At 51.7% G+C, this 48,767-nt stretch carries 43 protein-coding genes and 1 pseudogene; 30 read left to right on the forward strand and 14 right to left on the reverse strand.

The genetic code is table 11. From position 1 onward, the window contains the following. Positions 1-385: pseudogene (locus HMPREF3119_RS00085) on the forward strand (hypothetical protein); the annotation flags it as partial. A gap of 107 nt (positions 386-492) precedes the next feature. Here HMPREF3119_RS00085 and HMPREF3119_RS00090 read toward each other — a convergent pair. Together HMPREF3119_RS00090 and HMPREF3119_RS00095 are read right to left on the reverse strand one after the other, a co-directional pair. Next, positions 493-1,248 (reverse strand): hypothetical protein, encoded by a 756-nt coding sequence (locus HMPREF3119_RS00090; RefSeq protein WP_070577879.1) that lies wholly within the window; start codon positions 1,246-1,248, stop codon positions 493-495. A 71-nt stretch (positions 1,249-1,319) separates the two neighbouring features. Continuing rightward, positions 1,320-2,408: a tyrosine-type recombinase/integrase gene (locus HMPREF3119_RS00095; RefSeq protein WP_070577882.1), complete on the reverse strand. Its 1,089-nt coding sequence runs from the start codon at positions 2,406-2,408 to the stop codon at positions 1,320-1,322. An 89-nt stretch (positions 2,409-2,497) separates the two neighbouring features. Between HMPREF3119_RS00095 and dusA the strand changes: the two genes are divergently transcribed. After that, positions 2,498-3,544, forward strand: coding sequence for a tRNA dihydrouridine(20/20a) synthase DusA (gene dusA / locus HMPREF3119_RS00100; RefSeq protein ID WP_070577884.1), 1,047 nt, complete (start codon positions 2,498-2,500; stop codon positions 3,542-3,544). A gap of 50 nt (positions 3,545-3,594) precedes the next feature. On the opposite strand, the gene HMPREF3119_RS00105 is transcribed toward dusA, so the two are convergent. Together HMPREF3119_RS00105 and HMPREF3119_RS00110 are read right to left on the reverse strand one after the other, a co-directional pair. Beyond that, positions 3,595-3,909 carry a hypothetical protein gene (locus HMPREF3119_RS00105; RefSeq protein ID WP_004241541.1) on the reverse strand — a complete coding sequence of 105 codons (315 nt, stop codon included), beginning with the start codon at positions 3,907-3,909 and terminating at the stop codon, positions 3,595-3,597. Positions 3,910-4,070: 161 nt separating this feature from the next. Next, positions 4,071-5,054 carry an NADPH:quinone reductase gene (locus tag HMPREF3119_RS00110; RefSeq protein WP_070577886.1) on the reverse strand — a complete coding sequence of 328 codons (984 nt, stop codon included), beginning with the start codon at positions 5,052-5,054 and terminating at the stop codon, positions 4,071-4,073. 232 nt (positions 5,055-5,286) lie between these two features. Here HMPREF3119_RS00110 and dnaB point away from each other — a divergent pair, with 232 nt between their 5' ends. From dnaB to HMPREF3119_RS00125, 3 genes are all read left to right on the forward strand, one after another. Then, positions 5,287-6,693 carry a replicative DNA helicase gene (gene dnaB, locus HMPREF3119_RS00115; RefSeq protein WP_015422419.1) on the forward strand — a complete coding sequence of 469 codons (1,407 nt, stop codon included), beginning with the start codon at positions 5,287-5,289 and terminating at the stop codon, positions 6,691-6,693. A 79-nt stretch (positions 6,694-6,772) separates the two neighbouring features. Next, positions 6,773-7,852, forward strand: coding sequence for an alanine racemase (gene alr / locus HMPREF3119_RS00120; protein WP_046024963.1), 1,080 nt, complete (start codon positions 6,773-6,775; stop codon positions 7,850-7,852). A 55-nt stretch (positions 7,853-7,907) separates the two neighbouring features. Next, positions 7,908-9,104, forward strand: coding sequence for an amino acid aminotransferase (locus tag HMPREF3119_RS00125; protein ID WP_070577889.1), 1,197 nt, complete (start codon positions 7,908-7,910; stop codon positions 9,102-9,104). A gap of 48 nt (positions 9,105-9,152) precedes the next feature. Here the strand turns inward: HMPREF3119_RS00125 and HMPREF3119_RS00130 are convergent, their stop codons facing one another. Continuing rightward, entirely contained in the window at positions 9,153-9,419 is a 267-nt protein-coding gene (locus HMPREF3119_RS00130; RefSeq protein ID WP_004241544.1) for a DksA/TraR family C4-type zinc finger protein, read from the reverse strand. Between the two features lie 130 nt (positions 9,420-9,549). Beyond that, positions 9,550-12,384, reverse strand: a complete 2,835-nt coding sequence (gene uvrA, locus HMPREF3119_RS00135; RefSeq protein ID WP_049242159.1) for an excinuclease ABC subunit UvrA — start codon at positions 12,382-12,384, stop codon at positions 9,550-9,552. Between the two features lie 276 nt (positions 12,385-12,660). Here uvrA and HMPREF3119_RS00140 point away from each other — a divergent pair, with 276 nt between their 5' ends. The 3 genes from HMPREF3119_RS00140 to ilvN all read left to right on the forward strand — a co-directional run bounded on the left by HMPREF3119_RS00140 (position 12,661) and on the right by ilvN (position 16,367). Beyond that, positions 12,661-13,182, forward strand: a complete 522-nt coding sequence (locus HMPREF3119_RS00140; RefSeq protein ID WP_004238253.1) for a single-stranded DNA-binding protein — start codon at positions 12,661-12,663, stop codon at positions 13,180-13,182. 1,191 nt (positions 13,183-14,373) lie between these two features. Next, a complete protein-coding gene (gene ilvB, locus HMPREF3119_RS00145; protein WP_036418934.1) occupies positions 14,374-16,065 on the forward strand; it encodes an acetolactate synthase large subunit in 1,692 nt (563 codons plus the stop codon). Positions 16,066-16,082: 17 nt separating this feature from the next. Next, the gene (gene ilvN, locus HMPREF3119_RS00150; RefSeq protein WP_004238249.1) at positions 16,083-16,367 is read left to right on the forward strand and encodes an acetolactate synthase small subunit; all 285 of its coding nucleotides are present in this window, start codon (positions 16,083-16,085) and stop codon (positions 16,365-16,367) included. A 42-nt stretch (positions 16,368-16,409) separates the two neighbouring features. Here the strand turns inward: ilvN and HMPREF3119_RS00155 are convergent, their stop codons facing one another. Then, positions 16,410-16,967, reverse strand: coding sequence for a helix-turn-helix domain-containing protein (locus HMPREF3119_RS00155; protein WP_004238248.1), 558 nt, complete (start codon positions 16,965-16,967; stop codon positions 16,410-16,412). 170 nt (positions 16,968-17,137) lie between these two features. Between HMPREF3119_RS00155 and HMPREF3119_RS00160 the strand changes: the two genes are divergently transcribed. Continuing rightward, a complete protein-coding gene (locus HMPREF3119_RS00160; RefSeq protein ID WP_036413660.1) occupies positions 17,138-17,887 on the forward strand; it encodes a sulfite exporter TauE/SafE family protein in 750 nt (249 codons plus the stop codon). A 6-nt stretch (positions 17,888-17,893) separates the two neighbouring features. Here HMPREF3119_RS00160 and HMPREF3119_RS00165 read toward each other — a convergent pair whose 3' ends face one another. Beyond that, positions 17,894-18,700 (reverse strand): M15 family metallopeptidase, encoded by an 807-nt coding sequence (locus tag HMPREF3119_RS00165; RefSeq protein WP_049242190.1) that lies wholly within the window; start codon positions 18,698-18,700, stop codon positions 17,894-17,896. 249 nt (positions 18,701-18,949) lie between these two features. On the opposite strand from HMPREF3119_RS00165, the gene HMPREF3119_RS00170 reads away from it, so the two are divergent. The 3 genes from HMPREF3119_RS00170 to HMPREF3119_RS00180 all read left to right on the forward strand — a co-directional run bounded on the left by HMPREF3119_RS00170 (position 18,950) and on the right by HMPREF3119_RS00180 (position 23,121). Further along, complete coding sequence (locus tag HMPREF3119_RS00170; RefSeq protein ID WP_004238244.1) at positions 18,950-20,296, forward strand: NCS2 family permease; 1,347 nt, start codon at positions 18,950-18,952, stop codon at positions 20,294-20,296. A 272-nt stretch (positions 20,297-20,568) separates the two neighbouring features. After that, the gene (locus HMPREF3119_RS00175) at positions 20,569-22,218 is read left to right on the forward strand and encodes a Na+/H+ antiporter (RefSeq protein ID WP_004238243.1); all 1,650 of its coding nucleotides are present in this window, start codon (positions 20,569-20,571) and stop codon (positions 22,216-22,218) included. 3 nt (positions 22,219-22,221) lie between these two features. Further along, on the forward strand, positions 22,222-23,121 hold the full coding sequence (locus tag HMPREF3119_RS00180; protein WP_015422422.1) for a carboxylate/amino acid/amine transporter: 900 nt from the start codon (positions 22,222-22,224) through the stop codon (positions 23,119-23,121). Here the strand turns inward: HMPREF3119_RS00180 and metR are convergent. Continuing rightward, complete coding sequence (metR, locus tag HMPREF3119_RS18565; protein WP_004241557.1) at positions 23,006-23,968, reverse strand: HTH-type transcriptional regulator MetR; 963 nt, start codon at positions 23,966-23,968, stop codon at positions 23,006-23,008. The genes HMPREF3119_RS00180 and metR overlap by 116 nt on opposite strands. 105 nt (positions 23,969-24,073) lie before the next feature. Between metR and metE the strand changes: the two genes are divergently transcribed. Further along, positions 24,074-26,359: a 5-methyltetrahydropteroyltriglutamate--homocysteine S-methyltransferase gene (metE, locus tag HMPREF3119_RS00190; protein WP_032099190.1), complete on the forward strand. Its 2,286-nt coding sequence runs from the start codon at positions 24,074-24,076 to the stop codon at positions 26,357-26,359. Positions 26,360-26,422: 63 nt separating this feature from the next. Here metE and prfH read toward each other — a convergent pair whose 3' ends face one another. Both prfH and HMPREF3119_RS00200 read right to left on the reverse strand, forming a co-directional pair. Then, the gene (gene prfH / locus HMPREF3119_RS00195; RefSeq protein ID WP_230679336.1) at positions 26,423-27,034 is read right to left on the reverse strand and encodes a peptide chain release factor H; all 612 of its coding nucleotides are present in this window, start codon (positions 27,032-27,034) and stop codon (positions 26,423-26,425) included. Continuing rightward, on the reverse strand, positions 27,031-28,167 hold the full coding sequence (locus HMPREF3119_RS00200; protein ID WP_070577900.1) for an RNA ligase RtcB family protein: 1,137 nt from the start codon (positions 28,165-28,167) through the stop codon (positions 27,031-27,033). The genes prfH and HMPREF3119_RS00200 overlap by 4 nt, the downstream gene beginning before the upstream one ends. Positions 28,168-28,608: 441 nt before the next feature. Between HMPREF3119_RS00200 and udp the strand changes: the two genes are divergently transcribed. From udp to tatC, 10 genes are all read left to right on the forward strand, one after another. After that, entirely contained in the window at positions 28,609-29,364 is a 756-nt protein-coding gene (gene udp / locus HMPREF3119_RS00205; protein ID WP_024475183.1) for a uridine phosphorylase, read from the forward strand. A 133-nt stretch (positions 29,365-29,497) separates the two neighbouring features. Continuing rightward, positions 29,498-30,280, forward strand: a complete 783-nt coding sequence (locus HMPREF3119_RS00210) for a tyrosine-protein phosphatase (RefSeq protein ID WP_004241564.1) — start codon at positions 29,498-29,500, stop codon at positions 30,278-30,280. Between the two features lie 23 nt (positions 30,281-30,303). Further along, complete coding sequence (locus HMPREF3119_RS00215) at positions 30,304-30,837, forward strand: DedA family protein (protein WP_070577903.1); 534 nt, start codon at positions 30,304-30,306, stop codon at positions 30,835-30,837. A 183-nt stretch (positions 30,838-31,020) separates the two neighbouring features. Continuing rightward, positions 31,021-32,400: a DNA recombination protein RmuC gene (gene rmuC / locus HMPREF3119_RS00220; RefSeq protein WP_370531213.1), complete on the forward strand. Its 1,380-nt coding sequence runs from the start codon at positions 31,021-31,023 to the stop codon at positions 32,398-32,400. A gap of 60 nt (positions 32,401-32,460) precedes the next feature. Next, positions 32,461-33,216, forward strand: a complete 756-nt coding sequence (gene ubiE / locus HMPREF3119_RS00225; RefSeq protein WP_004238233.1) for a bifunctional demethylmenaquinone methyltransferase/2-methoxy-6-polyprenyl-1,4-benzoquinol methylase UbiE — start codon at positions 32,461-32,463, stop codon at positions 33,214-33,216. 1 nt (position 33,217) lies between these two features. Further along, positions 33,218-33,892, forward strand: coding sequence for a ubiquinone biosynthesis accessory factor UbiJ (locus HMPREF3119_RS00230; RefSeq protein WP_004238232.1), 675 nt, complete (start codon positions 33,218-33,220; stop codon positions 33,890-33,892). After that, a complete protein-coding gene (gene ubiB / locus HMPREF3119_RS00235) occupies positions 33,879-35,516 on the forward strand; it encodes a ubiquinone biosynthesis regulatory protein kinase UbiB (protein WP_004238231.1) in 1,638 nt (545 codons plus the stop codon). The genes HMPREF3119_RS00230 and ubiB overlap by 14 nt, the downstream gene beginning before the upstream one ends. Positions 35,517-35,621: 105 nt before the next feature. Beyond that, entirely contained in the window at positions 35,622-35,882 is a 261-nt protein-coding gene (tatA, locus tag HMPREF3119_RS00240) for a Sec-independent protein translocase subunit TatA (protein WP_004238230.1), read from the forward strand. Positions 35,883-35,885: 3 nt separating this feature from the next. After that, positions 35,886-36,416 (forward strand): Sec-independent protein translocase protein TatB, encoded by a 531-nt coding sequence (tatB, locus tag HMPREF3119_RS00245; protein ID WP_036418908.1) that lies wholly within the window; start codon positions 35,886-35,888, stop codon positions 36,414-36,416. A 22-nt stretch (positions 36,417-36,438) separates the two neighbouring features. Further along, positions 36,439-37,194, forward strand: coding sequence for a Sec-independent protein translocase subunit TatC (tatC, locus tag HMPREF3119_RS00250; protein WP_004238228.1), 756 nt, complete (start codon positions 36,439-36,441; stop codon positions 37,192-37,194). Between the two features lie 70 nt (positions 37,195-37,264). Here tatC and rfaH read toward each other — a convergent pair whose 3' ends face one another. Next, positions 37,265-37,756, reverse strand: coding sequence for a transcription/translation regulatory transformer protein RfaH (gene rfaH, locus HMPREF3119_RS00255; protein WP_015422426.1), 492 nt, complete (start codon positions 37,754-37,756; stop codon positions 37,265-37,267). A 206-nt stretch (positions 37,757-37,962) separates the two neighbouring features. Between rfaH and pepE the strand changes: the two genes are divergently transcribed. The 3 genes from pepE to fre all read left to right on the forward strand — a co-directional run bounded on the left by pepE (position 37,963) and on the right by fre (position 40,944). Next, complete coding sequence (gene pepE, locus HMPREF3119_RS00260; RefSeq protein WP_015422427.1) at positions 37,963-38,688, forward strand: dipeptidase PepE; 726 nt, start codon at positions 37,963-37,965, stop codon at positions 38,686-38,688. 73 nt (positions 38,689-38,761) lie between these two features. Then, positions 38,762-40,234 carry a 4-hydroxy-3-polyprenylbenzoate decarboxylase gene (gene ubiD, locus HMPREF3119_RS00265; RefSeq protein WP_004238225.1) on the forward strand — a complete coding sequence of 491 codons (1,473 nt, stop codon included), beginning with the start codon at positions 38,762-38,764 and terminating at the stop codon, positions 40,232-40,234. A gap of 8 nt (positions 40,235-40,242) precedes the next feature. Next, complete coding sequence (gene fre, locus HMPREF3119_RS00270; RefSeq protein ID WP_004238223.1) at positions 40,243-40,944, forward strand: NAD(P)H-flavin reductase; 702 nt, start codon at positions 40,243-40,245, stop codon at positions 40,942-40,944. 132 nt (positions 40,945-41,076) lie between these two features. On the opposite strand, the gene fadA is transcribed toward fre, so the two are convergent. Both fadA and fadB read right to left on the reverse strand, forming a co-directional pair. After that, positions 41,077-42,243 (reverse strand): acetyl-CoA C-acyltransferase FadA, encoded by a 1,167-nt coding sequence (fadA, locus tag HMPREF3119_RS00275; protein ID WP_070577906.1) that lies wholly within the window; start codon positions 42,241-42,243, stop codon positions 41,077-41,079. 7 nt (positions 42,244-42,250) lie between these two features. Next, the gene (fadB, locus tag HMPREF3119_RS00280; RefSeq protein WP_070577908.1) at positions 42,251-44,428 is read right to left on the reverse strand and encodes a fatty acid oxidation complex subunit alpha FadB; all 2,178 of its coding nucleotides are present in this window, start codon (positions 44,426-44,428) and stop codon (positions 42,251-42,253) included. Positions 44,429-44,716: 288 nt separating this feature from the next. Between fadB and pepQ the strand changes: the two genes are divergently transcribed. Genes pepQ through hemG form a run of 4 tightly spaced genes read left to right on the forward strand, consistent with a single transcriptional unit; the run spans position 44,717 to position 48,685 of the window. Beyond that, a complete protein-coding gene (pepQ, locus tag HMPREF3119_RS00285; RefSeq protein WP_070577910.1) occupies positions 44,717-46,051 on the forward strand; it encodes a Xaa-Pro dipeptidase in 1,335 nt (444 codons plus the stop codon). Continuing rightward, positions 46,051-46,677 (forward strand): IMPACT family protein, encoded by a 627-nt coding sequence (locus HMPREF3119_RS00290; RefSeq protein ID WP_004238215.1) that lies wholly within the window; start codon positions 46,051-46,053, stop codon positions 46,675-46,677. Before pepQ ends, HMPREF3119_RS00290 begins: the two co-directional genes overlap by 1 nt. A 20-nt stretch (positions 46,678-46,697) precedes the next feature. Beyond that, complete coding sequence (trkH, locus tag HMPREF3119_RS00295; protein WP_036418904.1) at positions 46,698-48,149, forward strand: Trk system potassium transporter TrkH; 1,452 nt, start codon at positions 46,698-46,700, stop codon at positions 48,147-48,149. 11 nt (positions 48,150-48,160) lie between these two features. After that, positions 48,161-48,685 carry a menaquinone-dependent protoporphyrinogen IX dehydrogenase gene (hemG, locus tag HMPREF3119_RS00300; RefSeq protein ID WP_015422429.1) on the forward strand — a complete coding sequence of 175 codons (525 nt, stop codon included), beginning with the start codon at positions 48,161-48,163 and terminating at the stop codon, positions 48,683-48,685. Positions 48,686-48,767: the final 82 nt, after the last annotated feature.

Genomic DNA, 48,767 nt, shown 5'->3' on the forward strand with positions numbered 1-48,767 from the left:
TAACTCAGATGGTGCATGGGGCGTAAACGGCGGTATCTCAGTACCGAAAGATAACAACGGTCTTGAGCTGGTTTATGTTGCCGACCGTGTGCTGGAAGATGGCAGTATCATCATCGAAACCTGTCACCGTCAGCACGCGCATTTACCGGAACGTTTCCAGAACTGGCGGCTGAAAGACATCACTCCGGAAGGTGAGCGTATTTTCTATCAGGACGGCGAAACGTGTGATCTGCCGGAATCAACCCGTCTCGATGTGCGTGTGGAAATGCAGCAGGGCTCAGTGTGGAATGTGAAACAGCGTGAACTGGCTGAGCAAATGGAACGCGAGCAGGCAGAGCGTGAAGCGCAGGAAGCAGCAGAGCGGGGCGTAGACTCAGATCAATAAAATAAAGCCGCGCTGGTGGATGCACAGCGCGGCTTTGTTTCCTTGCTTATATTTATTTTTTGCCACGATATCTTTAATTTCTGACAAAAATATATACCTAACATTCATCAAATTTTTTGAAAAATAATCATGACTCCCAGTGTCAGATGTATGCTGTCTTCTAGCGCCTCGTATTCATCCTGACTTGAGTGTGGGTCTACCAACATTTCACTGGAAGAGAAAACATCAATTGATACATCAATATTTTCAGGTATTTCATTCGCTATTTCATTAATATATTTTCTATATTTTTGTTCTGCTATTTTTATTTTGTTATTTCTATCTGTTGTTGTTATGCAAAATCTTTTTTTTATTTTACTATCACTGGAAAATGATTCGAATGCACAGTTAAATGCTATCCTTAAATCAGATTTTCCAGTAGTGTCAGTGTGCTTGAAATATTCTAAGTTTCTTCTTATATCATCTATTAATCTTTTTTTTGTGGGGTTGTCTCCTTTAACTTCAATAGCGCAAATAGGATAGTCAACCCCATTTTTATTACCAATGATAGCGATATCTATTCGCCCACCACGATTTGTATTCGCGCGTGACCGTATTAAACTTCGCGTAAACATATTGTTTGGTTGAATTTTTTTTATTAATGGGACGGTTGCCGTTATAAACCTCCGAGTATCATATTCAAATATAATTTTATTATCACCAGTGTTGAATTTCTTGTCACTAAATAAACTCTTGCCTATTGATACTGTCGCAAAGTATTCAGTGTTTACTTTACCTCCTGAACTAAAATCCATATAATAAATCTCTCTTGCGGCTATCTTCATTCCACATTTTACCGCATTTATGATTTCATTGTTATTCATTGATTTCCTACTTATCTCTATTTAAATATATTTCATTGAAAATTTTGTGCATTGTTAATGAATGGCATTTTTTATAATATAATTTTATTAAGTTTATCAAATTTATCATGCAGTGACTGCGGATAAAGCTCAGTATAAACCTGCCACAACACATTCAGCGATCGATGCCCTGTCACTTGGGCCACTTCTTCAATACTGAATCCCGCCTCAAACAGCCTGCTGGCACCCTCGCGGCGCAAATCGTGATAGCGCAAATCCTCAATACCCAATGCATTACGAACCCGCTGGAAACCCGCAGATACTGATTTAGGGTTATACGGAAATACTCTTTCATCTGTCCGTGGCTGGCGCTGCAATATCGTCCAGGCATCGCCAAGCAGCGGAACGGACATGTGATTACCGGTCTTTTTGCGTGGATCTTTTCTGTCTCTTACCAGCACGCTGCGGTTTTTCTCATCCACATCAGACCACAAAATTTTGCACACTTCTCCGATCCGCATGCAGCTCAGTATGGAAAAGTCGAGAATATCGACAAAGGGTATTTTCCCTTCCCGGTGCTCACTGCGAGCTTTCAGTCCTTCTTTCAGTCTGGTTAATTCATCGTCCTGTGGCCGACGGCTGCGACGCTGTGATTTTCCGATCAGACCCATCTGCAGGAGTAACGGCCTTGCCTCGTGTGACGGACAATCGGTGTATTCGATACCGTAAACAGGTTTTGCTGATCGCAATACAGAAGTGAGATAACTTACATCGTGGTTTATCGTGGATGGAGATGCACCGGCAGCCGAACGCGCTCGGCAGTGCTCTACTACATGATTAACAGATAACTCAGGGAGAGATAGCGCAGCGAGTTCTGAATCAAAAAGCATGTTCAGCACATATTTTTTTGTACGACCAGCTTTACCGCCCATTTTGGGGTCATTGATATATTTGAAAAGCAGATCCCGCACGGTGAGTTTTGTGACATCATCAGGGTTGGGAATGCCGTGCTGCTCCAGCTCAATAACCCGGCGCGTCCCCCATGTTTTCGCATGAGCCTGTTTTGTGAATGTCCGGTTTTCCCGGTAGATGTATTTACCTTTTTCTTTTACACCTACCGTACACCGGTACCGATATGAACCATCAGCGCGTTGCCGTTTCTCTATGCTATAGTAGGCCATCAGTTATATGTTCCTTTATTCAGGTCCCCAAACATCAGGGGTGCTGGTAGGGGTGCCAATAAAGAAAAAATACACTAAAAAGACCGAGAATGCACCAAAATACACCAACAGAAAAAAACACTGAAATCCAGCAATCACCCGGTGTGAGCGGCTATAAGAACCTTAACCGCTTCTCCGTTGCGCCCATGCTGGACTGGACTGATCGCCATTGCCGTTATTTTCACCGCAAACTCAGCCGCCACGCGCTGCTGTATACCGAAATGGTGACCACCGGGGCGATTCTGTTCGGGAAAGGGGATTATCTGGCGTATAACGAAGCGGAGCACCCGGTGGCATTGCAGCTCGGCGGCAGTGACCCTGAGGCACTGGCTCAGTGTGCGAAAATCGCGCAGGAACGCGGTTATGATGAAATCAACCTGAATGTCGGCTGTCCGTCTGACCGTGTGCAGAACGGAATGTTCGGTGCCTGTCTGATGGGGAATGCTTCATTGGTGGCGGATTGTGTCGCAGCGATGCGGGATGTGACGGATATTCCTGTTACGGTCAAAACCCGGATCGGGATTGATGATCAGGACAGTTATGAGTTTCTGTGTGATTTTGTCGGTACGGTGGCGGATCGCGGCGGTTGTGAGATGTTTGTTATTCATGGCCGTAAAGCCTGGCTCTCCGGCCTGAGCCCGAAAGAGAACCGGGAAATTCCGCCGCTGGATTACCCGCGCGTGTATCAGCTGAAAAAAGATTTTCCGCATCTGACCATGGCGCTTAACGGCGGCATTAAAACATTGGAAGAGGCGAAAACCCACCTGCAGTATATGGACGGCGTGATGGTCGGGCGTGAGGCCTATCAGAATCCGTCAATCCTGGCGCAGGTCGATAATGTGCTGTTTGATGCTGCCCTGCCGGTGACCGATACGGTCGCGGCGGTGGAAGCGATGTATCCTTATATTGAGGCGGAACTGGCGACAGGGACTTATCTCGGCCATATCACCCGCCATATGCTGGGGATTTTCCAGGGGATCCCGGGGGCGCGTCAGTGGCGTCGTCATCTGAGTGAAAATGCCCATAAAGCCGGGGCAGATCTGCGTGTGATTGAAGCGGCACTGGAATTTGTTACCCGAAAAAATATAACTGAATAATTATCAGATGAATAATGAACTCTCTGAACAGAGAGTTCATTTTGTTTCAATTATAATGAATCAAAGAAACGGTTATAGCATGCGATGATATAACTGATTTGTGCATTGAATGCGTCTTTGATTTCGTCTTTCTGTTCCGGTGTTTCAGCTTTCTTTTTCAGAATAAAAAAGCTTTCCTGCATTAATTGTACAGTGACATCTGCAGATTTTTGAAATGCAGATAAGCTATTGTTTTTACCGTAACATTCAAGAATGGCATCAAAGCGTTTATCCGCTTCATCACGAATCATCTGGAATTCAGCGTTTGTGATTCTGTCATCCTGATAGATGAAATCAACAAGATGGTTTATTTCCGTATTATTCATAATCATTCCTTTTATTAGTGAAAGAGAAATAAGAATAAATATCCGGTGTTAAACAATCAATAAAAATAAATATACAAATTTAATATGAACCAGAGGTATTTATTAATAAAAACCCTCATTTAATAACGAGAGTTTTTATTATTAATTAAATAATATATATCTTAAGGAATTAAGATACTGGATCCGGTCGTTGCACGGCCTTCCAGGCGTTTGTGTGCCAGTGCGGCGTCTTTCAGCGGGTAAACCTGATCCGCAGGGATGGAAATAGTCAGCTTGCCGCTCAGGATCAGATCAAAAATTGCCTTGCTGGCTTCGTTAAGCTCTTCGCGGTTGGTGATGTAACCAAAGACAGAAGGGCGGGTCACATACAGTGAGCCTTTCTTATTTAAGATCCCGAGGTCCACACCGGTGACCGGGCCGGAGGCGTTGCCGTAGCTGACCATCAGGCCGCGGCGCTTCAGGCAGTCCAGTGACGGCAGCCAGGTGTCTTTACCGACAGAGTCATATACCACACCGACTTTTTCACCGTCAGTGAGTGCCAGCACCCGCTCAACAATGTCTTCTTTATTGTAGTTGATGGTTTCCCAGGCACCGGCGGCTTTGGCTTTCTGCGCCTTTTCATCAGAACCCACGGTACCGATCATCTTCGCGCCCAGCGCTTTGGCCCACTGGCAGGCGATTTGTCCGACACCACCGGCAGCCGCGTGGAACAGGAAGACTTCCCCGGCTTTTACCTCATAGGTTTTGCGCAGCAGATAAAACGCGGTCAGACCTTTCATAAAGCAGGCAGCAGCCGTTTCAAAGCTGATACCGTTCGGCAGAATGGCGAGCTTTTCTTCCGGCACGTTATGGATTTCGCTGTACGCACCCAGCGGAGACTGTCCATAAACTACGCGGTCACCGACTTTAATGTATTTTACGTTTGCACCGGTTTTCACCACCACACCAGCGGCTTCAGAGCCGACACCGGAAGGGGATACCGGCGCAGGGTACAGGCCGCTGCGGAAATAGGTATCAATATAGTTCACACCGATTGCTTTGTTTTCCACCTGAACTTCACCCGGTGCCGGATCTGCCGGCGTAAAGTCACGATAAACCAGCACATCGGTACCGCCGGGTGCATCAAATTCAATACGTTTAGCCATGGAGGGAACCTCATTCGGAAAAAAAGAGTGACCACTTACCTGCAAACAGCGCAGAAACAGTAAGCGGGACAGTTAATCATATGATTTATTGTATTTGGCATAATTGCATGTCACTGAAAATTACTCAAGCTTCGTGCAATCAGCGGCAAAGGAGGGCTATACTACCCGCTCTGTCCCGTTCAGGGACGCAGGTATTCTCCCCGGCAGACGCACTGATAAGTAAGAGAGTTTCATGGCCAGATATCCCAAGGACACCAAGACCGACAAACCCCGTGACCATCAGATGGAAGGGCTGAAATTACCGCCGCATTCCCTGGAAGCCGAGCAGTCCGTTCTCGGCGGACTGATGCTGGACAACGAGCGTTGGGATAATGTCTCTGAACGTGTGACCGGCGAGGATTTTTTCAGCCGCCCGCACCGGACGATTTTCAGTCAGATGCAGCGCCTGCTCGAGCAGGGACGGCCGATTGACCTGATCACCCTGTCTGAAGCGCTGGAAACCGGCGGCGAGCTGGAAAATGTCGGTGGTTTTGCCTATCTGGCAGAACTTTCGAAAAATACGCCAAGTGCGGCGAACATTAATGCTTATGCTGATATCGTCCGTGAACGTGCGGTGATCCGCGATATGATTTCTGTCGCCAATGAGATCGCCGATGCCGGTTACGATCCGCAGGGGCGTTCCAGTGAGGATCTGCTCGATCTGGCGGAATCCCGCGTGTTCCAGATCGCCGAAAACCGTGCCAATAAAGATGAAGGTCCGAAGGGGATCGAGGCGATTCTGGAAGAAACCGTTGAGAAGATCGAAAAACTTTATGCCCAGCCGCATGACGGCGTGACCGGGGTGTCGTCCGGGTATCAGGATCTGGATAAAAAGACCGCCGGTCTGCAACCGTCTGATTTAATTATTGTTGCGGCGCGTCCGTCCATGGGGAAAACCACCTTCGCCATGAACCTGTGTGAAAACGCCGCCATGACCGAAGAAAAACCGGTTCTGATTTTCAGCCTCGAGATGCCCGGCAACCAGATCATGATGCGTATGCTGGCTTCCCTTTCCCGTGTTGACCAGACCCGTATCCGTACCGGGCAGCTCGATGATGAGGATTGGGCGCGGATCTCCAGCACCATGGGTATTCTGCTGGAAAAGCGCAATATGTATATTGATGACTCTTCCGGCCTGACCCCGACCGAAGTCCGCTCCCGCGCACGGCGGATTTTCCGTGAGCACGGCGGCTTAAGCCTGATTATGATCGACTACCTGCAATTAATGCGCGTACCGTCTCTCTCTGATAACCGTACCCTGGAAATCGCTGAGATTTCCCGTTCCCTGAAAGCACTGGCCAAAGAATTGCAGGTGCCGGTGGTTGCGCTGTCCCAGCTGAACCGTAGTCTGGAACAACGTGCCGATAAACGTCCGGTAAACTCCGATCTGCGTGAATCCGGCTCTATCGAGCAGGATGCCGACCTTATTATGTTTATTTATCGTGACGAGGTGTATCACGAAAGCAGTGATCTGAAAGGCGTGGCTGAAATTATTATCGGTAAGCAGCGTAACGGCCCTATCGGAACCGTCCGTCTGACCTTCAACGGCCAGTGGTCGCGTTTTGATAACTATGCAGGGCCGAGTTATGACGATGAATAAACCGTCTGAATATAATGCGGACGGAATAATAACCCTGATAACAAACAAGACATCAACAACCCCTAACCAAGGAACCCCTATGAAAGCGGCAACAGCCGTCATTGACCGTGGTGCGCTGCGCCACAACTGGCAGCGGATCCGGGAACTTGCACCGGACAGCCGTCATGTTGCGGTGGTCAAAGCAAACGCCTACGGCCACGGATTAGTCGAAATCGCCCGTGAACTCAATGAGGCGGACGCGTTTGCGGTGGCGCGTCTGAGTGAAGCGCACGCGTTGCGCGCCGGTGGTATTGTTAAACCTATCATCTTACTGGAAGGTTTTTTCGATGCGGCGGATTTGCCGGTGATTGTTGCCAGCCGTCTGGAAGTGGCGGTTCATTTTGAAGAGCAGTTAGTGGCGCTGGAGCAGGCGCAGTTATCGGATCCGGTGAAAGTCTGGATGAAAATTGATACCGGTATGCACCGTCTCGGCGTGCGTCCGGAAGAAGCGGAAGCGTTTTATCAGCGGTTGTGTAAATGCAAAAACGTACAGCAGCCGGTGAATATCATCAGCCATTTCAGCCGCGCTGATGAAGATGACGCACAGCCGACAGAAGCACAAATCACCCGCTTTATGGCATTTGCTGCCGATAAACCGGGGGAAAAATCGATTTCCGCGTCCGGTGGTATTCTTTACTGGCCGCAGGCACACCTCGACTGGGTGCGCCCCGGGATCATTCTGTACGGTGTGTCACCGAAAAGTGGTACCGAAGCCGGTGATTACGGCCTGAAACCGGTGATGACCCTCAAATCCCGCCTGATTGCTGTGCGTAAACATAAAGCCGGGGAAGCGGTCGGTTACGGCGGTACCTGGGTCAGTGATCGTGATACCTGTTTGGGTGTGATCGCGGTTGGTTACGGTGACGGCTATCCGCGCAGTGCGCCGTCCGGCACACCGGTGGTGATTAACGGACGCCGTGTTCCCATTGCGGGGCGTGTTTCCATGGATATGATAACTATCGACCTGGGGCCGGATTGCAGTGATAAAGCGGGTGATGAAGTCATTTTATGGGGGGATTCACTGCCGGTGGAGCAAATTGCAGAAGCCAGTGGTATCAGTGCCTATGAACTGATCACCAAGCTGACCTCCCGTGTGGCAATGGAATATCTGGACGAATAAAATCTGACGCGATATGTTCTGATAGTGAGAAAAATTACAATCAGGAGTATCGCTTGTGTTCGAACATGTAGACGCCTACGGCGGCGACCCGATCTTAACGCTCGTTGAGCATTTCAAACAGGATCCCCGGAAGGAGAAGGTCAATCTCAGTATTGGCCTCTATTACGACGATTCCGGGGTGACTCCGCAACTGAACAGCATTACACAGGCAAAACAGCGCTATAACGCGCAGGATACCGGAGCCTCCCTGTATCTGCCGATGGAAGGTTTTTCCCCTTACCGCAGCGCGGTACAGACGCTGCTGCTGGGCGATGACAGCGGGCTTATCCGCGAAGGCCGCGTGGCGACGATCCAGACCCTGGGCGGATCCGGTGCACTGAAGATCGGTGCGGATTTCCTGCACCGCTACTTCCCGGGATCGGATGTCTGGCTCAGTGATCCGACATGGGAAAACCATCAGGCGATCTTTGCCGGTGCCGGATTCAAAACTCATTATTATCCGTATTTTGATCCGCAGACCAAAGGCGTGAAGTTTGATGAGATGCTGGCAACTTTTGAGACGTTACCGGCAAAAAGCGTCATGTTACTGCATCCGTGCTGCCATAACCCGACCGGTTCCGATCTGACACCGGAGCAGTGGGACAAAGTCGTCGCGGTGGTGAAAAAGCGGGAGCTGATCCCGTTCCTGGATATTGCTTATCAGGGCTTCGGCGGCGGTATGGAAGAGGATGCTTATGCTATCCGCGCCATGGCGGCGGCAGAGGTACCGTGTTTCGTCAGTAACTCGTTCTCAAAAATTTTCTCACTGTACGGTGAGCGTGTGGGCGGGTTGTCAGTCCTCTGCCCGACACAACATGAAGCAGAGCGGGTGCTGGGTCAGCTGAAAGCGGGTGTGCGCCGTGTCTATTCCAGTGCACCGTCTTACGGGGCAAAACTGGTCTCTGAAGTGCTGAATGATACTGCGCTGAAAGCACAGTGGCTGGCGGAAGTGGACACCATGCGCAGCCGGATCGCAGAGATGCGGACAGTGCTGGTGAATACACTGAAAAACACATTGCCGGAGAAGAACTTTGATCATCTTCTGCATCAGCGCGGGATGTTCAGTTACACTGGGTTCAGTCCGGAGCAGGTTACCGCACTGCGTGAGCAGCATGCGGTGTATCTGGTCGGTTCCGGGCGTGTCTGTATGGCGGGGGTGAACCGTCATAATGTGGATGCGATTGCGCGGGCTTTTGCGGCGGTCAACCGTTAATCCTCAGCAATGAAATGATGCGCGGAATAATTCTGTTCCGCGCCTGTTTCAGCGTAACTGGCTGTCTTTACTGCCGCGCCGGTTATAGCCGCTGAATGCAGCCTGCTTTTTATCCGCTTCTGCCTGACAATTCACACACAACTGCACACCGGGTATTGCTTCACGCCGCGCCTGCGGGATCGGGTCACCGCACTCTTCACAAAACAGCGCGCTTTCCCCTGTCGCCAGCTGGCTGCGCACCCGCGCGACCGCATCATCCAGTGTGGCATCAATCTGCTCCTGAACAGCAGAATCGCTTGCCCATCCGCTTGCCATGTCCGCCTCCTGTGTCCGGTGGTTGCCTGATACTTTATTTTATCACGGGTTGCTTATTATTTCACCAGCACGGAAAGCGGACAAAAAAATACCGCAGCGAACGCTGCGGTATTTTCAGAATCAGAAAAGATTAATATCCTCTTTTCAGGATCGGCTTCAGGAAGCGGGCGGTGTGTGAGCGTTCACATGCCGCCACCTCTTCCGGGGTACCGGCGATCAGGATTTCACCGCCGCCGCTGCCGCCTTCCGGACCTAAATCCACAATCCAGTCCGCAGTTTTAATCACATCGAGGTTATGTTCGATAACCACAATACTGTTGCCCTGGTCGCGCAACTGATGCAGTACCGCCAGCAGTTGTTCGATATCCGCGAAGTGCAGACCGGTGGTCGGCTCATCGAGGATATAGAGTGTCTGCCCGGTGCCGCGTTTGGAGAGTTCCTTCGCCAGTTTCACCCGCTGCGCTTCACCACCGGAGAGGGTTGTTGCCGACTGCCCGAGGCGGATGTAAGACAGTCCGACATCCATCAGGGTCTGTAATTTACGCGCCAGCGCCGGGACGGCATCAAAGAATTCACGGGCTTCCTCGATAGTCATATCCAGCACTTCGTGGATATTTTTCCCTTTGTATTTTACTTCCAGGGTTTCGCGGTTATAGCGTTTGCCTTTGCACTGGTCGCACGGCACATACACATCCGGCAGGAAGTGCATTTCCACTTTCAGTACGCCGTCACCCTGACAGGCTTCGCAGCGGCCGCCTTTGACGTTGAAACTGAACCGTCCCGGTGTGTAACCGCGCGAACGGGATTCCGGTACGCCGGCAAACAGTTCGCGGACAGGCGTGAACACGCCGGTATAGGTTGCCGGGTTTGAGCGCGGGGTCCGGCCGATCGGGCTCTGGTCGATATCGATAACTTTATCGAAATGCTCCAGACCTTCGACAGACTTATACGGTGCAGGCGTAATGGTGGTCGCGCCGTTGAGCTGTGTCTGGGCAATCGGGAACAGCGTGTCATTGATCAGGGTGGATTTCCCTGAACCGGAAACCCCGGTGATACAGGTAAACAGGCCGACCGGCAGATTCAGTGTCACATTTTTCAGGTTGTTGCCGCTGGCACCGGTGATGGTCAGCATTTTGGCCGGATCCGCCACATTGCGTTTTTCCGGGATACTGATCCGGCGTTCGCCGCTGAGGAATTTCCCGGTCAGGGAATCCGGCGTGCCGATAATATCCTCCAGTGATCCCTGGGCAACAATTTCCCCGCCGTGAACACCCGCGCCCGGGCCGATATCGATAATATGATCGGCGGCGCGGATAGCATCCTCATCATGCTCCACCACAATCACGGTATTACCGAGATTGCGCAGATGAATCAGGGTTTCCAGCAGGCGGTCATTATCACGCTGATGCAGCCCGATTGACGGCTCATCCAGCACATACATCACACCGACCAGACCGGCACCGATCTGGCTGGCAAGACGGATACGCTGTGCCTCGCCGCCGGACAGAGTTTCTGCCGAGCGGGAGAGTGTCAGGTAATTCAGGCCGACGTTAACCAGGAATTTCAGGCGATCCTGAATCTCTTTCAGGACTTTTTCGGCGATTTTCGCGCGCTGGCCGCTGAATTTCAGGTTATTAAAGAAATCCATCGCATGCCCGATGCTGAAATCAGAAATCTGCGGCAGCGTGGTGTTATCGACAAACACAAAGCGGGCTTCTTTTTTCAGACGGGTACCGCCGCAGGAAATACACGGACGGTTGCTGATATATTTGGCCAGTTCCTCGCGTACGGCCATGGATTCCGTTTCTTTATAACGGCGCTCCATATTGTGCAGCACACCTTCGAACGGATGATGACGGACTGTCACATCACCCCGGTCATTGGAATATTTAAACTCAATGGATTCACGCCCTGAACCGTTGAGGATCACTTTCTGAATTTTGGCCGGTAACTCTGAATACGGGGATTCAATATCAAACTTATAATGATCCGCCAGGGACATCAGCATCTGATAATAATAGAAATTACGGCGATCCCAGCCGCGGATAGCCCCGCCGCCGAGTGACAGATTCGGGTTCTGCACCACGCGATCCGGATCGAAAAACTGCTGAACACCCAGACCGTCACAGGTCGGGCAGGCACCTGCCGGGTTGTTGAAGGAGAAAAGGCGCGGCTCCAGCTCACTCATGCTGTATCCGCAGACCGGGCAGGCAAAGTTCGCTGAAAATACCAGCTCTTCGGCGCTGTTATCTTCCATATCGGCGATAATGGCCGTACCGCCGGACAGTGTCAGTGCAGTTTCAAAGGATTCCGCCAGGCGCTGTGTCAGATCATCCCGGACTTTAAAACGGTCAACCACCACTTCGATGGTGTGTTTGATCTGTAATTCCAGTTTCGGCGGATCAGAGAGATCACAAATCTCCCCGTCGATCCGCGCACGGATATAGCCCTGTGCCGCCAGGCTATCGAGCAGTTTGGTGTGTTCGCCTTTGCGCTCTTTGACGACCGGCGCCAGCAGCATCAGGCGTTTGCCTTCCGGCAGGGTCAGAACATTATCCACCATCTGACTGACCGTCTGTGCCGTCAGCGGAATATCGTGATCCGGACAGCGCGGCTCACCCACACGGGCAAACAGCAGACGCAGATAGTCATGAATTTCAGTAATTGTTCCCACGGTGGAACGCGGGTTATGGGAAGTGGATTTCTGCTCGATGGAAATTGCCGGGGAAAGCCCTTCAATATGATCCACATCCGGTTTTTCCATCAGCGACAGGAACTGACGTGCATAGGCGGACAGGGATTCCACATAGCGGCGCTGCCCCTCGGCATAGAGTGTATCAAAGGCAAGGGACGACTTCCCGGAGCCGGATAACCCCGTGATAACAATCAGTTTATCACGCGGAATAATGAGGTTGATATTCTTCAGATTGTGGGTGCGGGCGCCCCGTATATCGATATTATCCATGTACCACTTCCCGGGAGTTTCAGATAGCGAACAATTTATTCAGCCTGATATTATTGCACATAATTTACTGAATGGATATCCAGTATCAGAAGAAATCTGTGTATAATCTCAGCAGCATTTGCCTGACAGCTGATTGCATTTTGCGCAGCAGATTTTAGAGAAGACACGCAAATCTGCAAAGGAAATCACGGCAAAAGATTACCGTTTCAAAAAAGCCACTCAGACGTGTTAGACTAGATCCTTATATGTTTTAAACAATTTCATCGGGAGCATTTCATGGCCAGCAGAGGCGTCAACAAAGTCATTCTTATCGGGAACCTGGGTCAGGATCCGGAAGTGCGTTACATGCCTAACGGCGGTGCGGTTACCAACATCACACTGGCGACATCAGAATCATGGCGTGATAAACAAACCGGCGAAATGAAAGAGAAGACCGAATGGCACCGTGTGGTGATCTTCGGCAAACTGGCAGAAATTGCCGGTGAATATCTGAAAAAAGGTTCACAGGTTTATATCGAAGGTTCACTCCAGACCCGCAAATGGCAGGATCAGAGCGGCCAGGAGCGTTACACCACTGAAGTCGTGGTGAATATCGGCGGCAGCATGCAGATGCTGGGCGGCCGCAGCGGCGGTGGCGACAATATGTCTCAGGGCGGCGGCTGGGGTCAGCCACAGCAGCCACAACAATCCCAGCAGTTCAGCGGCGGCGGCAACCCGCGCCCGGCACAGCAGCCGGCAGCAGCAGCGCCGCAAAGCAATGAACCGCCAATGGATTTTGATGACGATATTCCGTTCTGATCCGGATCCGCTGAAAGTACCCTGCATCTGCGGGGTATTTTTTTGCCCGGATTTTCTGACCGCAGCCCGGAACAGACAAAAAAATACCCCTTATGTCGGTGACAGTAAGGGGTGATGTCTCATGCCGTTGGATGAACACATGAGATTGCCCGGGGTTAACAGGCAGTGTAGCTTATGTTTTTATAAGTCCTGTTTTTGTCCTGTTCGTCTGATTTTTCATCATAACGGGTATTTTTATTATAAGTGTCTGCGTAATCGGATGTATGTTTGCGCTTAATTAAAGAAAAACCCAATAAAATCATTGGGTATCAATAAGTTATATACTCAATTTTTATAAAAATGCGATAAGAGGCTTAAAGAGCATGTGTCGGATTACGTTTTATCGGTAAACCTGAAACGTGACAATCACGATAGTAATTATATGTGATTTAAATCACATAAAAATGGTTGTTTTGGCCTGTTTTGTAATTTCAATGTAATTTTAAAGCTTATTTGTAACAAATGAATCACATTAAAATGATGTTTTTTTCCGGACTGGCCGGATGAGTAAAGCCGGACTTTTATCCCATTGAGCAATAAAACTGATAAAGAAACGGTTTTTAGTGACTGACAGCGATAATGTGAACACACGCTGCTTCCGGTTATTTCACTGCAATATATTCCGCTGCAATTTCCTTAAATTGAGTTTTATAGCTCCGCGTTATGATTACCTTTCCTTTTTTATCGCTGTTTTCCTTGTGAAATAGTGCTGTTTCACACTGCTGAAGTAAATTGGATATTTTAATATGTATTTATAAATCAATTTGTTAGTTGTTTTTGGGTTTTATGGCAGTGATTTATCAGTGATGGCGATCACAATTCAGCGGCTGAATAAAAAATAAATGAAAAAAGGCTTGTACAGATTTCATTCTTATGTTTTTTTAAAGTACGAACCGAATTTATTCATACACAATTTACTGTTGAGAGATATCCCGTGAAACCATTCACCTGTCCGCAAAACGTACTACTAACAACCGCGCTATCAGACGCGGTTGTCGTCGTGCGTGTGGTAGTGGTGGTGGTCGTCGGCAGCGCGCCGTAACGGGCTGGGATCAGCAACAGGATCACTAACCCCGCCGGCGTAAACCGAGCGGGGTTTTTTTATGTCAGGCTCCGCGAAACTGAACCGGTTGTTAAGAAAAGGATGATGTTATGGGAGCTTCACAGCAGACTCAGGCAAAAACCCGGATGACGGGGGCGGAATTAATTATCCGCATGTTAGAACAGCACGGGATCACCTCTGTGTCCGGTATCCCGGGCGGGGCGGCACTGCCGCTGTATGATGCGCTGGGCAACAGCCGGATCCGGCATATCCTCGCCCGTCACGAGCAGGGCGCCGGGTTTATCGCACAGGGTATCGCCCGCACCACCGGCAAAGCGGCAGTGTGTATCTCCTCCAGCGGGCCGGGTGCGACCAACCTGATGACCGCCATTGCGGATGCCAAACTGGATTCCGTTCCGCTGGTCTGTATCACCGCCCAGGTCTCCTCGCCGATGATCGGTACCGATGCCTTCCAGGAAGTGGACACTTACGGCATGTCTATCCCTATCACCAAACACAACTACCTGGTGCGCAATGTTCAGGATTTGCCGGGCATTATCGCCGATGCATTCCGTATTGCGGAATCCGGCCGTCCGGGACCGGTCTGGGTGGATGTGCCGAAAGATGTTCAGGCAGCCATCATTGAGATTGATGAATTACCGCCAATCATGCCGAAAGATCCGCTGCCGCTGTTTGATGCGGAAAAAGTCACTGAAGCTGCCGCGATGATTAATCAGGCAAAACGCCCGATTCTGTATATCGGCGGCGGTATTGTGGCTTCGCAGTCCCAGCAGCTGGTACAGAGCTTCGCCGAGCGTGCCGGGTTGCCGACCACCATGACACTGATGGGATTAGGCACCATCCCGCAGCAGCATCCGCTCTATCTGGGGATGCTGGGCATGCACGGTGCGCGTTATACCAATATGATTTTGCAGGAATCGGATTTGCTGATTGTGGTCGGGGCACGCTTTGATGACCGCGCGATCGGTAAGGCGGAGCAGTTCTGTCCGGATGCCAAAATTATTCATGTGGATATCGACCGCGCGGAGATCAGCAAGATCAAACAACCGGATATCGCGATCAACGCGGATGCCGGACAGGTGCTCGCCATGCTGCTGCCGCAGATTGAGGTGAATGCCCGTCAGACGTGGAACGATCATATCGCGCAGATCAAACAGGAGTTCCCGCTGGAGCAGATTAATAAATCCGATCCGTTAAGCCATTTCGGACTGATCGCCGCTGTGGCGGATGCGGTGGATAATGATGCCATCATCACCACCGATGTCGGTCAGCACCAGATGTGGGTAGCACAGGCGTATCCGTTATGCCGTCCGCGTCAGTGGCTGACCTCCGGCGGGCTCGGAACGATGGGCTTTGGGTTACCGGCGGCGATTGGTGCCGCACTGGCAGAGCCGTCACGCAAGATCGTCTGCTTTACCGGAGACGGCAGTATTATGATGAATATCCAGGAGATGGCGACCGCCGCCGAGCATAACCTGGATATCAAAATTATTCTGATGAACAACCAGGCGCTGGGGATGGTTCACCAGCAGCAGACACTGATGTTCAACGAGCACATTGTGGCATCTGCCTATCCGTATCAGACTGATTTTGTGACAATTGCCAAAGGCTTCGGATTACACACCTGTGATCTGAATAAAGAGAGTGATCCGCATGCTGCATTGCAGGCGGCGATTGAGCGTCCCGGGCCGTGTCTGATCCACGCATTAATCGATGTCAGTGAAAAAGTGTGGCCGATGGTATTGCCGGGTGATGCCAATATCGATATGGTCACAGCCTGATGACGGAGAACAGAATCATGGAAAAAAATAATCAGCCTATCGCTCTGGAACTGGTTGTCCGCAACCACCCCGGTGTTATGACGCACATTTGCGGTCTGTTTGCCCGCCGGGCGTTTAACGTGGACGGTATTCTGTGTCTGCCGCTGCCGGGACAGGATCACAGCCATATCTGGCTGCTGGTGAAATCGGATGATCGGCTAAGCCAGATGGTCAGTCAGGTGGAAAAACTGGAAGACGTGCAGGACGTAAAATACAACGAAGACATCAGTATCTTTGAGCAACTGAATAAATACATTCAGTAGAATGATGAAACCGGGCAGATAAGCCCGGTTTTTTGTCTGTGGTTACGGCGATGTCTGGCCGATATGGGAATAGGACATAATCAGCGTGCCGCTCAGCTCGCCTTCCATGCAGATATAAGAGTGGGGAATATCACAGGAGAACGCATAGAAATCCCCCGGTTCCAGCAGCACAGTCTGATCTTCATTAAAGCGCATCATCAGCGTACCCTGATGGATAAGAATATGCTCATGGGTGCCGGTGCTGTGCGCGGGGCTGTTAATAATTGCGCCGCGGATCATCTTCAGGTGCCAGATCTCCGAAATATTCCCCATGCCGACACGGAATTTAAAATCTTCCGCATATTCCCCTTTAAAGACTTTATTTTTTTCGTAACGGGGATAACCTTCATTACTGGCGGTAAACAGATCCCCCAGCGGAAAACGCAGTGCGACGGCAATGGCCTCCAGTGTATCGATACGCGGATTGGAATCACCGGATTCCAGTTTGGACAGCGCGGCTTTCGAGATGCCGGAGAGTTTTGAAAGATCATTGAGCGACAGGTTACGCGCCTGACGCAGCAGTTTGACTTTCTGGCCGATGTGGGCACTGGTTTTTAGCATAATGTAATTGATACCAATGAAATTTGCAGGGAAACCCTGTTAGTATTGCACACTTGTTGTACAACGGTAAGCCGTGATTTTCCGGAAAAACAGGTCTGACAGGTGATACTATCAGATGAAAGCATCCGGCATGGTGATAATTAACATATGTCATTAAACGGGTGCTCACCATGATCTATACCCTGCCATGGGCAGATTTTTTCATCTGTTTTACGGTTCTCTTCTTCGGTTATCTGGTCTTCGGCATGGTCGGCTTTGGCTCTGCGCTGATCTCAAGCCCGGTACTGGCCTTCTTTATTCCTGTCTCACACATTGTGCCGATGCTGGCGCTGATGGATCTGGGCGCGGCGGTGATTAATGTCACCCGCGACGGGCGCAAAGCCGATTTTGCCGAGCTGAAGTGGATGGTGCCGCTGATGATAGGCGGCAGTCTGATTGGCGCGGCGATCCTGCTGAAAACTCATCCTGATTTGCTGGCGGTGTTCCTCGGTGCTTTTATTGTTCTCTATGCACTCTATTCCCTCTTTATTAAGAAAGCTGTGCGGCATTACCCGCAGAAATACATTATTCCGTTCGGGATCGGCGGCGGTATTCTGAGTGCGCTGTTCGGGGCCGGCGGGTTTGTCTATGCCATCTATTTTGCCGGGCGGATTGAGGATAAAAACCGCTTCCGTATCACGCAGACTACCCTGATCGGCTTCAGTACATTAACCCGCGTGATTATTTTCCTGATCATGGGGATCTACCGGAACAGCGAAATAGCTATTACCGCGCTGCTGTTCCTGCCTGCGATGGTGGCGGGAATTGTCCTCGGGCGGCATATCACCATGCGTATCCCGAAAGAGGCATTTTTCCGTTTTCTGAATATGGTGATCCTGCTGGCCGGGCTGACGTTGCTTATCAGCAACCTGGTACACTGACAGCCGTCAGCGCAGCACTTTTTTAGCACATTGCCGGGCGCGCTGTTGCTCGTCCGGGGTTTTACTTTTACTGAAGCAGTCGCGGTAGCGGGCGGCATAGGCACTGTATTGCGCCTGTGCCTCCGCCAGCGGCAGGGACAGCAGGTGGTTGATAAAAGTAAAACTGCCGATCTCCGCATGCTGATAATCCACCGGATTTTTCCATTCCCCGCCCCAGCGGAGAAAACCGTGACTGAAAACCAGCGGCAGCACGTTTTCCATTTTTCCGTTACGGATATTTTCTCTGTTGGTCAGCGCTGTGGCAGATTGCGGCGGACTGATGGTCACACGGCCGTTTTTGTCGCGGAAGCGGTAAGGGTTTTGCTGCGGATTAATATCGATCGCCATGCCGTAAGCGTGTTTTGACCAGGCTTTCTGACTTGCCTGACGGCGGCCGTTAAATGCTGACGTATTATTGGCGGCCATGGATGCCTCATCATCGCCGCCGAAGGTCTCTATCGGCAGCACACTGTGCAGCGGGAATTTTTGCCGGTACAACTCATCAAACAGCGCTTCCGTTTCGGGGGCAATAATATCGGCGACAGTAATGGTGCCGGTGCGGGTTTCGCCCTCAAAGGTGATAAACCGGACATCCACATTGACCAGCCGTTCGCAGGGTACCGGGTTTTCCGGCGTGATAATACCCAGCGCTGTCATGGCGCGGCAGGTGTCCGGGCTGAGCGGGGTGATCGCCGCCTGTGCTGCCGGTAATGCAGAACAGAGCAGGCTCACAGGGAGGAGAAAAGCGGCCAGTTTCATCATATATTCCGTCATCAGGCACCGGGACGGATGATGATAACCCGTCAGCGGCACAGAGGTGAAAAAATTCCCGGATTTGGCCTTGATTATCAGGATTTTTCCTAAGATAATCGTTTGCCTCAAAAAATCACATCTTTTCTCTGTAAAAAGCCAAACGTTTGCGTCATGTGTGTCCGGTTTTTTTATCCGGAAACCGGCAGATTTTTTCTGAAAACGCAATCGTTTACGTGATGTGACACAAAATTCATTAACACAGGTGATGACATGTCTGCGACACAGCCGCAAAGCGGGTGCAAATTAGACCAATTTTTTAAACTGACTGAGCGCGGCACTACTGTCCGCCGTGAAGTTCTGGCCGGGCTGACCACATTCCTGGCGATGGTGTACTCTGTGATTGTTGTGCCGGGCATGCTCGGCCAGGCGGGGTTCCCGCATACGGCGGTCTTTATCGCCACCTGTCTGGTGGCCGGGTTCGGCTCCCTGCTGATGGGGTTATGGGCAAATCTGCCGATGGCTATCGGCTGTGCGATTTCCCTGACCGCCTTTACCGCATTCAGCATGGTACTTGGTCAGAATATCCCGATCCCGGTCGTACTGGGCGCGGTCTTCCTGATGGGGGTGCTGTTTACCCTGATCTCTGTCACCGGTATCCGGACATGGATTTTGCGCAATATCCCGATGGGTATTGCCCACGGCACGGGGATTGGTATCGGTCTGTTCCTGCTGCTGATCGCCGCCACCAATATTGACCTTGTGGTCAAAAACCCGGGTGCGGGCATGCCGGTGTTACTGGGGGATTTCACCTCTTTCCCGGTGATGATTGCACTGGCGGGTCTGGCGGTGATTTTCGGTCTGGAACGCCTGAAAGTGCCGGGTGCAGTACTGCTGGTGATTATTGCGATTTCCGTTATCGGGCTGATTTTTGACCCGAATGTGAAATATCAGGGCTTCTTCAAACTGCCATCCCTCGGTGATGACGGGCTGTCACTCTTTTTCAGCATGGATATCATGGGCGCACTGAAGCCGGTGGTTCTGCCGACGGTACTGGCGCTGGTTATGACAGCGGTGTTTGATGCGACAGGCACTATCCGTGCGGTCGCCGGTCAGGCGAATCTGCTGGATAAAGATAATCAGATCATTAACGGCGGTAAAGCCCTGACGACAGACTCGGTCAGCAGCATTGTGGCCGGTGTTGTCGGCGCGGCGCCTGCGGCGGTGTATATCGAATCTGCGGCCGGTGCCGCGGCGGGTGGTCGTACCGGGCTGACTGCAACCGTGGTCGGGGTGCTGTTCCTGCTGATCCTGTTCCTCTCCCCGCTTTCTTATCTGGTTCCGGCCTATGCCACGGCACCGGCGCTGATGTATGTCGGTCTGCTGATGCTGAGCAATGTCAGCAAACTGGATTTCGGTGACTTTGTCGGCTCTATGTCCGGTCTGCTGTGTGCGGTGTTTATTGTTCTGACCAGTAACATTGTGACCGGGATTATGCTGGGTTTTGCCTCACTGGTTATCGGCCGTATCGCCGGGGGTGAATGGCGTAAGCTGAATATCGGCACTGTTCTTATCGCAGCGGCACTGGTGGCGTTTTATGCTGGCGGCTGGGCAATTTAATTGATAAATCACCACTTAACGGAAGCTGGTGGTGACGATACGCTTTATTTATACGATTTGTCTCAAAATACTAATTAATTGCCCGAATTAATGGCCTGAGAAGATAAAATAGCAGTGGCGGATAACGCATCCGCCGCTGCTTTTTTTTTGTATGATAGTGGCAACCGGCGGTAATTTTTTCTCCTCCGGGGTCTTATTGCGGTTTTTTTGCCGTTATTAACAGTATCTTTTTGTCAGCGGGCTGATGAAGCCCTAAGTTCAGTAAGGGTAATATGGAAATATTCTTTACGATTCTTATTTTGATTCTGGTCGTGTCGGTGTCCGGTGTTCTCACCAAAATGATCCCGTATCGTATTCCGTTACCCATCATTCAGATCGCGATGGGGGCTCTGCTTGCCTTCCCGCAGTTTGGTCTGCATGTCACGTTCGACCCTGAACTGTTTCTCGTCCTGCTGATACCGCCGTTGCTGTTTGTTGACGGCTGGAAAACCCCGACCCGGGAATTTATGCAGAAAGGGCGGGAAATCTTCATCCTGGTGCTGTTCCTGGTGCTGGTCACCGTTATCGGTATCGGGTATCTGATCTACTGGCTGATGCCGGGGATTGAGCTGATCCCGGCCTTTGCCCTTGCGGCGGTGTTGTCTCCGACAGATGCCGTGGCGCTGTCGTCGATTGTCGGCAAAGGGCGAATTCCGAAACAGATGATGGGTATTCTGGAAGGGGAGGCGCTGATGAATGACGCCTCCGGCCTGGTCGCGCTGAAATTTGCCGTGGCGATTGTCATGGGTACGATGATTTTCTCCGTCACCGGTGTCACGCTGGAATTCTTCAAAGTCGCAATCGGCGGCCTGCTGGCGGGGGTGGCAGTTACCTGGCTGTACAGTAAGTCGCTGCGCCTGATGAGCCGCTGGAGCGGGGATGACCCGGCCACGCAAATCGTCTTTATGTTACTGCTGCCATTCGCCTCTTATCTGATTGCGGAACATATCGGTGTGTCCGGTATCCTGGCGGCCGTGGCGGCGGGGATGACCATCAGTAAATCCGGGGTTATCCGCAATGCGCCGCTGGCGATGCGTTTGCGGGCGGATAATGTCTGGGGGATGCTGGAGTTCGTCTTTAACGGCCTGGTCTTTATTATGCTCGGCCTGCAACTGCCGGGGATCTGGCAGGTGTCGGTGATTGAGGCGGAGCTGGATCCGACCGTCGAAACCTGGATGCTGTTTACCGCCGTTATCGTTATTTATTTTGCTTTGCTGGTATTACGTTTCTGCTGGCTGTGGATGATGAAAACCGTCAGCCGCCTGACCTTAAAACGCAAGCCGCTGGATTTCACCTTCTACACTACCCGTGAACTGTGGCTGGCATCATTTGCCGGGGTGCGCGGGGCGATAACCCTGGCGGGTGTGCTCTCTATCCCGCTGTTCCTGCCGGACGGCACACCGTTCCCGGCGCGTTATCAGATGGTGTTTATCGCCGCCGGGGTGATTATCTTCTCGCTCTTTATGGGGGTGGTATCGCTGCCGTTCCTGCTCAAAGGGATGCATGTCGGGGATAAACAGGCGGATGCCAATGAAATCCGTGCGGCGAAAGCGGCGATGGCGGAAGTGGCGATTGTCAGTATCGGCAAGATGGAAGAGCGTCTGTCCGCCAGTTCGGACGAGGCGCTGGATGCGGAAGCTATCAGTGAAGTGGCCTCCAGAGTGGCCGGGCATCTCAGGCGGCGTACTGCCGGTGATGATGAGATGGAATATAATCTCCAGGTGGAAGATCTGGAACGCCGTTTCCGTCTGACTGCACTGCGTGCCGAGCGCGGGGAGCTGTATCACCAGCGTGCGACCCGTAATATCAGCAATGAAACCCTGCAACTGCTGCTGCATGACCTGGATCTGCTGGAAGCCCTGCTGGTTGAGAAAGAAACATAACCGATGCCGTTACTGATTATTACCACAATTCTGTGGGCCGCATCGTTCAGCCTGATTGGCGAGTATCTCGCCGGTCAGGTGGACAGCTGGTTCTCTGTGTTAGTCCGTGTGTCGCTGGCGGCCCTGGTTTTTCTGCCGTTTCTGCGCTGGCGCGGGATCGCCCCGAAAGTCATTCTGATGTATATGGCGGTGGGCGCCTGTCAGCTCGGCATTATGTATCTTTTTGTTTTCCATGCCTACAACTACCTGACAGTTGCGGAATTCCTGCTGTTTACCGTGCTGACACCCCTGTATGTGACACTGATTTATGACCTGCTGGAGCGGCGTGGTCTGCGCTGGGGTTATGTGTTCAGTTCGCTGCTGGCGGTGATTGGTGCGGCGGTGATCCGCTATGATCATCTCAGTGATTCTTTCTGGACGGGGCTGATTCTGGTACAGCTGGCGAATATCTTCTTTGCCATCGGTCAGGTCGGTTACAAGCGGCTGATGGAAGTGCATCCGCTGGTGCAGCGCACGGCGTTTTCCTGGTTCTACCTCGGTGCCTGTGTGGTGGCGCTGGCGGGCTGGCTGCTGTTCGGTAATTTCGCCAAAATACCGTCCACGCAGTTACAGTGGGGTGTCCTGCTGTGGCTGGGAATAGGTGCTTCCGGAATCGGCTACTTTATGTGGAACTACGGCGCCACACAGGTGGACGCCGGAACACTCGCGATCATGAACAACATGATGGTTCCGGCGGGATTACTGGTGAACTTTGCCATCTGGCAGCAGCATCCAAACTGGCTCACGTTCAGCATTGGCGCAACCCTGATTGTGGCATCCCTGTGGGTGCACCGGGTATGGATACTGAAGCCGTCTTTACAAAAGGCAGATTGTCCACCGCGTGCTGACGCGTCGCGCGAATAAACGACTCAACAGCCGGCTGGCGCTGTTCCCCGCTGCGGTTTGCGGCATACAGCCGGCTCCACAATCCTTCACCTAAGGTTTTGGTCACCACCATTCCCTGTCTTTCAAAATTCTCCACCGCCCAGTGCGGCAGTGCGGCGATCCCCATGCGGGCGGCGACCATCTGGATCATCAGAAGGGTGTTATCCACGGTTTTTATCTGAGGGGAAACACCGGCCGGTTGCAGGAAACGCCGCCAGATATCAAAGCGCTGACGCTGTACCGGATAAATCAGCAGGGTTTCTGCGGTCAGATCCTGCGGCTGGATATGCAGACGGCGGGCCAGCGGATGATCCGGTGCCACCACCAGCTTTACCTCATAATCAAACAGCGGCGTGTATGTCAGCTTCCCGTTGTGCTGCTCATCAATATCGGATGTCAGCACCACATCGAGTTCGCGTTTCAGCAGTTCCGGCTGCGGATCAAAACTGACCCCGGAAGTGAAATCGACATTAATCTGCGGCCAGCTCTCGCGGAAATGCGCCAGAGCGGGGGTCAGCCACTGAATGCAGCTGTGGCACTCAATCGCCACGCGCAGCGCGGTCAGTCCCGGCTCATTGCATTCACGGATGGCATCTTTCACCAGCGGCAGTACCTGCTCCGCCAGCTGTAACAGTACCTGTCCCTGCGGGGTGAATTGCAGCGGCTGGGTTTTGCGGATAAAAATCCGGTAGCCGAGCCGGTGCTCCAGTTCACTGAACTGATGGGAAAGGGCGGATTGTGTCTGATGCAACGCACCTGCTGCTCCCGCGAGCGACCCTGACTGATTCAGTGCCTGAATCGTTTTTAAATGTTTTATTTCTATCATGAGGAACCTTCAGGTTAGCGATGAAGAATTTGCGCTTGTTTCTTATACAGTACCCGTTGATTATGGATGTGTAAACATCTGGATGGCTAAATGATGGGATTTTTTATGACGACACATAATCACACTCTGGGTTTTCCGCGCATCGGTCTGAAACGGGAACTGAAAAAAGCGCTTGAAGGTTACTGGGCAGGACAGATTTCACAGGATGAGCTGCGCGATAACGGCCGTGAATTACGCCGCCGTCACTGGCAGCTGCAAAAAGAGGCCGGGGTTGAATTATTACCGGTCGGGGATTTCGCCTGGTACGATCATGTTCTCGGCACCAGCCTGCTGTTCGGTAATGTGCCACCACGCCATGCCGGTGCCGACGGGAAAATTGACCTCGATACCCTGTTCCGTATTGCCCGCGGCCGTGCACCTTCCGGTGAACCGGCGGCTGCGGCGGAAATGACCAAATGGTTTAATACCAACTATCACTACATTGTGCCGGAGTTTCAGCGCGGGCAAACCTTCACCGTGAGCTGGCCGCAGCTGTTTGACGAGGTGGATGAGGCGCTGGAGCAGGGCTTTGCGGTTAAACCGGTGCTGCTCGGCCCGGTAACCTATCTGTGGCTCGGCAAAGTGAAAGGGGCTCAGTTTGACCGCTTATCATTACTGCCGTCACTGTCAGAAGCCTATAAAAACGTGCTGGAAAAGCTGGCGCAGCGCGGTATTGAGTGGATTCAGATTGATGAACCGGCTCTGGTGCTGGATCTGCCGCCGGAGTGGCAGGATGCTTACCGTACGGCATATGATGCTTTGCAGGGACATGCAAAACTGCTGCTGACCACCTATTTTGACGGAGTAAGCCATCACTTACCGCTGATCCGTGAGTTACCGGTGCAGGGGCTGCACGTCGATTTTGTCGCGGGCGGTGATGATATTCAGGCCATCCACGACGCATTACCGGCCGACTGGCTGCTCTCTGCCGGCCTGATTAACGGGCGCAACGTCTGGCGTGCCGATCTGCGGCAGAAATATGATGTAATCGCCCCGCTGGCCGGAAAACGTGACCTGTGGATCGGGACATCCTGCTCATTGCTTCACAGCCCGATTGACCTGCGTGATGAAACCAAACTGGATGAAGAAGTCAAAAGCTGGTTTGCCTTCGCACAGCAGAAATGTGAGGAACTGGCATTGCTGACCCGCGCGGTCAACAGCGGCACAGCGGATGATATCGCCGCGCTGGCGGAATACAGTGCTCCGATTACCCGCCGCCGTGATTCTTCCCGTGTTCACAATGCTGCGGTGGCTGCCCGGCTGGCGGCGGTAACCGCCCGCGACAGCGAACGCGCCGCGCCGTATGCCGAACGCGCAGAGGAACAGCGCCGCCGTTTTAACCTGCCGCTGTGGCCGACCACCACAATCGGATCTTTCCCGCAAACCACGGAAATCCGCGGGCTGCGTCTGAACTTCAAAAAAGGGAATATCGATAAAGCGTTCTACCGCACTAATATCTCTGAACATATTAAGCAGGCGATTAATGAGCAGGAACGGCTCGGACTGGATGTGCTGGTTCACGGCGAAGCGGAACGTAATGACATGGTGGAGTATTTCGGCGAGCATCTCGACGGCTATGTCTTTACGCAGAACGGCTGGGTGCAGAGCTACGGCTCGCGCTGTGTGAAACCGCCGGTGATTATCGGTGATATCAGCCGTCCGGAACCGATCACCGTTGACTGGGCGACCTACGCGCAATCCCTCACCAGCAAGCCGGTGAAAGGCATGCTGACCGGGCCGGTAACCATTCTCTGCTGGTCATTCCCGCGTGAAGATGTCAGCCGTGAAACCATTGCCAAACAGATTGCTCTGGCACTGCGTGATGAAGTGGACGATTTGCAGAAAGCCGGGATCGGTATTATCCAGATAGATGAACCGGCACTGCGCGAAGGGCTGCCGCTGCGCCGGGCAGAATGGGCGGAGTATCTCACCTGGGCGGTAGATGCCTTCCGGCTGAATGCGGCGGTCGCGGATAATGACACCCAGATCCACACCCATATGTGTTACTGCGAATTCAATGACATCATGGATTCTATTGCGGCGCTGGATGCGGATGTGATCACCATTGAAACATCACGCTCGGATATGGAACTGCTGGAAGCATTTGAAGATTTCGATTATCCGAATGAAATCGGGCCGGGTGTTTATGATATTCACTCGCCGAATGTGCCGGAAGTGGAGTGGATTGAAGCCCTGCTGCGCAAAGCGGCGGATAAGATTGCGGTGGAGCGTCTGTGGGTTAACCCGGACTGCGGCCTGAAAACACGCGGCTGGGATGAAACCCGCAAAGCCCTGGCGAACATGGTGGAAGCGGCGCGCCGTCTGCGGGAAAATCCGCTGACATCCCGCTGAGTTTATTTATATATAAAGAAGAAAAAAGCCGGTCAGTAATGACCGGCTTTGTGTTATGTGCTGTCAGCTGACCGGACGGAAATCCGGCCCGCTGAAGCAGCGTGTTGCCCGGCCGCGCTCGATCTGGTGATGTGACCGGTGGCGCTCGCCGTTCAGTGATGCGGACTGTTGTTGCTGATATTGGCTCAGATGCCATTCAATCAGGCGGCAGGCCAGTTTTTTGTTGGCGTGCTGGCTGCGTTCAGACTGCACTTTAACCGTAATACCGGTGGCAATGTGCGTGGCCCGGACAGCGGATTCAGTCTTATTCACATGCTGGCCGCCCGGCCCCTGTGATTTCAGACGTTCAAAGACAATCTCACTGTCTGATACTGCCTGCGGTGCAGTAAAACGACGGATGCCGATAAACCAGTTTTTACGCCGGTGTTTCGGGCGGAGCGGGCTGGCACACTGCCACTGCAATGTCCCGCACCAGCGATCCGCCAGAGCATCCGCATGTTCTCCGTCCAGTGACAGCAGGGCGGAATGCAGGCCGTGCTGTGACGGCATTTCCTCCGCAATGGTCACGGTGACCGACGACTGGGCAGCCTCCTGTAAAAAGAGGCGCAGCGCGTGCTTCACCGCCAGACAGCACTCTTCCGGGCCGTGAGCGGCAGAAAACTGTAATAACATCAGCAGCACTCCCCGCTCGTTTTGTAGGTCAGCAACGGTTTCAGCCGCGCCACCACGGTAATCAGCCCGGCACCTGACAGGCTTTCAATCACAGTCTCAATGGATTTATAGGACTGCGGTGCTTCCTCATAAATCAGCTGCTTATTAGCGCAGATCACCCGGCTGCCGAGATCGGTACGGGATAACTGCGCCGGGGTATAGCGGTGAGAAAGGCGTCCTTTGCACTCGGTGCGCATCCATTTACGTCCCGCGCCGTGCGCGAGAGAGTAAAGGCTGTCAGCGGTTGCATGTGGTTTCACCAGATAACTGTAATCACCGCGTGAGCCGGGGATCACCACATAATCATGATCCACCGGGGTTGCCCCTTTCCGGTGCAGCCAGCCGTTACGGCCGTTCACCGTGCAGGCTTCCACCAGGTTATGATTGATATCGAGTACCGCCTCACCGTTGGTACGCAGCTGCTGCATCATCCGCAGTGCAATCAGCGCCCGGTTGTGTTGTGCAAAATCCAGCGCCTGCTGATGTGCTGCCAGATATTCCGCCGCTTCCGGCGTGTTCTCTGTCAGCCCGTCGTGGCTGAACTGCTCAACATGATGACGCAGAACCATCTGCCCCAGCCCGCGTGAACCGCTGTGAACCAGCAGCACCATACGCTGTTTATCCAGCCCGGACGCGGCAAACAGGCCGTCATCACAGACCTTATCGATTTGCTGAAACTCAGCAAAATGATTTCCGCCGCCGACAGAAGACAGAGAGGCGGCAAACGGATGTGAAGCGAAGTGATCGCTCACATGCTCTGCCAGCCAGTCTGCGTCCGCATGGTCATGCATGCTGCGCAGTTGCTTTTCAGCTTTGTCTGCGTTGAGTTTGCTGACTTTCAGCGCAGTCTGATACAGCGCCATACCGCAGCCGATGTCGTTACCGACCAGCGCGGGATAAAAACGGCCTTCAGAGAAAAATGCCGCACCCACCGGATAGCCTCTGCCGGGATGCAGATCCGGCATACCGGCAACAGCCGTCATACCCGGTAATTGTGCGGTGGTGATCAGTTGTTGAATCGCGTTACTTTCGATCCACGTCGCATCCGAGGCGATATAAGAGACGCCCGGCGCGACAAAATGCATATAATTGCCCATAATCCATTCCGGAAAATAGTGAAAATTCGGGTTTATGGCGGGCAGTCAGGAAGAAACAGAGAGGTAACAGGGACGGGTAATACGGAGAAATAACGCTGTAATACCGGTGTGATAATCAGTTCTGCAAGAGCCCGCAAAGAGTGCACAGTAATGTTGTCATATGAACCTCCTTACGTTCTGAAAGTGACTGTCAGCACGCATCGCGTGCCGGAATGGTGCGGATAGTAGAGTGAGGCGGATAAAAAATCAACCTGTGTTTTGTTTTTTCAGAGAGCAGTCCGGCGACATTTTCAGCATAAACCGCTGTTTATGTGATTTGAATCTCATTTTTATGTAATTGATTCATCGTCACGTATCAATGAAGTGATAATAATCACTAAATCTTGTGTGGTGACACGCTACAGTGTCCTCAATAATCATTTTTTCGCTAAGGAGTTCAGGATGGCTGATGTATTTCATTTAGGTTTGACTAAAGCAGATTTACAGGGTGCGACGCTGGCTATCGTACCGGGCGATCCGAACCGGGTCGAAAAAATTGCCCGCCTGATGGATAATCCTGTTCATCTCGCGTCTCTGCGTGAATTCACTTCATGGCGCGGTGAACTGGACGGCAAAGCGGTAATCGTCTGCTCAACCGGTATCGGCGGCCCGTCCACTTCTATTGCAGTGGAAGAACTGGCACAGCTGGGGATCCGCACGTTCCTGCGTATCGGTACCACCGGTGCGATTCAGGAAAACATTAATGTCGGTGATGTCCTTGTGACCACAGCAGCCGTGCGTCTGGATGGTGCAAGCCTGCATTTCGCGCCGATGGAATTCCCTGCCGTGGCTGACTTTGAATGCACCACCGCGCTGGTCAATGCGGCGAAAGCAGCCAAAGCAACAGTGCATATTGGTGTGACCGCTTCTTCTGATACTTTCTATCCGGGCCAGGAGCGTTATGATACCTTCAGCGGCCGTGTGACCCGCCGGTTCAGAGGATCAATGAAAGAGTGGCAGGAAATGGGCGTGATGAACTTTGAAATGGAATCCGCCACACTGCTGACCATGTGTGCCAGTCAGGGGCTGCGTGCCGGGATGGTTGCGGGCGTTATCGTTAACCGCACCCAGCAGGAAATTCCTGATGAAGCGAAGATGAAGAAAACCGAATCCAACACTCTGGATATTGTGGTGGAAGCCGCCCGTCATCTCATCTGATCGTCACCGGTTTCATGAATCAAGCCGTATCGCCGGGTTTTCCGGTGATGCGGCTTTTTTTTAATCATTCATTCTGTAAATCTGATACAGTGATCGTGCCGAACATACTGATAATAATGATAAAGAGGTATCAATGACCAGACAGCCATTACCGCATCCTTCTGTATTGCCGCTCGACGGCGGGATCAATTTTCGTGACCTGGGAAACAAAGTGCTGCCGGACGGCAGTAAAATCAAACCCGGCCTGCTGTTCCGTGCCGGGGCGCTGGATCGCCTGAGCGACAACGACTTAACCCGCCTGACAGAGCAGAATCTGTTTCAGATCCTGGATTACCGTGACAGCGGCGAAATTGCTGATAAACCGGATCGTCTGTGGAATGGCGCGCTGTACACGAACGCACCGGCAAATCCGATGTCAAAGGAAGTGGATGCTAACCTTGAGAAACTCGGCAATGAAGCGCTGACGGAGTTTGATCCGAAAGCCTTTATGCTGCGCCTCTATGAACTGCTGCCGCTGGGCAACCCGGCGTATCATGCACTCGGCGATATGCTGCGCAACCCGGAAAAAGGCGGCATTGTGCAGCACTGTGCGGTCGGTAAAGACCGGACCGGTGTGGGTTCGGCACTGGTGCTGTTTGCACTCGGCGCGGATACCGATATGGTGATGGAAGATTATCTGCTGACCAATGACACACTGGCACCTTACCGCCATGAACTGCTGGCGGAACACGCGAAAACCATGCCGGAAGCGGTGGTGGAGAAATTCGCCTATGTGTACTCCGTACAGCCTGATTTCCTGAATACTGCTCTGAAAAGCATTCACTCGCATTATGGCAGTATTGATACCTGGCTGGCGAAAGATATCGGGCTGACAACAGCAGTCCGCGACAAAATCCGCAACCATTTCCTTGAGTAATATCAGACAGTAAGGGGGATTTTCTGGCACCGGCAGATATTATTACCACCGTTACCGCATTTGTCCGGGAACATGAGTTCTGGGCATTGCCGATCGTTTTCGTGCTGGCATTCGGTGAATCTCTCGCATTCCTTTCCCTGTTGTTTCCGGCAACAGTGATTCTGCTCGGAGTCGGGGCGCTGATCGGGGAAGGCGGGCTGCACTTTCTGCCTGTCTTCCTGGCAGCGGCCGCAGGTGGCTTTTTCGGCGACTGGATCTCTTATTACATCGGCTACTACTATAAGGACAATGTCCGTCATATGTGGCCGATTTCCCGCTCCCCGCAAACCCTGGTCAGAGGACATCAGTTCTTTGACAAATGGGGAATATGGGGTGTCTTTTTCGGGCGCTTCTTCGGGCCGTTCCGCGCCGTGGTACCGCTGGTGGCCGGGATCTGTGCAATGCCGCAGCGTCATTTTCAGCTGGCTAATCTCTCTTCTGCCGTGATCTGGGCATTCGGCCTGCTGGCCCCCGGCGCGTTCGGGCTGAAATGGATGGCCGGGCTGATGGGCGGATAGTGCCGCATTTTCACCGGATTACATTGATTTTTGCGTGACGTGCCGAAAAAAACGGCGGACAACAAAAAGACAGTGGACATCTGTACAGTGCTATTTTACCGTAAGCGGCGTAAGTGACTCGCGGAGGAGACGGCCATCGTGGATATTCAGTGGCTTTATGGTTTTATCGGCATTCTGAGCGGTATTCTGCTGGGCGGCGGTGTGGTCTGGTTCAGCCTGCAACAGCGGCTGGCGGACAAAAACCGGCTGTTACAGGATAATATTGCGCAACTGGCTCTGCTGGATGAAACCCGGCGTCAGGCTGCATACTGGCAGCAGGCCAGGGAGCAGAGTGAACAGTCACTGGAAAATGCCCGTCATATCAGTGCACAACAGGAAGCGGAAATCCGTGAGCTGACCACCCGGCTGGAAGAAAGCCGCCTGGCCGCCGAAGAAAAACAGCGGTTGCTGCTTAACAGTGAGCAGCGCCTGAATACTCAGTTTGAAAACCTGGCCGCCCGTATTTTTGAACAGAGCGGCCGCCGGACAGATGAACTCAACCGCCAGAGCCTGTCCATGCTGCTGCGCCCGTTCCGTGAACAGCTGGATAACTTTAACCGGCAGGTGCAGGAAAGTTACAGCCAGGAAAGCCGCGAGCGCCACACTCTGACACATGAAATTCAGCGCCTGCAGCAGCTCAATCTGCGGATGGCGCAGGAAGCCGTCAATCTCACCAATGCCCTGAAAGGCGACAACAAAATGCAGGGGAACTGGGGGGAAACTATTCTTGCCCGTATCCTGGAAGCCTCCGGTCTGCGCGAGGGGCATGAATTCGCCACTCAGGTCAGTCTGAAAAATGAACAGCAAAGCCGTTATCAGCCCGATGTGGTGATTTACCTGCCGCAGAACAAACAGGTGATTGTGGATGCCAAAGTATCGCTGGTGGCCTACGAGCGTTACTTCAACAGTGACACCCCGGAAGCCCGGCAGACGGCACTGACGGAACATATCAACTCTGTGCGTCAGCATATCCGCGGCCTGAGCCGCAAAGAATATCAGGATCTCAGCGGGATTAACTCGCTGGATTATGTACTGATGTTTATCCCGGTTGAACCGGCGTTTCTGGCGGCGGTCGGGCAGGAGAGTGTATTGCTGGATGAAGCCCTCAGAAGCAATATCATGCTGGTCAGCCCGTCCACACTGCTGGTGGCGCTGCGGACAATCGCCAATCTCTGGCGTTATGAACATCAGCATGAAAACAGTCAGGCAATTGCACAGCGTGCCGCCCGTCTCTATGACAAACTCCGCCTGTTTACCGAGGAAATGGACGGTATCGGCCAGGCGCTGGATAAAGCCCAGAATACCTATCACGGGGCGATGAAAAAACTGACCACCGGCCGGGGAAATCTGCTGTCACAGGCAGAAAGCTTCCGTGAGCTGGGCGTTGAGGTAAAACGCCCGCTGGATGAAATTCTGGTGCAGAAAGCCCGTCTCAGTGAACAGCAGGATACCGCTGCGGATGAACTGCCGGAGGAGCAGGCTAATTTCGCAGAACAACACAATGGGCATAGGGTTTTGCGGTAAAGGCTGATACACTTTTCCGATCACTAATTCATGCACACAGGCAAAACAGGCAAGAAGAGAATGGAAGAGCAATCCCGGGATACAATCGATTTTGGTTTTCGCACTGTTAACAGAAACGAAAAAGCAGGTATGGTGGCAAACGTCTTTCATTCTGTTGCCGCAAAATACGATCTGATGAATGACCTGATGTCTTTCGGCATCCATCGTGTCTGGAAACGTTTTACTATTGATGCCAGTGGTGTCCGCCGTGGTCAGCGGGTGCTGGATCTTGCCGGGGGAACCGGTGATTTCACTGCAAAATTCTCCCGTATGGTCGGCGAAAACGGTCAGGTGATCCTCGCGGATATCAACGATTCCATGCTGAAAATGGGCCGGGAAAAGCTGCGTAACCACGGGGTTGTCGGCAATGTGAATTATGTTCAGGCGAACGCCGAAGAACTGCCGTTCCCGGATGACTACTTCAACTGCATCATCATCTCTTTCGGGCTGCGCAATGTCACCGATAAAGACAAAGCACTCCGTTCCATGTTCCGTGTGTTAAAACCGGGCGGCCGCCTGCTGGTGCTGGAATTCTCCAAACCGGTGATTGAACCGCTGAGTAAAGTATATGACGCATACTCCTTCCACGTGCTGCCGCGTATCGGGCAGGCGGTTGTGAATGATGCGGACAGCTACCGCTATCTTGCCGAATCCATCCGCATGCATCCGGATCAGGAAACCCTGAAAGGTATGATGGAAAATGCCGGATTTGAGCATGTTTCCTACACCAATATGACCGGCGGCATTGTGGCGCTGCATAAAGGATTCAAATTCTGATATGGCTGATACGTTTGCAGAAAATATCCCGTCTCCTGTCAGTCCGCAGGCACTTTACCCTGTGGTTGCCGGATTTCTGGAAACGGTACTCAACCGGCTGTTGTACAGTGAAAATGTACTGAAACCGGCCCGCGCCCGTCTGACCGGCAAAACACTGACCCTCAGGCTGACAGAGCCGGATATGCAGTTCACGCTGATCTTCAGTGAAAAACAGCTGGATGTGATTTCCCGCTGGGAAGACCCGGCAGACTGTGTGCTGCAAACCCGTTTTCTCACGCTGCTGAAACTGAAAGACAAACAACAGCTTTCAGCTCTGATCCGGCAGGGTGATGTCATTATTGACGGCGATATGCAGGTCATTCAGCACTTTTCAGCACTGCTGGATATGGCGGAATGGGATCCGGCACATTATCTGGCACCGTATACCGGCGATATTGCCGCACAGACACTGACTCAGATTGCCGTAAAAGGCGGGCAGTTTATCCGTCGGGCGGTATGCCGTCAGCAGGAATATCTGACCGGCGCGCTCACCCGTGAGTGGGCACTTGCTCCTTCCGCGCTGGAAGCCGCTCATTTCTGTGATGAAGTTGCGGATGCTGCACAAACCGCAGATGAACTTGAGATGCGCCTCGCCCGTCTGGAAAAAAAAGCAGGAACCGGGTATGAGACCGAGTGAAATAAAACGCCTCTATTTTATCATCCGCACTCTCCTGAATTACGGGCTGGATGAACTGATCCCTAAAAACCGTCTGAGCTGGGCAATCCGTCTCTGGCGCCGTTCACTGTTCTGGATGCCGAACAAGCATAAAGACAAAGTGCTGGGTGAGCGTCTGCGTCTGGCTCTTCAGGAACTGGGGCCGGTGTGGATAAAGTTCGGTCAGATGCTCTCCACCCGCCGGGACTTGTTCCCGCCGGCCATTGCTGACCAGCTGGCACTGTTGCAGGATCGCGTTTCATCATTTGACGGCAATCTGGCAAAGAAAACCATTGAAGATGCCCTGGAAGGGCCGGTGGAAACCTGGTTTGATGATTTTGATATCACACCGCTGGCATCCGCCTCGATTGCTCAGGTGCACACTGCAGTTCTGAAAGAAAACGGGCAGGCGGTGGTACTGAAAGTGATCCGTCCGGATATTTTGCCGGTGATCCAGGCTGATATTCATCTGATGTACCGGCTGGCGAACATGGTTCCCCTGTTACCGGACGGCAGACGTCTGCGGCCGAAAGAGGTCGTTCGCGAGTATGAAAAAACACTGCTGGATGAGCTGAATCTGCAACGCGAAGCGGCTAATGCTATTCAGTTGCGGCGTAATTTTGAAAACAGCCCGATGCTCTATGTGCCGGAGGTTTATCCGGATCTCTGCCGTGAAAATGTGCTGATCATGGAGCGTATCTACGGCATTCCGGTTTCTGATATTGCGGCTCTGCATGAGCAGGGCACAAACATGAAACTGCTGGCCGAGCGTGGCGTGCAGGTCTTCTTCACGCAGGTTTTCCGTGACAGCTTCTTCCATGCGGATATGCATCCGGGCAATATTTTTGTCAGCCGTGAGCATCCGGACGATCCTCAGTATATCGGTATCGACTGCGGTATTGTCGGTTCACTGAATAAAGAAGATAAGCGCTATCTTGCGGAAAACTTTATTGCCTTCTTCAACCGTGATTACCGTAAAGTGGCTGAGCTGCATGTGGATTCCGGCTGGGTTCCGCCGGATACCAATGTGGAAGATTTTGAATTTGCTATCCGTACGGTGTGTGAACCGATTTTTGAAAAACCGCTGGCAGAAATCTCTTTCGGTCATGTGTTGCTGAACCTGTTCAATACCGCCCGGCGCTTTAATATGGAAGTTCAGCCGCAACTGGTTTTATTACAGAAAACCCTGCTGTATGTTGAGGGGCTCGGACGCCAGCTTTATCCGCAGCTGGATCTGTGGAAAACCGCGAAACCATTCCTTGAATCGTGGCTGAAAAGTCAGATTGGCGTGAAAGCCGTGATCCGTAGTATCAAAGAAAAAGCACCGTTCTGGGCGGAAAAACTACCGGAATTACCGGAACTGGTGTATGACAGTCTTAAACAGCAGCGCCGTCTTCAGTCCGGTGTTGAGCGGCTGGCAGAGCAGATGAAACAGCAGCAGGCTGCTCAGCGGAAAGCAAATTTCTCACTGGGTATCGGTGCGACATTGTTTGTCTGTGCGAGCTTATTCTATCTGGCCGGAGCACCGGTTGCACCCTGGGTTCTGATGTTTTTTGGTATACTTACCTGGGTAACAGGATGGTGGCAATCCGGTAAAATGAAGTAAAGATTGAGTTAAAGCAAGGTTTCAGCCTATGTCGTGTATTTCCGTATACGGCTGTGGTTGTATATAATGAAGTAAGTAGGTCCATATCAATTTGAGGTAAAACTAATGGCCGGTATTAATATTTGGCAATTGTTAATTATTGCTGTGATTGTTGTACTCCTGTTCGGAACAAACAAACTCCGTACTCTGGGATCTGATTTAGGTGCATCTATCAAAGGCTTTAAAAAAGCTATCGGTGATGAAGATCAGAACAAAGCAGATACAACAACAGCCGGAAAAGACGCGGATTTTGAACAAAAAAATATCGCAGAAAAGAAAGCTGATTCAGCTGAGCAGCCAGAGAATAAAAACAAAGAGCAGGTATAACCCGTGTTTGACATCGGTTTTGGTGAACTGATCTTAGTATTGGTTATCGGACTTGTGGTTCTGGGACCTGAACGCCTTCCGGTTGCTGTGAAAACAGTAGCCGGCTGGATCCGTGTGATGCGTTCAATGGCTGCCAATGTGCAGAATGAACTGACGCAGGAACTCAAACTTCAGGAATTGCAGGATAACCTGAAAAAGATGGAAGAGCAGGCCGGTAAAGCCATTTCACCTGAATTGAAGGCGTCGATGGATGAACTGAAAGAAGCAGCTGATACATTACGCCGCTCTTATCAGGAACCGGTGGATACACTGAAAAAGCAGCTCGACCCGGAAGCACTGGCCGATCAGGAACTTGAAATTCCGTCTGTCCGTCCGGCATCAGCCGGCACTCCGGCGTCGGAAAATCCGGCTCCGGCAGCACCATCTCCGGCCGTTGCTGAGGAAGCCCCTGTCCGGCCATCACCGGAAGTCAGTGATACAGAACCTGCACCGTCACCGGTAACCGTTGCTGCGTCAGATTCACAGAAACATTAATAGATTACGGTAAAAGTACGTTATGGCTGTTGAAGACACGCAACCGCTGATCACTCATTTAATCGAATTACGAAAACGCATTCTCAACAGCCTGATTGCAGTCTTTGTTGTGTTTGTTGCGCTGGCGTATTTCTCAAATGATATCTATCAGCTGGTATCCTCGCCGCTGGTGAGCAAACTGCCGCAGGGTTCGAACATGATCGCAACGGATGTTGCATCACCGTTCCTGGCGCCGATTAAGCTGACCATTATGGTCTCCATTTTTATTTCGGCACCGTACATCCTGTATCAGGTCTGGGCTTTTATTGCACCGGCGCTGTATAAGCATGAACGCCGGTTGTTAATGCCGCTGCTGTTTTTCAGCACCGTGCTGTTTTATATGGGGATGGCATTCGCGTATTTTGTTGTCTTCCCGCTGGCGTTTGGTTTCTTTACCTCGACAGCACCGCAGGATGTGGTCATTGCGACAGATATTAATAACTATCTCAGCTTTGTCATGGCGCTGTTTATGGCGTTTGGTATCTCCTTTGAGGTGCCGATTGCCATTATCCTGTTGTGCTGGAGTGGTGCGACGACTGTTGCCTCACTGAAGCAGAAGCGGCCGTATATTCTGGTCGGGGCTTTTGTGGTGGGAATGCTGCTGACACCACCGGATGTGTTCTCGCAGACGCTGCTGGCTATCCCGATGTATCTGTTGTTTGAAATCGGTGTGTTCTTTGCCCGTTTCTATGTACCGCGCAGTAAAGCACAACCGCAGGATGAAGAAGCCGAAGAGTAATGCGATACTGCTTCAGGTAAAAACCGCCTTAATAACAGGGCGGTTTTTTGTTTCCGGGTGACGGAGATACTCAGAGTTTCCGGATAAAGCTGGTGTTATCCACTTTTTTGGTCAGCTCTTTACTGATCAGCGTCAGCAGCAGCACGGAGCGGGTGTCGCCGTCCGGCTCCTGATAAATCGCTTCCAGGCCTTTAAACATCCCTTCAGTGATTTCCACAATATCTCCGGGCTGCGGAACATTTTGCTCTGACAGGCTGACACATTCGGCATTTTTCAGCTCTTCAATCAATGATGCGGGAACAACGGCAGGCAGTGGTCCGAAACGGACGAAATGATTGACGCCGCGCGTTGAGTTAATCGTGGTTGTATGAATAGTCTCGGGATCAAAAGAAATAAACAGGTAATTCGGGAACAGGGGCTCATTGACCGTCACACGTTTGCCGCGAACCACTTTTTCAATATTCGCCATCGGTGTCAGGCATTCCACCTGCTGCCGCTGCAAATGTTCCATTGCCCGCGGAAGTTGTCCGCGTTTGCAGTACAATAAATACCAATCCTTCATTACGCTATCCAACACAAACGGGGGCTTATATAAAGCCTGATAATAACAAATTTGTTTTACTATGAATGCAACAAATGGTGATTTAAGACAAATGAGTGTGAATTCAGTCCCTTATTTGAGTTGCTTTTTACCGTAGAATGATGTCATTTAATGAGTTATAAACTAATTATCATATTTATAATGACAGAATAATAAGGGCAATGTCGATGGACATTTTTTTACTCAGTAACGGCAAACTTTCCGGTAATCCGCAATGGCTCAGCTATGCACAGGAGCGCATCCGGGCAATGATAAAAACCCGCGGGATCCGCTCTGCGGTACTGATTGCATATGCCGTTATCCGTGCAGATCACGACCAGCGTGCCCGTGAACTTTCCGAAGCGCTGGGCATTGATGTTACCTGCATCGAACATTTTGATTCCCCGGTTCAGGCTGTCGAAAATGCGGAATGCATTCTTGTCAGCGGCGGAAATACCTGGCTGCTGAATCAGTTACTGCATGAGAATGGCCTGGTTGTGCCAATCCAGCGCGCGATTCGTGAACGGAATATTCCGTATATCGGCTGGAGTGCCGGGTGTAACGTTGCCACGCCGAGCATCCGGACCACCAATGATATGCCGGTACGTAACTGTGTGGTGATGCCGTCTCTGGGGCTGTTCCCTGTTCAGATTAACCCTCACTATATTGATGCGGTCATCAGCGGCCATATGGGTGAAACCCGTGATGAGCGGATTGCGGAATTTTGTGCCATCAATCCGGATGAGATTGTTGTGGCGCTGCGTGAAGGCAGCGGCTTCCATATCACCGGAAATGAGCTGCACTACTTCAGCGGCAAAAATGAAGGATTCAAACTCTTTCAGCACAACAAAACATTCCCGGAACAATTTGATACCAGCGCCCTGGCAGACCGGGTTCCGTTCCGCTGCTGTTGATCCCTGTACTTGTAACAGTGGGCGGGATTCCTATAATGGAGTCCCTTCCACCTGCTGATAGATTAATAACATAATGAAATATCGGGACCTGAGAGATTTTCTCACCATTCTGGAAAGTCAGGGCGAGCTTAAACGGATCAAAACTGAAGTCGATCCTTACCTCGAAATGACGGAAATTGCTGATCGCACACTGCGTGCGGGCGGCCCTGCATTGCTGTTTGAAAATCCGAAAGGTTATTCAATGCCGGTGCTCTGTAATCTGTTCGGCACAACCAAACGGGTTGCGATGGGAATGGGGCAGGAAGATGTCAAAGCACTGCATGATGTCGGTAAACTGCTGGCTTTCCTGAAAGAACCGGATCCGCCGAAAGGGTTCCGTGATCTTATCGATAAGCTGCCGAAGTTTAAGCAGGTTCTCAATATGCCGACCAAACGGCTGAGTTCCGCACCGTGTCAGACGCATGTTTTCACCGGCGATGACGTGGATCTGACAAAAATCCCGGTTATGCATTGCTGGCCGGATGATGCGGCACCGCTGATTACCTGGGGACTGACCGTCACCCGGGGGCCGTTTAAAGATCGCCAGAATTTAGGTATTTACCGCCAGCAGGTTCTGGGGAAAAATAAACTGATTATGCGCTGGTTATCGCATCGCGGCGGCGCACTCGATTTTCAGGAATGGTGTCAGGCACACCCGGGGGAACGTTTCCCTGTTGCGGTGGCCTTGGGCGCTGATCCTGCGACAATTCTCGGTGCGGTGACGCCGGTTCCGGATACCTTATCCGAATACGCCTTTGCGGGGTTACTGCGCGGTAATAAATCCGAAGTGGTGAAATGCATTTCTAATGACCTGGAAGTTCCTGCCGGTGCTGAAATTATCCTTGAAGGGTATATTGAGCCGGGCGAAACCGCACCGGAAGGGCCGTACGGGGATCATACCGGTTATTATAATGAAGTGGATTATTTCCCTGTCTTCACGGTCACACATATTACCCAGCGTGATGAACCTATCTATCACTCAACCTATACCGGTCGTCCGCCGGATGAGCCGGCAACTCTGGGTGTGGCACTGAATGAAGTGCTGGTGCCGATTCTGCAGAAACAGTTCCCTGAAATTGTCGATTTTTATCTGCCGCCGGAAGGGTGTTCATACCGCCTGGCCGTTGTCACCATGAAAAAGCAGTATGCGGGACATGCAAAGCGGGTCATGATGGGAGTCTGGTCGTATTTACGGCAATTTATGTACACTAAATTTGTCATTGTCTGCGATGATGATATCAATGCCCGTGACTGGAATGATGTGATCTGGGCGATCACCACCCGGATGGATCCGGCCCGGGACACTGTCATGATGGAGAATACCCCGATTGACTATCTCGATTTTGCATCTCCGGTATCGGGGCTGGGGTCGAAGATGGGACTGGATGCAACAAATAAATGGCCCGGCGAAACCTCGCGCGAGTGGGGCAAACCGATTGTTATGACCGATGAAGTCAGACAACGTGTTGACGCCATATGGGACGAATTAAATATTCTCGATAATTGAGGGAGCACATGGCAACGTTAAACTGCAAAGTTACCTCTGTTGAATCTATAACGGATACGGTATACCGCATAAAATTATTACCGGATGGTGATTTTTCATTCAAAGCCGGGCAATATCTGATGGTGGTGATGGATGAACGGGATAAGCGCCCGTTCTCAATGGCATCCGCGCCGTCATCCCGGCAGGAAATTGAGCTGCATATCGGAGCATCCGAATTTAATCTTTATGCGATGGCGGTGATGGACCGGATCCTGGATAACCGCCGGGTGACCATTGATATCCCGCACGGCAAAGCCTGGTTCCGGGAAAACAGTGACGCACCGATGCTCCTGATTGCCGGAGGAACCGGTTTTTCTTACACCCGTTCTGTTCTGCTGGCGGCACTGGAAGAAAATTCGCAGCGTGATATCACGTTTTACTGGGGTGCCAGAGAGCATGTTTATCTCTATGACCTCGGTGAATTGCAGGCTCTCGCCGAAACACATCCGAACCTGAAAATTATCCCTGTTGTTGAACAGCCGGATGATACCTGGCGCGGGCGCACCGGTACTGTGCTCAGTGCGGTGCTGGATGATTTTGGTTCACTGGCCGGAAAAGATATCTATATTGCCGGTCGTTTTGAAATGGCCAAAATCGCCCGCGAACGTTTCTGCCAGGAGCGTGGTGCAGATGCCGGCCGCCTGTTTGGTGATGCATTCGAGTTTATTTAAAGAAAATCCCGCCCCCTGACGGCGGGAGTATGCTGATAACAGGTCAGCTAAACAGTTAAAGCAGTATCAGCGACGTATTGTGCCGTGTGATGAAGCAGAAAACGTCGCTGTTATTTATAACGTTCTCAGTGATCAGCTGCGGACACGTTCAATCACGGTTGCTATCCCCTGACCGAAACCAATACACATCGTTGCCAGGCCGAACTGCGCATCCCGCTGCTCCATGACCGTCAGCAGTGAATTGATAATCCGGGTGCCGGAACAGCCGAGCGGATGCCCGAGTGCAATCGCGCCGCCATGCAGATTCACTTTGTCATCATAACAGTCAGATAATCCCATACCTTTCAGGCAGGCAAGTGCCTGTGCCGCAAATGCTTCGTTCAGTTCGATAACATCAATATCTGCCAGCGTCAGCCCGGCCTTTTTCAGAACTGCCTGTGTTGCCTGTACCGGTCCGTATCCCATCAGTGCCGGTTCACAGCCGGTAACACTCATCGCCTGAATCACCGCCCGCGGAGATAAACCATGCTCACGGGCATAGTGCTCCCCGGCCAGCAGAGTTACGGATGCACCATCTGAAATTGCTGAGGAATTACCGGCGGTGACTGTGCCGCTGATCGGATCAAATACCGGACGCAATGACGAAAGTTCAGCAAGACTGCCGTTATCGCGTACGGTTTCATCCCGGGTGGCAATGACAGGTACTCCGGCCTGGTTATGACCCTGAACCGGATGGATTTCACGGCTGAATCTGCTATCACGGAATGCCTGTGCGGCCCGCTGATGTGAACGCAGAGCAAATTCATCCTGTGACTCACGGCTGACAGAAAACTGTCGTGCCAGTGCTTCGGCTGTCAGCCCCATCATGCCGGACGCTTTGGCCGTGTGCAGTGCGGCAGCCGGATTGATATCGATACCCTGTGTCATCGGGATATGACCCATATGTTCAACACCTCCTGCAAGTGCCAGTTTACCGTCACCGGTCTGAATCAGGCGGGCGGCATCATGCAGGGCCTGCATTGATGAACCGCACAGGCGGTTCACAGTGACGGCAGGCACGGTGTGCGGGATCTCTGTCAGCAGGGCGGCATGACGGGCTATGTTAAACCCCTGTTCCCCGGTCTGCTGCACACACCCCCAGATAATGTCATCAATATCGGCTGCATTGATATTGTTACGCTTTATCACTGCACTCATCACTTCTGCTGAGAGTGTGTCCGCACGGACATGCCGGAATATACCGTTTTTTGAGCGGCCCATTGAGGTGCGGAGACCATCAATTATCATGACTTTTTCCATATAAACCTCACTGTGCAGTAACAGGGTGACTATCCGGTTGCGGATAATAAGGAGTGTTATTAACAGCATGTGCCCGCAGACTGTCCGGAATGGTATAAAGCGGACCCAGTGTGCTGTATTGCTCTGCTTTTTCACAGAAAGCGCGGGTGCTGGTATCATCCAGATAACGGAAAATACCTCCCCGGAACGGCGGAAAACCAAGGCCGTAGACCAGAGCCAGGTCTGCTTCTGCCGGGCTGCTGATAATGCCTTCCTCGTAGCAGCGGATAACTTCGTTCACCATCGGAATCATCAGGCGGTCGATAATCTCGTCTGCAGTAAAGTCACGGGGCGTGCGTCCCAGTGGTGCAAGCACTTCTTCGAGCTGCTCATCGGGCTGTTTCTGCAGGTGGCCTTTGCCGTCATCAGTATGGCGGTAAAACCCGAGGCGGCTTTTTTGCCCCAGCCGTTTCAGTCCGGCAAACAGACTGATGACATTGTGCTCTTCAACGACCATCCGGCCCGGATAGCCCTCAGCCATCACATGCTGTACATGATTAGCCGTATCCAGTCCGACAACATCGAGCAACAGCGCCGGTCCCATCGGCCAGCCGAATTCCTGTTCCATCACACGGTCAACCGTTTTAATATCCGCTCCGCCGGAGACCAGCAGAGAAAAGGCGTTCAGATACGGAAACAGTACCCGGTTGATAAAGAATCCCGGACAATCTCCCACCACAACCGGTGTTTTTCCCATTTTGTGGGCGTAGTGCACCACAGCGGCGATTGTATCGTCTGAGGTTTTCTCTCCCCGGATCACTTCAACCAGCGGCATTTTAGGTACGGGATTGAAAAAATGCATTCCGCAGAAATTGTGCGGGCGTTTCAGCGCCTGAGCCAGTTCACTGACAGGGATCGAAGAGGTGTTTGATGTCAGAATGCAGTGTTCACTAACCTGTTGTTCAATATCTGCCAGCACTTTTTGTTTGATGACTTTGTTCTCAACAACCGCTTCAACCACTATATCGCAGTCACTGAGTTCATTATCATGGCGGACAGGGTGGATAGCGGCGCGTATTCCGGCGGCCTGAACCACGGTCATTTTTCCTGACTGACACTGTTTTTCCAGCAATTTTACGGCTTCATCAATACCGGCCTGCAATGCGGCGGGCTGAATATCTTTCAGGTGTACCGGAATACCGCTGTAAGCTGACTGGTAAGCAATACCGCCACCCATAATACCGGCACCGATAACAGCGGCCTGTTCCGGGGCATCACGTAATACCGTCTGCTGGCGGGTAAGGCCTTTAACATATTGTTCATTCAGGAAAAGTGAGACCAGAGCCCCGGCGGTGAGTGTCCGGGTCAGTGGTACAAAATGCGCGGTTTCGCAGCGCAATGCTTCATCGCGCGGGAGTTTCGCTCCGGCTTCAATTCCGTTTACTGCCGCCATCGGCGCCGGGTAATGTTTTCCTGCCTTTTGCCGGACAAGGGCTTTGGCCGTGATAAGGCTCATCTGTAATTCTGCAGGGGGCAGCTGTAACGCCGCTTTTTTCTGCTGCCGTTGTGCCTGCCAGTTAGTCCGGCCACTGATCGCCTGCTCCAGCAGCATCAGTGAACCGTTAATCAATTCATCATCCTGTACAATGCCATCAGTCAGTCCGAGTTTCAGCGCTTCACCGGCAGTCACAATTTTCCCCTGTGTGATAAGTTCAAGGGCATTATCACAACCAATCAGGCGGGGCAGACGGACTGAGCCGCCGAAGCCCGGCATTATCCCGAGTTTGGTTTCCGGCAGGCCGATACGCAGATCGTCAGTGGCGAGGCGGTAGTCTGTTGTCAGTGCGCACTCGCACCCACCGCCGAGTGTGAATTTCCGCAGTGCGGCGACAGTAGGCACGGGCAGATCTTCAATCCGGTTAAACAACCGGTTGGCGAAATTCAGCCACTCGGTCAACTGTTCCGCCGGTGCATTAAACAGAGTCAGAAATTCTGTAATATCCGCGCCCAGGATAAAGCTCTCTTTGGCGGAGGTAATAATCAGGCCTTTCAGCTGCGGTGTTTGTTCAAGGCAGGCAACGGCTTCATCCAGTGAGGCAATTGTCCGGGTATCCAGTTTGTTTATCGCTCCCTGCGCATCAAAAACAAGTTTTGCAATTCCTTCTTTTTCCCAGCTGACCTTCATTGATTCACTGTGATAAAGCATACGGTTCTCCTTAAATATTGCATCGCTCCCGTAAAGGATGAGAACACCATGTGGTATGACCAGATAGAGTAATTGTGATTTTTTTGTTAACGAAAGCAAATAAAATGATGATTTTTTGCGCTGAAGATCACGTAAAATGTCTCAATATGCAGAAACAGAAAAGAAAAACGTCGTGACGCGCCGAAGATTCCCGGTAAATAACCGGGGATGACATAGCCTGCCATATCCATAATCGCGGAGATCATGCTAAGCTTTTGTCACTATCATAATGAAAAAAGGTCAATTCCCATGGAAAAAATGGCATCCCTCTACCGTGAGCACATCGCAACATTATTACAGCGGACCCGCGATATTCTTGCGCGTGAGAAACTGGATTCGTTACTGATCCACTCCGGTGAACCGATACGCATTTTTCTCGATGATCGCGATTATCCCTTTAAAAGTAACGTGCATTTTAAAGCATGGGTGCCGGTAACTGATGTACCGCATTGCTGGCTGTGGACTGATGGTGTGAATAAACCGAAATTATGGTTCTATTCTCCGGTTGATTACTGGCACAGTGTTGAGGCGTTACCTTCTTCTTACTGGACAAACGATGTTGAGGTTATTCATCTGAAGAATGCCGGTGACATTGCCTCCATGCTGGCATCACAGGATAAAACCCGCACTGCGTATATCGGGCCGAATACCGATCGTGCCGCAGCGCTGGGGATCAGCAGCAATCATATTAACCCGAAAGCGGTGCTGGATTTCTTTGCGTTTCATCGTTCATATAAAACAGATTATGAACTGGCCTGCATGCGTGAAGCACAAAAAATGGCGGTTAACGGGCATCTTGCCGCACATGAGGCTTTTTTATCCGGCCTGAGTGAATTTGATATCAATATGGCGTACCTGATGGCAACCGGCCATCGTGATACAGATGTGCCGTATGACAATATTGTTGCTATTAATGAAAACGCCGCTGTTCTGCACTACACCAAACTGAATAAAAACGCACCGCATACACGGCACAGCTTCCTGATCGATGCCGGTGCGGAATTCAATGGTTATGCCGCAGATTTAACCCGGACATATGCTGCTGATGCTGACAGCGATTTCGCACAGCTGGTATCAGATTTGAATGATGAGCAGCAGTCACTGATCGGTGATATTAAAGCCGGGGTCCGCTATACCGATTACCATATTCAGATGCATCACCGCATCGCGAAACTGCTGAAAAAACATAAAATAATCACCGGAATGTCTGAGGAAGCTATGGTCAGTGAAGGGGTAACCACACCGTTCCTGCCGCATGGGCTTGGCCATCCGCTGGGTCTTCAGGTTCATGATGCTGCCGGGTTTATGCAGAATGATCAGGGTGAGCATCTGGCGGCACCGGCAATGTATCCGTTCCTGCGCTGCACCCGTATTCTGGAGCCGCGTATGGTGCTGACCATCGAGCCGGGACTGTATTTTATTGAATCTCTGCTGGCACCGTGGCGTGAAGGTAAGTTCAGTCAGCATTTTGACTGGAAACGTATTGAGCAGTTTAAACCTTGTGGCGGCATTCGCATTGAAGATAACATTATTATCCATGACAACAGTGTGGAAAATATGACGCGGGATCTGAATCTGCCGTAATGAAATCGTACCTTATACCGGCTGAGCCGGTTATGTTTACTGAAGAGATAAAAAAAAGCCGTTTCATCACTCTGTTGCAGCATACGGACGGGGTGGATGAAGCAAAGCAATTTATTCAGTCTGTCAAAGATGAATATCCCGATGCCCGGCACCATTGCTGGGCATTTGTTGCGGGGCGTCCGGATGATTCTCAGCAACTGGGATTTTCTGATGACGGTGAGCCGACCGGAACAGCCGGTAAACCGATGATTGCACCGCTGCTCGGCAGCGGAATCGGGGAAATTACGGCGGTGGTTGTCCGCTATTTCGGCGGAATAAAATTAGGCACCGGCGGGCTGGTCCGTGCATACGGCAGCGGGGTTCAGCAGGCACTGAAACTGCTGGTAACGAAAACTAAAATCCCGCAGGTGATCTGTGAAATAACCTGTGATTACAGCTTTATCAGCCAGGCAGAATTAGTGGTCCGGCAGGTGGATGGTACGATAATCAACAGTGATTTCGGTTCGGATGTGACGTTACGTATTTCGATTCCTGCTACCTTACTGAGTGAGGTTAGTGATAAATTACGTGACCTGAGCCGGGGGATGTTTGAGCTTAAATGCCCTGATGACACCACCGGAAACTGATTTCTGAGGACTCTGCTGCAATGCATTTTCGCGCCATAACCCGTATTGTCGGGTTACTTGTCATTATTTTTTCTGTCACCATGATCATTCCCGGGATTGTGGCGCTTATCTATAAAGACGGTGCAGGTAAAGCATTCAGTCAGACATTCCTGGCAGCACTGATTATCGGTCTGCTGCTCTGGATCCCGAACCGCAATAAAAAAAGTGAGTTAAAACCGAAAGAAGGTTTTCTGATTGTGGTGCTGTTCTGGACGGTGCTGGGCAGTGTCGGGGCATTACCTTTTATTTTTTCTGAGCGTCCGAACCTGTCGGTGACAGATGCGTTTTTTGAATCATTCTCCGGGCTAACCACAACGGGTGCCACCACACTGGTCGGGCTGGACACGCTGCCCAAAGCGATTTTATTCTACCGGCAGATGTTACAGTGGCTGGGCGGGATGGGGATCATCGTATTAGCCGTTGCTATCCTGCCGCTGCTGGGTGTCGGGGGAATGCAGCTGTACCGGGCGGAAATGCCGGGGCCACTGAAAGATAATAAAATGCGCCCGAGGATTGCGGAAACAGCAAAAACCCTCTGGCTGATTTATGTGTTCCTCACCATCGTCTGTGCAATTGCCCTCTGGTTTGCGGGGATGGATGTTTTTGATGCGATATCCCACAGCTTTTCCACTATCGCCATCGGTGGGTTTTCCACTCATGATGCCAGTATCGGTTACTTTAACAGTCCGGCAATTAACACCATCATTGCCATTTTCCTGCTGATCTCAGGTTGTAACTATGGCCTGCACTTTGCGGTACTGACCGGGCGTAGCCTGGGAGTTTACTGGCGGGATCTGGAATTCCGGATGTTTATTTCCCTCCAGTTCGTGCTGGTCGTGATCTGTGCGTTGGTTTTGTGGAAGTTTGATGTCTATGCTACGGAGGGACAAACCCTCAACCAGGCGTTTTTCCAGGTTGTCTCGATGGCGACAACGGCCGGGTTCTCCACTGACAGTTTCTATAAATGGCCGCTGTTCCTGCCGATGCTGCTGCTGTGTGCGGCATTTGTCGGCGGATGTGCGGGGTCAACCGGCGGTGGTCTGAAGGTTATCCGCATTATGCTGCTGTTCCTTCAGGGGGCGCGTGAACTAAAACGCCTTGTGCATCCGAATGCAGTTTACACCATCAAGCTGGGCCGCCGGGCATTGCCGGAACGCATTATCGAAGCTGTCTGGGGATTCTTCTCCGCGTATGCTCTGGTCTTTGTGGTCAGTATGCTGTTACTGATAGCGACAGGTGTTGATGAGTTTTCCGCTTTCTCTGCGATAGCCACCACACTGAATAACCTGGGACCGGGGTTGGGTACGCTGGGTGAGAACTTTACAACCCTGAATCCGGGCGGGAAATGGATTCTTGTCGTGACGATGTTATTTGGTCGTCTGGAAGTCTTTACTTTGCTGGTATTGCTGACGCCGACGTTCTGGCGTGATTAACGGAGTGTTTCATGTCGTACTTGTTGCTTTATTCCGGCCATGACGGGCAGACAAAAAAAATCATTACTGAAATTGCCCTGCATTTACGCAAAGCAGGGGCAGAGTGCGATGTCCGCTCTTTGCAGGATAATCAGCCGCTGAATCTGGCGCCGTATGAGAAGGTGCTGGTCGGGGCATCTATCCGCTACGGTCACTTTAACCGGGCGCTGGATAAATTCGCGAAGTTGCACGCGGTGCAGCTGAATCAGATGAAAACCGCATTCTTTGGTGTGAACCTGACTGCCCGTAAACCGGAAAAACGGACACCAGAGACAAATGTGTATGTCCGGAAATTCCTGGCCGCGACACCCTGGAAGCCGACAGCCTGTACTGTATTCGCCGGGGCATTGCTGTATCCGCGTTACGGCTGGTTTGACCGGATGATGATCCGTCTGATTATGAAGATGACAAAGGGTGAGACAGATACCACCAAAGAAGTGGAATACACGGATTGGCAACAGGTTGAGGCATTTGCTGCAGAGTTTGTTCAGATTTAAAGCAAATCACCGGCATTTTGCCGGATAAAACACCGTTGTGGTGAAAAAATTGGCAAACAGAAAAAAAGTTGAAATAAACACT

The sequence above is a fragment of the Morganella sp. HMSC11D09 genome, from assembly GCF_001807955.1.
Lineage (GTDB): Bacteria > Pseudomonadota > Gammaproteobacteria > Enterobacterales > Enterobacteriaceae > Morganella > Morganella morganii.

Excerpts from the sequence above, each read along its gene's own strand:
- trkH (WP_036418904.1), top strand. The coding sequence starts at position 46,698 with ATGCATTTTCGCGCCATAACCCGTATTGTCGGGTTACTTGTCATTATT.
- ubiB (WP_004238231.1), top strand. The coding sequence starts at position 33,879 with ATGAGACCGAGTGAAATAAAACGCCTCTATTTTATCATCCGCACTCTC.
- HMPREF3119_RS00200 (WP_070577900.1), bottom strand. The coding sequence starts at position 28,167 with ATGGGCAATTATATGCATTTTGTCGCGCCGGGCGTCTCTTATATCGCC.
- pepQ (WP_070577910.1), top strand. The coding sequence starts at position 44,717 with ATGGAAAAAATGGCATCCCTCTACCGTGAGCACATCGCAACATTATTA.
- fre (WP_004238223.1), top strand. The coding sequence starts at position 40,243 with ATGGCAACGTTAAACTGCAAAGTTACCTCTGTTGAATCTATAACGGAT.
- HMPREF3119_RS00110 (WP_070577886.1), bottom strand. The coding sequence starts at position 5,054 with ATGGCTAAACGTATTGAATTTGATGCACCCGGCGGTACCGATGTGCTG.
- metR (WP_004241557.1), bottom strand. The coding sequence starts at position 23,968 with ATGATAGAAATAAAACATTTAAAAACGATTCAGGCACTGAATCAGTCA.
- fadB (WP_070577908.1), bottom strand. The coding sequence starts at position 44,428 with ATGCTTTATCACAGTGAATCAATGAAGGTCAGCTGGGAAAAAGAAGGA.
- HMPREF3119_RS00180 (WP_015422422.1), top strand. The coding sequence starts at position 22,222 with ATGCCGTTACTGATTATTACCACAATTCTGTGGGCCGCATCGTTCAGC.
- HMPREF3119_RS00090 (WP_070577879.1), bottom strand. The coding sequence starts at position 1,248 with ATGAATAACAATGAAATCATAAATGCGGTAAAATGTGGAATGAAGATA.
- HMPREF3119_RS00170 (WP_004238244.1), top strand. The coding sequence starts at position 18,950 with ATGTCTGCGACACAGCCGCAAAGCGGGTGCAAATTAGACCAATTTTTT.
- ubiE (WP_004238233.1), top strand. The coding sequence starts at position 32,461 with ATGGAAGAGCAATCCCGGGATACAATCGATTTTGGTTTTCGCACTGTT.
- rfaH (WP_015422426.1), bottom strand. The coding sequence starts at position 37,756 with ATGAAGGATTGGTATTTATTGTACTGCAAACGCGGACAACTTCCGCGG.
- ilvB (WP_036418934.1), top strand. The coding sequence starts at position 14,374 with ATGGGAGCTTCACAGCAGACTCAGGCAAAAACCCGGATGACGGGGGCG.
- tatC (WP_004238228.1), top strand. The coding sequence starts at position 36,439 with ATGGCTGTTGAAGACACGCAACCGCTGATCACTCATTTAATCGAATTA.
- fadA (WP_070577906.1), bottom strand. The coding sequence starts at position 42,243 with ATGGAAAAAGTCATGATAATTGATGGTCTCCGCACCTCAATGGGCCGC.
- ilvN (WP_004238249.1), top strand. The coding sequence starts at position 16,083 with ATGGAAAAAAATAATCAGCCTATCGCTCTGGAACTGGTTGTCCGCAAC.
- dusA (WP_070577884.1), top strand. The coding sequence starts at position 2,498 with ATGCACCAAAATACACCAACAGAAAAAAACACTGAAATCCAGCAATCA.
- HMPREF3119_RS00160 (WP_036413660.1), top strand. The coding sequence starts at position 17,138 with ATGATCTATACCCTGCCATGGGCAGATTTTTTCATCTGTTTTACGGTT.
- HMPREF3119_RS00140 (WP_004238253.1), top strand. The coding sequence starts at position 12,661 with ATGGCCAGCAGAGGCGTCAACAAAGTCATTCTTATCGGGAACCTGGGT.
- HMPREF3119_RS00155 (WP_004238248.1), bottom strand. The coding sequence starts at position 16,967 with ATGCTAAAAACCAGTGCCCACATCGGCCAGAAAGTCAAACTGCTGCGT.
- ubiD (WP_004238225.1), top strand. The coding sequence starts at position 38,762 with ATGAAATATCGGGACCTGAGAGATTTTCTCACCATTCTGGAAAGTCAG.
- pepE (WP_015422427.1), top strand. The coding sequence starts at position 37,963 with ATGGACATTTTTTTACTCAGTAACGGCAAACTTTCCGGTAATCCGCAA.
- HMPREF3119_RS00210 (WP_004241564.1), top strand. The coding sequence starts at position 29,498 with ATGACCAGACAGCCATTACCGCATCCTTCTGTATTGCCGCTCGACGGC.
- HMPREF3119_RS00290 (WP_004238215.1), top strand. The coding sequence starts at position 46,051 with ATGAAATCGTACCTTATACCGGCTGAGCCGGTTATGTTTACTGAAGAG.
- HMPREF3119_RS00130 (WP_004241544.1), bottom strand. The coding sequence starts at position 9,419 with ATGGCAAGCGGATGGGCAAGCGATTCTGCTGTTCAGGAGCAGATTGAT.
- udp (WP_024475183.1), top strand. The coding sequence starts at position 28,609 with ATGGCTGATGTATTTCATTTAGGTTTGACTAAAGCAGATTTACAGGGT.
- tatA (WP_004238230.1), top strand. The coding sequence starts at position 35,622 with ATGGCCGGTATTAATATTTGGCAATTGTTAATTATTGCTGTGATTGTT.
- HMPREF3119_RS00095 (WP_070577882.1), bottom strand. The coding sequence starts at position 2,408 with ATGGCCTACTATAGCATAGAGAAACGGCAACGCGCTGATGGTTCATAT.
- HMPREF3119_RS00175 (WP_004238243.1), top strand. The coding sequence starts at position 20,569 with ATGGAAATATTCTTTACGATTCTTATTTTGATTCTGGTCGTGTCGGTG.
- dnaB (WP_015422419.1), top strand. The coding sequence starts at position 5,287 with ATGGCCAGATATCCCAAGGACACCAAGACCGACAAACCCCGTGACCAT.
- metE (WP_032099190.1), top strand. The coding sequence starts at position 24,074 with ATGACGACACATAATCACACTCTGGGTTTTCCGCGCATCGGTCTGAAA.
- HMPREF3119_RS00165 (WP_049242190.1), bottom strand. The coding sequence starts at position 18,700 with ATGACGGAATATATGATGAAACTGGCCGCTTTTCTCCTCCCTGTGAGC.
- uvrA (WP_049242159.1), bottom strand. The coding sequence starts at position 12,384 with ATGGATAATATCGATATACGGGGCGCCCGCACCCACAATCTGAAGAAT.
- alr (WP_046024963.1), top strand. The coding sequence starts at position 6,773 with ATGAAAGCGGCAACAGCCGTCATTGACCGTGGTGCGCTGCGCCACAAC.
- HMPREF3119_RS00105 (WP_004241541.1), bottom strand. The coding sequence starts at position 3,909 with ATGAATAATACGGAAATAAACCATCTTGTTGATTTCATCTATCAGGAT.
- hemG (WP_015422429.1), top strand. The coding sequence starts at position 48,161 with ATGTCGTACTTGTTGCTTTATTCCGGCCATGACGGGCAGACAAAAAAA.
- HMPREF3119_RS00230 (WP_004238232.1), top strand. The coding sequence starts at position 33,218 with ATGGCTGATACGTTTGCAGAAAATATCCCGTCTCCTGTCAGTCCGCAG.